Below are 49,146 nucleotides of genomic sequence, written 5' to 3'. Positions count from 1 at the left end.
CCTCGGCGTCGCCTCCGGCAACGGCAAGGGGCAGATCTTCGTCAAGGGCGAGGTCATCAAGACCGTCCCCGAGTCCAAGATCGTGGAGACCCTCATCGAGGAGGCCATGAAGATCGCCGAGCAGATGGAGAAGGACGGCGCGTCGGGGGAGCCGGCCGTCACCGTGAGCTGAACAGCACGGACCGAAGGGGGCCCGAGCGTGACGATTCTGGAGAGCATCAGGGGACCACGCGACCTGAAGGCGCTGTCCGAGGCGGAACTCGGTGAACTGTCCGACGAGATACGTGACTTCCTGGTGCACGCGGTCGCCCGCACCGGCGGCCACCTCGGCCCCAACCTGGGCGTGGTGGAACTGACCGTCGCCCTGCACCGGGTGTTCGAGTCACCGGCCGACCGCATCCTGTGGGACACCGGCCACCAGAGTTACGTACACAAACTTCTGACGGGGCGTCAGGACTTCTCCAAGCTGCGCGGCAAGGGCGGACTGTCCGGCTACCCCTCCCGCGAGGAGTCCGAGCACGACGTCATCGAGAACAGTCACGCCTCCACCGTGCTCGGCTGGGCCGACGGCCTCGCCAAGGCCCGTCAGGTGCAGGGCGGGCGGGGTCACGTCGCCGCCGTCATCGGCGACGGCGCGCTCACCGGCGGCATGGCCTGGGAGGCCCTGAACAACATCGCGGCGTCCAGGGACCGGCCGCTGATCATCGTCGTCAACGACAACGAACGCTCGTACGCGCCGACCATCGGCGGCCTCGCCAACCACCTCGCGACGCTCCGCACGACCGACGGCTACGAGCGGATGCTCGCCTGGGGCAAGGACGTGCTCCAGCGCACACCCGTGGTGGGCAACACCCTGTACGAGGCGATGCACGGTGCGAAGAAGGGCTTCAAGGACGCCTTCGCCCCGCAGGGACTCTTCGAGGACCTGGGGCTGAAGTACGTGGGTCCGATCGACGGGCACGACATCGGGGCCGTCGAGTCGGCGCTGCGTCGAGCGAAACGCTTCCACGGGCCCGTACTGGTGCACTGCCTCACGGAGAAGGGCCGCGGCTACGAACCGGCCCTGCGCGACGAGGCGGACCACTTCCACACCGTCGGCGTGATGGACCCGCTCACCTGCGCGCCGCTCAGCCCCTCCGACGCGCCGTCCTGGACCTCCGTGTTCGGCGAGGAGATCGTCCGGATCGGTGAGGAGCGCGACGACGTCGTGGCGATCACCGCGGCGATGCTGCACCCGGTCGGTCTCGGCCGCTTCGCCGAGCGGTTCCCCGACCGGGTCTGGGACGTCGGCATCGCCGAGCAGCACGCCGCCGTGTCCGCGGCCGGCCTCGCCACCGGCGGCCTGCATCCGGTCGTCGCCGTGTACGCCACCTTCCTCAACCGCGCCTTCGACCAGGTGCTCATGGACGTGGCCCTGCACCGTTGCGGGGTCACCTTCGTCCTGGACCGGGCCGGGGTCACCGGCGCCGACGGGCCCTCGCACAACGGCATGTGGGACATGTCCGTCCTCCAGGTCGTCCCGGGCCTGCGGATCGCCGCCCCGCGCGACGCCGACCAGCTGCGCGCCCAGCTGCGCGAGGCGGTCGCCGTCGACGACGCGCCGACGCTGGTGCGCTTCCCGAAGGAGTCCGTCGGGCCGGTGGTCCCGGCCGTCGACCGGGTCGGCGGCATGGACGTCCTGCACGCGGCCGACCGGCCCGAGGTGCTGCTGGTGGCGGTCGGCGTGATGGCGCCCGTCTGCCTCCGCGCCGCCGAGCTGCTCGAGGCCCGCGGCGTCGGATGCACCGTCGTCGATCCGCGCTGGGTCAAACCCGTCGACCCGGCGCTCGCACCCCTGGCCGCCCGGCACCGCCTGGTGGCCGTCGTGGAGGACAACAGCCGTGCGGCCGGGGTCGGTTCGGCGGTGGCCCTGGCGCTGGGCGACGCGGAGGTCGATGTTCCCGTACGCCGGTTCGGCATCCCCGAGCAGTTCCTCGCACACGCCAAGCGCGCCGAGGTGCTCGCCGACATCGGTCTCACCCCGGTCGAGATCGCCGGCCGGATCAGCGCGAGCCTGGCCGTCGCGGCACCGACCGCGGCACCGACCGCGGCACCGACCGCGGCGCAGGCCGGACAGAAGGCCGGAGACCGGACCGAGGGCGGACGGATCGTCATGCCAGTGCAAGGAGAGAACTGAATGACCGAGGAGTTCGACCTCGCCGCCCTCCTGGCCGACCGCGGAGCCGAGCGGTACGAGCTGCACGCCAGGCACCTCAACCACCAGCTGCCGCGCATGCTGCGCACCATCGGGTTCGACAAGGTCTACGAGCGGGCCGAGGGCGCGCACTTCTGGGACGCGGACGGCAACGACTACCTGGACATGCTCGCCGGGTTCGCCGTGATGGGCCTGGGACGCCACCACCCCGTCGTGCGCAAGGCACTGCACGACGTCCTCGACGCCTCGCTGGCCGACCTGACCCGCTTCGACTGTCCGCCGCTGCCCGGGCTGCTGGCCGAGAAGCTGCTCTCCTACAGCCCGCACCTGGACCGGGTCTTCTTCGGCAACAGCGGCACGGAGTCGGTCGAGACCGCGCTGAAGTTCGCCCGGTACGCGACCGGCAGGCCGAGGATCCTGTACTGCACGCACGCCTTCCACGGGCTGACCACCGGCGCGCTGTCCGTCAACGGCGAGAGCGGCTTCCGCGACGGCTTCGCCCCGCTGCTGCCCGACACCGCCGTACCGCTCGGCGACCTGGACGCACTGGCGCGGGAGCTGAAGCAGGGCGACGTGGCCGCGCTGATCGTGGAGCCGGTCCAGGGCAAGGGCGTGCACGAGGCCCCGCCCGGCTATCTGCGCGCCGCGCAGGAACTGCTGCACCGGCACAAGGCACTGCTGATCGCCGACGAGGTGCAGACGGGCCTCGGCCGGACCGGGAAGTTCTACGCCTTCCAGCACGAGGACGGCGTCGAGCCCGACCTGGTGTGCGTGGCCAAGGCACTGTCCGGCGGATATGTACCGGTGGGGGCCACGCTGGGCAGGGACTGGATCTTCCGGAAGGTGTTCTCCTCGATGGACCGGGTGCTGGTCCACTCGGCGAGCTTCGGGGCCAACGCGCAGGCCATGGCGGCCGGGCTCGCGGTGCTCTCGGTGATGGAGAACGAGGAGATCGTGGCGAACGCGGCCGCGGTGGGGGAGCGGCTGAAGTCCCGGCTGACGGAGCTGGTGGACCGCTACGAGCTGCTCGCCGACGTCCGGGGCCGGGGGCTGATGATCGGCATCGAGTTCGGCCGGCCGAGATCGCTGAAGCTGCGCAGCCGGTGGACGATGCTGCAGGCCACGCGGAAGGGACTGTTCGCGCAGATGGTGGTGGTGCCGCTGCTGCAACGCCACCGGATCCTCACCCAGGTCTCCGGCGACCACCTGGAGGTGATCAAGCTGATCCCGCCGCTGATCATCGACGTGGCGGACGCGGACCGGTTCGTCGACGCCTTCACCGAGGTGATGGACGACGCGCACAACGGAGGAGGCCTGATGTGGGACTTCGGCAAGACCCTGGTCAGGCAGGCGGTGGCCAACCGCTAGCGGGACGGAGCCACCGAGGACCGCTCCCGCACGTCTTGGAGGACCGCTCCCGGCCGTCTCGGAGGACTGCCAGGGCCGCCCGCCCGGTCGCTTTTGCCTGTCGCCTTTGCCTGTCAGGCAAAAAAATTGCCTGACAGGCAATTCTCGGACTGAATGGAGGCATGACCTCCCACGAGTCCAGACCACCGGCGCCGGACGCGCCGGCGGACGCGGTGTCCGTCGTGGCACCGCAGCTGCGCGCCCTGCGGCGCAGGGCCGCCCTCACCCTCGAGGCGGCGGCCCGCGCCGCCGGGCTGTCGCCCGCCCATCTCTCCCGCCTGGAGACCGGGCAGCGTCAGCCCTCGCTGCCGATGCTGCTCTCCCTCGCCCGCATCTACGGTACGACCGTGTCGGAGCTGCTCGGTGAGACGGCGGTGGACCGGGACGCCGTCGTGCGCGCGGACGCCATGGAACCGACGTTCGCGGGCGGATGGACGTACTGGCAGGCCGGCGGGGCCGGCCGCGGTATGCAGGCCCTGCGCGTCCATGTGCCGCACGGCTCGCAGGGCGACATCGTGCGGGTGCACCCCGGCGAGGAGTGGCTCCACGTCCTGCGGGGCCGGCTGCGACTGCGCCTCGGGGACACCGTGCACCGGCTCGCTCCGGGCGACAGCGCGCACTTCGACTCGCTGACCCCGCACCGGATCGCCGCCCAGGACGCCGACGGGGTCGAACTGCTCTTCGTCCACACCCTGCTGCAGAGCCCGACGGCGGCGCTGTGCCTGGGACCGGCCACCACCGCGATCCACCCGACCCTAGGAGAGATGCCATGAATCTGCAGGAGAAGTTCCCGCGCGCCCTGTGGGTGCGGCTCTTCATCTACCTCATCGTGGGCCACGTCTTCGCGGCCTTCATCTACCTGCTCTTCGAGGTCGGCGCCAAGTAGCGGGTGAGTGGATGCCTCAGTCCAGCATCCGCTCGCGCAGCCGCTCCCGGGTCTCCGGGGTGATCCGCAGGCCCTTCTCCAGGTACGCGTCGACGCCGCCCCAGGTCTCCTCGACGGTCTCGAAGGCCGCCGCAAGGTATTCGACCCGCGCGTCGAACAGGGGGCTGAGCAGCTCCATGACCTCGGGGGAGTAGGCCGAGGCGGCGGAGCTGCTGCGGCGTACCTTGTAGCGGCGGTGCGCGGCGTTGGACTTCAGGTAGTCGTCGACGACGGCCTCGCGCTCGACGCCCAGGGCGAGCAGGGTGACGGCGATCGACAGGCCCGCGCGGTCCTTGCCGGCCGCGCAGTGCATCAGGGCGGGGACGCTGTCCTCGGCGAGCGCGTGCAGCACCCGGGAGTGCTCCGCCGTGCGCTCCTTGATGATCATGCGGTAGGAGTCGATCATCCGGTTGGCGCCCTTGCCGTCCGCCAGGATCTCGCGCAGCTGGTCGAGGTCCCCGTCGCGGACCATCTTCCAGAACTCGGCGCCGTCGGCCGGATCGCTCAGCGGCAGGTTCACATTGCGCACGCCCGGAAGCTCGACGTCCGGGCCTTCGAGTTTCTGGTCGGCCGCGTTGCGGAAGTCGAAGATGGTGTGCAGGCCCAGCGAGGCGAGGAACGCGGCGTCCTCACCGGTGGCGTGCGCCAGGTGACCGCTGCGGAACAGCACCCCCTGCCGCACTCGCCGCCCGTCCACGGTCGGCAGTCCGCCCACGTCACGGAAGTTGCGCACACCGGCCAGCTCGGGTTCGGTCGACGGGACCTGCTGCGTCACGGGGACTCCTCCCACTCCGCCCCGTCGACGCCGCTCGCCGACGGGCACCACTCGACGATACGGCACGGTCCTGGAGCCTCGGCGTTTCAGCCGTCCGACTACGCCATTCCTAAGCCTTCTGTCCGAATTGGCGCTTTCATTCCAACTAGCGCTGAAATGAAAGAGGGTGGCGAGGCGCCGCGTGAGCAGCGTCATATCCGTGACCGTGCGTTGCTCGTCATGCTCACGTAATCAGGCCGGTTTTCAAGGCGGTTTACGTGAGACGGCGCTCCGCGAATCGACGGAGGGTGACCGGTGATTCCCGTAAAGGATCAATCGGAACACCTGTCAATGGAACCCCTCGCTTGTCCCTGCGCGTCCTGGTCCCTTACGTTCACCACCGATCCGGACGGACGCCTAATCCTGCCGCCGACCGGAACCCGCACCCACCCACCACCCGTACACGGCAGGAGCGGGGGACCCACAGGTACGACTGCCTGTTCCGGTTCCCGGAACGGCTTGGGGTAAAGCCGCGTCTCGGCGCGGCCGGGCATCTCCAGCCCGCACCCGACAGCTCACCTCGCAGGCGCCGGAGAGGAATTCGTCATGCCCGCGAAGGGTAAGCACCGCCGTACCAGGACCATGCGCCTGACCCGCACCATCGCCGTCGCCGGAACCGGGGGCGCCGCGCTCGCGCTCCCGCTGATGGGCGCCGCCGCTGCCCACGCCGCTCCCGCGCAGTCCGTTTCCGGGCAGGCCGTGCAGTCCGTCCCGACGACGGCGAAGAAGGCCGCCGGAGGCAGCGCCGAGAAGAACGCGGACGCGCGGACGTACACGGTGAAGAGCGGTGACTACCTCTCGAGGATCGCCGACGAGCAGGACGTCGACGGCGGCTGGAAGAAGCTGTACTCGGACAACCGCGAGGCCGTCGGTTCGGACCCCTCGCTGATCCACCCCGGCCTGAAGCTCTCGATCAGCGGGCAGGCCGCCAAGGCGTCGGCCCCGTCGTCCTCCGCCGAGTCGGAGAAGCCGGCGGCCGAGAAGCCCGCCGCGCCGCAGAAGTCGTCGGCAGGGAAGTCCGAGTCGTCCGAGAAGTCGTCGGACGCCGCGCAGACCTCGTCCTCGGACTCCTCGGACACGAGCGGCCAGTCCGCCGGCGCCACCAGCGGCTTCACCTCGCCCGTCCCCGGCGGCAGCGTCGGCACCCCGTACCACCAGACCGGCAGCATGTGGTCCAGCGGCTACCACACCGGCACGGACTTCGTCGTCCCGACCGGCACCTCGCTCAAGGCCGTCGGCGCGGGCACCGTCGTCTCCGCCGGCTGGGGCGGAGCGTACGGCAACCAGGTCGTCATCCAGCTCGCCGACGGCCACTACGCCCAGTACGCCCACCTGTCCTCGCTCTCCGTCTCCGCCGGGCAGTCCGTGACGGCGGGTCAGCAGGTCGGTCTCTCGGGTGCCACCGGCAACGTGACCGGCCCGCACCTGCACTTCGAGATCCGCACCACGCCGGACTACGGCTCGGACGTGGACCCGATCGCCTACCTGCGCTCGCACGGCGTCTCCCTCTGACGACGGTTTCGGGCACAGCCCCCGCGCGACCGAAGGCCGGACCCCGATCCCCGGGTCCGGCCTTCGGTGTATTCCTGAATTGGTGAACACTTTAGGAGTGGTCTTTCTCACCGCCCGTCAACCCTTTCTACGGTCGCGTAGGTCACATTCCGAGGTGAATCATGGGCCGACGTGGCAGACGATTCGAAGAGTGACAGCAGAGAAGTGATCGGGTCGTACGTGGCGGTGGGGGACAGCTTCACCGAGGGCGTCGGCGACCCCGGACCCGACGGGGCGTTCGTCGGCTGGGCCGACCGGTTCGCCGTACTGCTCGCCGACCGACGCCCCGAGGGCGACTTCAGGTACACCAACCTCGCCGTGCGCGGCAGGCTGCTCGACCAGATCGTGGCGGAACAGGTCCCGCGCGTCGCCGAACTCGCGCCGGACCTGGTCTCCTTCGCGGCGGGCGGCAACGACATCATCCGGCCCGGCACCGACCCCGACGAGGTGGCGGAGCGGTTCGAGCGGGCGGTGGCCGCGCTGACCGCCGTGGCCGGCACCGTCCTCGTGACGACCGGCTTCGACACCCGTGGGGTGCCCGTCCTCAAGCATCTGCGCGGCAAGATCGCCACGTACAACGGACACGTCCGTGCCGTAGCCGACCGCTACGGCTGTCCCGTCCTCGACCTGTGGTCGCTGCGGAGCGTCCAGGACCGCAGGGCGTGGGACGCCGACCGGCTGCACCTGTCACCCGAGGGGCACACGCGCGTGGCGCTGCGCGCGGGGCAGGCCCTCGGCCTGCGGGTGCCGGCAGACCCGGAGCAGCCCTGGCCGCAGCTGCCGCCCCGCGGCACCCTCCACGTACGACGGGACGACGTGCACTGGGCACGCGAGTACCTGGTGCCGTGGATCGGACGCCGGCTGCGCGGGGAGTCGTCGGGGGACCACGTGACGGCCAAGGGGACGCTGTCGCCGGACGACATCAAGATGCGGATCTCGGCGGTTGCCTGACAGCGGGGCGTGGGCGGGCGGGCGGTCCGGACCAGCGGCGCGGTGTCGTCGACGCCGCGCGGTCCGGACCCGGTTCCCGGGTGAGCGCCCGGTCCGTCCACTCCCGCGCCCGGGCCCGTGACACCGCGCCCCCCGTACGACGTCGGCTACGCGGCCGGTCCGTCGAGCTACGCCTCCGGTCCGTCGAGCTGCGCGGCCGGTCCGTCGAGCTACGCCTCCGGTCCGTCGAGCTGCGCGGCCGGTCCGTCGAGCTGCGCGGTCAGACGCAGGGCGGCGCCGTCGGGCTCCGCGCAGGAGAACTCTCCGGCGGCCACGCCCGCGGCGACGACCTCGGCGATCGCAGCCTTCCACTGGCGGTCCGGTTCCCGCGGACCTCTCGGAGTGCGGGCTCGCGCAGCGTCACCGCCCAGCCCTCGATCCCCGGCCACCACCCCTTGGCCTGCCCGGTCGCGGCATACCACCGCACGCCCGCGCCCAGCCGGAGAGCAGCGCCGTCGTACGGCGGCCGATCCGCCCGGACCCGCGGTGACGGCCGCTTCCGGTCCCGGTGGCTCAGTCCGCCGGCGCGGCGGTCGCGGCCGCGGGGCCGGCGTCGGGCAGGTCGCAGGAGTCCTTGAAGCCCTGGCTGGTGAGGTCGAGCGCCGCGTTGATACGGGAACGCAGGTTCTCGACCGCGACCATGGCCGTCAGCTCCACGAACGCGGGCTCGCCCAGCCGGATCCGCAGCCGCTCGGCGAGGTCGTCGCCGACGGTGGGCGGCGTCGCCGTCACCGCCTCGGCGTACTCCATGACGTCCCGCTCCAGTGGCGTGTAGGCGTCGCTCTCCCGCCACACCGGCACGTCGTGGAGCTTGCGCCGGTCCATGCCGCGCTCGGCGTTCTCCCAGTAGCCGAAGTCCATGCACCAGGAGCAGCCGATCGAGGCCGCCGAGGCCATCACGGCGAGCGCCTTCAGATCGGAGTCCAGCCTGTTCCACTTGGCCACGGACTGCTCGAACCGCAGGTCGCCCCAGAGCACGCGCGGGTTGTGGGCGAGCGCCTTGCCGGGGTCGAGAACCTTTCCGTAGGTGCGCCGGGAGTACCACTCCATGACGCGGAGGAGGAGCGTCCGGGGCGGGGTGAGGGATACGCGGGCCATGAGGGCCACCTTCCTGTCCGTCGGTCGTGCCGTTGCCTTCCGGGCGCTCCTGCGGGGGCGCCCTCACCGGTACGACGGTCGGCGGGAACTCGGATGTGACATCGGGCGTTCGAGTGACGTCGGACGAGGCGACAATGAGAGCCTGACCTACTCCACCTGGAGGTACCGTGGCCGGTTTCCGTTCCCCGAGCCCCGGGCTCCGCGTGCCGCGGCCCGCGGCCTTCGGCGCGGACCCCAGCGGTGAGCGCATGGCGCGTATCCGCAGATCGCCGCACTTCGCTGACGGCGTCTTCCAGAACCCCGGGGGCACCGCCCGGACCCGGCCCTCCGGATCGGCCCGCGAGTTCGCCAAGATCTACTTCGACAGGCAGGCGCGGCTCCGCCGTGCGCCGCGCGGCACGGTCCCGGTGCACGCCACCACGCTCGCCGACCTCGCCCGGCCGCCCGCCACCGGACTGCGGCTGACCTGGATGGGGCACTCCAGTGTGCTCGCCGAGATCGACGGACAGCGGGTGCTCTTCGACCCGGTGTGGGGCGAGCGCTGCTCCCCGTTCCCCTTCGCCGGCCCCAAGCGGCTGCATCCGGTCCCGGTGCCCCTGGCCGCGCTGGGCCCGGTCGACGTCGTCGTCATCTCCCACGACCACTACGACCACCTGGACATGCCCACGATCTCGGCGCTGGCCGGCACGGACACCCTGTTCGCGGTGCCCCTCGGCGTCGGCGCCCACCTCGAACACTGGGGCGTCTCCGCCGACCGGCTGCGCGAGCTGGACTGGCACGAGTCGACGCGCGTCGGCGGCCTCACCCTGACCGCCACCCCGGCCCGGCACTTCTGCGGGCGCGGCCTGCGCAACACCCAGCACACCCTCTGGGCGTCCTGGGTCGTGGCCGGTGCGGAACACCGCGTCTTCCACAGCGGGGACACGGGCTACTTCGAGGGATTCCGGGACATCGGCGCCGCCCACGGCCCGTTCGACGCCACGATGATCCAGCTCGGGGCGTACGCCGAGTTCTGGCCGGACATCCACATGACTCCCGAGGAAGGCGTACGCGCCCACCTCGACCTGCAGGGAGGCAGGCCGGGCGGCGCCCTGCTGCCGATCCACTGGGGGACGTTCAACCTGGCTCCGCACGCGTGGGCGGAGCCGGGGGAGTGGACGAAGGACGCGGCCGAGGAAGTCGGGCAGGCGGTGGCGTTCCCGCGGCCGGGTGAACCGTTCGAGCCTGCGGGGAAGCTGCCGGTCGAGGCGTGGTGGCGGGCGGTGTCGGGTCCGATCGCGCACCCCTGGCGGCGTCCCCGGATCGCTGAGGGTACGGCCGGGACGAGCAGGGGTGATCTCGACCTCGCGGGGGAGCGGTGAGCGCTTCAGGCCCTTGCCGTCCCAAGAAGGCCCGGTTCATGTTGCAGTCCGGACACGCGCACCACGGGATCCGGTCCGTGCTGAGACTTTGATCGGTACTTGGCCACGTTGGTTTCCGTTTGGCCAGTAACTGTGACCGAGGATTTGGTCCGCGGACGAGAGCCACTGCCTCCGCCCATCACCCCGGCGAACCATGCCGGCCACAGCAGTGGCTACAGCGGGTTGCCGATGCAATCCGCGCAGCTCGGGTCAACGGCTGGACACCCCGGAAACCCGGACACCCCTTCGTGCTCGACCAGTCGCCGGGGCTCACCCCTGCCGGCAGACCGGCGAGTCCGTGTGCCGCGTCTTGAAGTCTGCCGAATCTCACGCCGGACCTGCCGTCGGTTCGAGCGCCTTGCCCAGGAGACTCACCAGCTTGAGCAGGTCGTCGGCGTCCAGTCGGGCGAACGGGCTCAGGGCCAGTGTTGCCTCGATCAGCGCAGACCGTACCCGTCGGCCGTCCTCCGTCAGCGCTGCGACGCGTGAACGGCGGTCGGCGGGGTCGGCGGAACGTTCGACGAGTCCCCGGCCGGTGAGCTGATTCATGACGAAGCTGAGGTTGGGCGCGTTGCAGTACAGCCGGCCGGCCAGTTCCTTCATCGAGGGCGGCGCCTCGGCCGGGTCGATCGCCCAGAGTGCCTGAGCGGTTGCCTGCGTCAGACCGTGTTCGGCCAGGACGGTCTCGATCCGGGCGCTGGTCCGCATGAAGATCTCATGGTTCGCCACCACCGCTGCCTCAAGGGTGCTTCGCGTCATGGCCTCATCCTAGCCTTTTTACTTCGAGTCTCGAAGTGTTATGTTTCTTCGAGACTCGAAGTAATCGGTCCTCGTTCCCGCTGTGGACACGAGGCCGTCCCCAGTGCGGGACGCTTTCCGCGTCCCGTCCTTCCCGAGGCCCGTCCACTCCGACGCGGCCCGGCGCCCAGCCGAACAGGAAGCACTCACTCATGCACGACTACACGAACACCACAGCCGTGGTCACCGGCGCTTCGAAGGGACTGGGCGAGGCCTTCGCACGGGAACTCGCCTCCCGAGGCGCACACCTCGTCCTTGTCGCCCGCTCGGCCGACGCACTCAACACCCTTGCCGGGCAGATCCGGAAGGCCCATTCCGTCCGAGTCGACGTGATCGCCGCAGACCTCTCGGACCGGCGGTCCCCGCAGACGGTGGTCGACGCCATCGAGGAACTCGGCCTGGACGTGGACCTCCTGGTCAACAACGCCGGGATGGGGTCGGTGGGGCCCTTCCTCGGCCGTCCCCTCGAACCCAACCTTCAGTCCGTCGACGTGAACGTCACCGCGCTGATCGGCCTGGTCCACCTCCTGGGCGCCGGCATGGTCGAACGCGGCCGCGGCGGCATCGTCAACGTCGCCTCCACCGCCGCCTTCCAGCCCATGCCGTACCAGGCCAGTTACGCCGCCACCAAAGCATTCGTGCTCTCGTTCACCGAGGCGCTCGCCGAGGAGGTCCGAGGTACCGGCGTGCGCGTGATGGCGGCCCACCCGGGAGCCACCGACACCGGATTCTTCGACCGTACGACCGCGTCCATGGACCCGAAGACCACGGACACCCCCGCCGACGTCGCTGCCGGAACACTCGACGACTTCGCACGCGGCCGGTCCGTCTCCTTCCCCGGACGCGCCTCCAACCGCGCGGGAACCTGGGCGTCGCGCCTGCTTCCCCGGAACACGGTCGCCCGCATCACCGGCAACCTCAACCGCAAGGCCGGATTCGAAGACGTGAGCGACCTCGACCCCGCCACCTCGTGACGCCACAACCTGCGGCGCGAAGACGGACAACGGCGCCGACAGCCCACTGAGGCCGCCCAGAGCCGACGTCACGGGAGAAGAGATGACCACGCTGAATGAGCCGCTGCACCTGAGCAACGGCGCTCCCCTGCCCAACAGGATCGCGAAGGCCGCGATGGAAGAGTTGCTCGCCGCGCCAGGCCAGCTGCCCGGTGACGAACTCCTCACGCTCTACCGCCGTTGGGCCGCGGGAGGCGCCGGGCTCCTGATCACCGGACACGTCATGATCGACGGCAGAGCAGTTGCCCAGCCCGGCGACGTCGTCCTGGAACAGGACACGCCGCTGGAGCCGTTCCAGCGCTGGGCGGCTGCCGGCAAATCGGCAGGCGGACAGATCTGGATGCAGATCAACCACCCCGGGCGCGTCATCCCCGAAGACATCGCCGACACCACCTGGGCGCCCTCCGCAGTGCCGATCGACGCCGGCGGCTTCTCCAGCATGTACCCGACACCCCAGCCGATGACCGCCCAGCAGATCGACGAGACGGTGGAACGCTTCGCCGTGACCGCGCAGCGGGCCCAACAGGCCGGCTTCGACGGAGTCGAGATCCACGCCGCCCACGGCTACCTCCTCTCCCAGTTCCTCTCTCCCCTGGCGAACCGGCGCGACGACCGCTGGGGCGGCAGCCTGCACAACCGCGCCCGCCTGCTGCTCGATGTCATGGGTGCGGTCCGCGAGCGCGTCGGCACGGGCTTCGCAGTGGGAGTGAAACTGAACTCGGCGGACTTCCAGCGCGGCGGATTCGACACCGACGACGCACGTGACGTGATCAAGATGCTCGCCGATGTGGGGGCTGACCTGGTCGAGCTGTCCGGCGGCAGCATCGAGAGCCTGGCCACGGCGGGCTTCCCCGCGGACGGCCGCACCCTTGCCCGCGAGGCGTACTTCCTCGAACTCGCCGAGCGGCTCGTCGCCACCTCGCCGCTGCCACTGCTGCTGACCGGAGGGATCCGGCGACGCGCGGTCGCCCAACAGGTGATCGACTCCGGAGTCGCCATGGCCGGCCTGGCCACGGCGCTGGCAATCGACCCCACTCTGCCGGGACAGTGGCTTGCCGGCGGTGATGCGCAGGCCCACCCGCCCCGCACCCGCTTCCGGAACAAATCGCTGGCAGCCGCGGCCGTCCAGGCCGTCACGTCGCGGCAGCTCGCCCGCCTCGGTGCAGGCAAGCCGTCGAAGACGCCCTACCCTCCGGCCGTCGCTCTCCTCCTCGAACGACTCGTCCGCGCCCGGCGCCGGCGCGCCTATCTGAAATGGCGTACGGCCGCCTGAGGGCGGACGGGATTGGGTCGGCACCGCGTACGACTGGACATACCGCCGGTCAGGGGCGTGCGCCCCGGCGTGCAGCGCGATCGGCAGGAGCACGCTCTACCGGCGTTTCAGGATGAGACAGGCGCGAGCTGCATTCCGCCCCAGCCGTCGCCCCATAGGGCAGGTCGGTCACGTCAACCCCACCAGTCATATCCCGGCGACGACCGCACAGGTACAGGAATCCGTGGGAAGGCAGACGAGCTCACAGGCGGAACCGGGTGCGGCTGCTGGCCCGTGTGTTATGCCGGATCTGCTTCGTCAGTACTCGGGTGGCCCGGGCGATGTTCATGAATCCACGTCGTCCTGGGGCTGAATCTGGTCATTGGGTCGCGGTCTTCTCGTAGCGGGTGGCGATGCCGCGCCACTGCTTGAGGCGGTTGACGCACCGCTCGACAGTGTTGCGTTGCCCGTATGCCTCGCGGTCGAAGGCCGGCGGCCTGCCGCCCGCCTGTCCGCGCCGCCGCCGGTTGGCCCGCTGGTCGGCCCGCTCCGGGATCACGGCCTGGATGCCGCGCCTGCGCAGGACCTGGCGGATCGCCCGGGACGAGTACGCCTACTGGGAAACCCGCACGCATGCCTGGACCGTCGAGAGCGGCGACCACGAGATCGCCGCAGCGGCCTCCCGCCGCGACATCCGCCTCACCGCCCTGCTCACAATCGAAGGCGACGAAGTACGCGTGCCGCTCACCGCCGCCACCGGCATCGCCGAACTGGTGGCCAACCCGGTCACCGCCGCCGTCTTCGGCCGGCTTCTGCAGCGCCCCGGGCAACAGAGCGACGCGGCAGCCGAGGAGCTTGGCATCGACACCCTTGTCGGCATCCCCATCGGAAAGCCCCGCTCGTCCGGCGGCGGCCAGGTACGGCGAAACCGGCCGAGCGGCGTTCAGCGGCGCGGTGGTTGTCGTTGGCAGACGGGGTTTCGGTCGTGGCCACACGACGTCGATCAGGCCGGCGCCCGGGACCGGCGACTGTGCCGGGCCCAGGCGCCTGCTTGCGCATCGATGGCCGAGCGGGTGCGCCCTGCCGGACAGGGTGAGGGCATGGCGCCCCTGCTACCCGACCACCGTGCGTGTCACCGTGCCGCAGGTGGTGACGACCTCATCGCACCTTCCGCGCGTACGGCGCGACCGTGATCCGGTCGATCAGCGGCGCGTAGCGGGAGCGAAGCAGTACGCCGGGGAAGGTGTCCGAGGCGTACGTGGTGCCGTCGAAGTTCGGCAGCTCCTCGGAGCTGAAGGAGACCGTGTTCCGTCCCTTCTTGAGGTGGACCGGGATGGTCAGCTCCCAGAAATTGTTGCGGTGGAAGCTGTGCGGAAAGCCGACGCGGCGTATCTCGTCGCCGTTGACGGTGATGTCGGCGTGGCGGGCGAGCGGGTCCGGGTTGTAGTGGGTGGCTTCGGACTGTTCGGGGTTGGAGTAGCGGACGCGCAGCGCGTACAGGCCGGCCCGGTCGGCGCCGACGGTGAACGTCGCGGTGTTGCCGTTGCCGGGCTCGCCGCCGATGCCGGTGACGGCAGTGCCGCCGGTGGCCAGGGAGAGCGGGGCGAGCGTGGCCGAGCCCGCGAGTTCGGCGTCGCCCGCCTCGTACGTACGAGTCGGAAGCGTGCCCTGAGTGGGCGTTACCGTGAGCCGGTCCACGAGCGTGCTGGACGAACCTCCCGTTACAGTCACCTTGTTGACGCCGCCCGAGAGGGAGACCGCCACGCTGTTCCTGCCCTGGGACAGGCGCAGGACATCGTGTCCGTTGACGGTGAGCCGGGCGTTCGCGCTGCGGAGGGTGTCGACCTCGAGGGTGGCCTCGCGGTCGGCGGGTGAGTGGACCCAGAACGTGGCGGTCTGCCCCTTCCCGAGCCGGACCGCGCCGGAGCCGGTGGCGGGGGTCCCGGCCTGCTCCGGCAGCTCGTACACGGGCCGCGCCCCGCGGGCCGGCCAGGCCAGCTCGCCCTCGTACACCTGGGCGGTGGCCGAAGCCCCGGGGAGGGAGAGGAGGAGGCGGTCGACGATGGCATCGCCCTGGGTGGCGCGCTTGCCGTCGGCGCTCTTCGCGGCGAGCGTCAGGGTGTGCTTGCCCTTGGTGAGCTTCACCTTGGTGTCGACGTGGTCCCACACCACCCACTTGTAGCCGAGCGGAAGGTGCAGCTCCTGCTCGCTGGCCGCCTCGCCGTCGACGCGCAGGAAGACGTTGGTGGGGCCCTGTTCCTTCACCTTGTCGAAGGTGTTGAGGGAGTTGGCGAAGACACTGAGGTCGTACGTGCCGTCCTCGGGAACGTCCACCGTGAAGTCGAGCGTGAGGTCCGAGCCGGTGCGCAGGCCCCCCACGTCGTAGCCGCCGGAGGTGTAGAACTTCGACACGTCTCGGGGCGAACCCTCCGGGCCGTTCTTCGAGTAACCGGACCCGGTGTGGGCGGCGTCCTCCGCCTCGTACGACGACTTCCAGCGCGTGGACGGTGACTGCGTGCCGGCGGCCTTCCCGGCCGGGCTGAGGATGATCTCGTACGCCGAGGACTCCTTCAGCTTCGGCAGTCCGCCGTCGCCGAAGCCGACGACGACCGTGCCGTCGTCGCCGACCCGCACGTCCCGCTCCGCGAGCAGCTGCGGCCCGGGGGAGTCTCCCAGCTGGCCACTCCACTCGATCTCCCGCACCCAGGCGTGCACCCGGTCGCCGAAGATCTTCTCCGGTACGTTGTCGAAGGTGATGTGGCCCTTGCCGGTGGACCCGCCGAAGAGCAGCCGGGCCTGCTTCTTCTTCTCGTCGAGCGTGGCGACGCCCTGCATGGTGTAGTTCTCGCCCGGGAACGGCGGGGTCACCTTCACCGTGTGCCCGCTCATCGAAGCGTACGAGTTGAGCAGCCACCACTGGCCGTTACCGCGGTTGGACTGCACCGCGGAGTCGGAGAGATTGCCGTCGATGTTCCAGTACGCGATGTCGGCGTCGACCTTGGACTCCTCGATCGCGGACACCCACTGGATCATCTGGCCGGGCACGGAGGTGTGGTAGTTGAACGCGTACTCATTGATGTTGATCGGGAGTTGGGTACCCTCCTTGGCGGTGCCCCTGAAGAGGTCCTTCTCCCACCCCCGGTACCTGGCGACGCTCTCGCGCACCGCCTCCGGGTGGCTCAGCTCGTGCCAGGTGATGACGTCGGGAAGAGTACCGGCGGCCTGGGCGTGCGTGAGGAAACCCTTCACCTGGTCGAAGAGGATGCTGGTGTTGGGACCCGCGATGCGGGCCTCGGGCATCTTGCTCCTGATGAGCTGGTGGAAGTCGTCCCAGGCGGCGAAGTAGTCGTCCGGGTCGTTCAGCCAGCTGACCTTGTTGTAGCTCCACTCGCCGGTACCGAACATGTTGCCCTCGGGCTCGTTGAACGGCACGAAGACGACGTTGTCCTGGTACTCCTTCGGCAGCTTCAGGACCTGGTCGACCTGCTTGACGATCTTCTCCCGGTAGAGCTTGAGCTTCTGCTCGGGGGTGTCGCCCGGCCACTGGTACGGGAAGCCGCGGTGGATGTCGGTCATGTAGATGTACACGTCACCGTCGGTGGCGTCGGCCAGCGGCTTGACCACCTCCAGGGCGTCGGCGCCGGGGTGCTGCGGGCCGTCCTGCGCCTTCGTGGAGACCGTGCGCAGGCCCATGCCCTCCATGAGGTTGTTGGTGGGGACGTCCGGACCGTACACGCCGTAGAGGGTGCCGGAGGCGCCGCCGTGGAACGCGCCGGTGTCCGAGCCGAGGTCGACGGTGAGCTGCCCCTCGCGGACCACCGTGACGGTCGCCTGCACCGTGCGCCCGGCTGCCGTTCCCGCCACGGTGAACGTTCCCGGCCGGGCGTACTTGTCGGCCGGTACGTCGTTCCAGGTGACCGGTGTGTCGCGGTCGTAGCCGTCGGAGAAGGAGGAGCGGACGGCGGCGGGGAGGGATGGAGCGGTCCCGGACGTCGTACGGACCTCGAAGGACGTCTTCGAGAGCTCCTTGAGGGTGGGCAGGGTTGCGACCGTACCGGCCACCTGTTCGGCACTGAGCGCCGCGTGCCACACGGTGAAGTCGTCGATGGCCCCCTTGAACAGGGGGTCCGGATAGAAGGACTTGCCGATGTAGCCGGCCGTCGTGGCCGAAGTGCCCAGCAGGTCCTTGGCCTTGATGCTGGTCGCGGCGGAGGAGACCACCACACCGTCGAGATAGGTGGTGACCCGGCCCGCGGTGGAGTCGAGGGTGACGGTGACCGTCCGCCACTCGTCCGCGGGCAGCATCGCGTACCCGCGGGTCTGCGCCTCCGCGCCTCCTCCGCCGGTGGTCACCGAGGTCTGCAGCAGGCCGCTGCTGTTGGACGGGGTGACGAAGAGGTACTTGGTGTCGTTGCTGCCCAGATCGAAGATCCGCTGCCAGGCCGACTTGTCGCCGCCCCACTTCACGCGGGCGGACACCGTCAGGTCGTCCGCTCCGCCGACCACTTCGCGAGGAAGGCGGACGTACGGACCGTCGGAGGTGGGCGCCCCGCCCTGCAGAGCCAGCGCCTTGCCTCCGCCGGTGCCGGTGACGGACTGCGCGGTGGATCCGTTGAGCAGGCTCGCGGTCAGACCGTGGCCGGAACTGTCGCTGATCTTTCCGGAGGCGAGGTCGTCCTGGTCGAAGGTGTAGTGAGCGGCGGGCCGGGGCGCGTCGGCCGCCTGCGCCGGCGCGGCGGGTGTGGCCAGCAGGCCCGCGCCGAGAGCCAGGGCCACGGCGGCCGAGCTTCGGCGCCGGGCGGATCTGTCAGCGGATGGCATGGATTGCGTCCTCAATCCTTCAGTCAGGGGTTCCGGGATCCGGTCGGCCCTCCTCGGGTCGGCGGCTCGTCCACATGCCGTTCCGAGCGGAGAGCCTGGGGAGGAGTACGCCGAACCCGTTCGGTCAGCTGCGCTCCAAGGAGCGCAAGGCAGTTCCAGGCTCCGGATTCCGGGTTCGGGTTCCGGAGTGGAGGTGGATCGCCCAGGGGGCTTCTTGCCCCGTCGGTTCGGCGGAGGGATCGCTTCATCGAACCGGTTCGGCGAAGCTAGCACCGGGCAAAGCGGCCAGCAATCCCCCCGACGTAAGGAACTTCCCTTATCCCTCATGGGATTTGGTGAATCGCGTCCCGAGTATTGACAGCCGCTCCGGCGATTCCTAACTTCGCTTCATGCGAACCGGTTCGACGAAGGAGTCGCCGTGAATATCGGTGAGATCGCCCGCCGGGCCGGTGTCTCGCGGAGCACCGTGTCCTACGCGCTGAGCGGCAAGCGCCCGGTCTCGGAGGGCACCCGAAGGAGGATCCAGCAGGTCGTGGACGAGCTGGGCTACCGACCCAGCGCCAGCGCCCGCGCCCTGGCCAACGGGCGGACCCGCACGCTCGGGCTGGTCTTCCCGCCGGCCGGGAACCACTACACGGGCATGCAACTGGATTTCATCGGCAGTGTGGTGGAGGCCGCCGCGGCCTGCGACTACGACGTACTGCTGTCCCCCAGCGGCGTGGACAGCGACCGCTCCTTCCAGCGGTTGCTGGGGGAGCGGCGGGTCGACGGCGCGATCCTGATGGAGATCCGTCTCGAGGACGACCGGGTGGACCATCTGACCGCTGTGGACTTTCCGTTCGTCGCCATCGGCCGTACCGCGCATCCCGAGGGCGGCTGGTGGGCGGGCCTCGACCACACCGCGCTGGTGGAGGCGTGCGTGCACCATCTGGCGGATCTCGGGCACCGCCGAGTCGCCTTCGTCAACCGCCCCGAGCAACTGCTGCGGAGCGGGTACGAGTCCGCGCACCGCGGCCTGGACGGCTTCACGAAGGCCGCGGCCGAACGCGGGCTGACGGTCCGGACGTACTGCTGCGGGGACGACCCCGCTTCGGGCCAGACGTGTCTGGAACAGATCCTGCACGACGATCCGGCCACCACGGCCCTGGTCACCCTGAACGAGGCCGCGCTCGGCGGCCTCTACCGAGGGCTGGTCGAGGCCGGCCGCCATGTGCCGCGTGACTTCTCCGTCACCGGCGTCGTGGCCAGCCGCTGGGCCCAGACGGTGACCCCGCAGCTCACCGCTGCGGACGTACCGGCGGCGGAGCTGGGCCGTCTCGCCGTCGACCTCCTGGTCGAGCGGCTCGACAACCCCGGCGCACCGCCCCGGCACCACCTCCTCGTACCACCGGTGTCCCTGCGGGCCAGCACCGGGCCGGCCGGCGCCACACCCCCGGCGGACTCTGGGCCCCGTACGCCCTGATCACCCCCCCTACGCGTCAGACCACTGGACACCCGAACCGGTCGCCCGCGCCGTTCGGCATGCCCGCGTTCTCCACCTGCTCACCGTCCTCGGCACCCGCATGCTCAAGACAAAGGAACCCGCGATGAACAGCTCCGCCAGAAAGCGCCGTCTGACGACCGCGGCTGCGACCGCCCTGGTCGTCGCCCTCAGCGCCACTGCCTGCGGTTCGGGAGGCACCGGGGCGAAGGAAGCCGACGACGGCACGTACACCGTCTGGGACCCCTACCCGCAGTTCGCCAAAGGCTCGGCCTGGGACAAGCTCCTCGATTCCTGCGGTGCCGAGGCAGATGTGCAGATCAAGCGGACCGGCTTCGACACCAGCGACCTGGCGAACAAGGCACTCCTTGCCGCTCAGCAGGACAACTCCCCGGACGTCCTCATCGTCGACAACCCGGTGGTGTCGACCCTGGCCGAGGCCGGCGTCCTCACGACCACTGACGAGAACAAGCTCGACACCTCGGGCGTGGACCCCAACCTGCTCGAGGCCGGCCAGCTGAAGGGCAAGACCTACGGCACTCCGATCGGCGCCAACACCCTTGCCCTGTACTACAACAAGGAGGTCCTGCAGGAGGCCGGGGTGGACATCGCCTCGGTCAAGGACTGGCCGACCATGACGGCGGCGCTGGCGAAGGTCAAGAAGGCGGGCAAGAAGGGCATCACCTTCTCCGCGATCGGCACGGAGGAGGGCAGCTTCCAGTTCCTGCCGTGGTTCTGGGGCTCGGGCGCGGAACTGACCGACATCGACTCCTCCGCGGCCGTCTCCGCGCTGTCCCTGTGGACGGACTGGTTGGACAAGGGCTACGCCCCCAACTCCGTACTCAACAACACCCAGACCACCAGCTGGCAGGAGTTCGCGACCGGCGACTACGCGTTCGCCGAGAACGGCACGTGGCAACTCGCCAACGCCAAGAAGGCGGGATTCGACTACGGCGTCCTGCCCATACCGGGCTCCGACGGCGGCAGCGCCGCGGCCCCGATCGGTGGAGAGTTCGTCACCCTCCCGGTGCAGGGCGACGCCGGTCGCTACACCACCGCGCAGAAGCTCGCGGCCTGTCTGACCAGCACTCAGAACCTGTACGACACCGACACGACCCTCTCCTACGTCGCCCCCACCACCGAGGTGCAGGGCAAGCAGATGGCAGCCGACCCCGAGCTCAAGCCGTGGGTGGATGCGGTCAAGGCGGCCAAGGGCCGCACCAGCGATGATCTGGGCACCAAGTACCCGAAGGTCTCGGAGCAGTTGTGGAAGGCCGTCCAGTCCGCCCTCAGTGGCTCGAAGTCTCCGAAGGACGCGCTTGCCGCCGCTCAGTCCGCTGCCAAGTAGCCGCACGTCAGGGACTGTTGATGAGTCACATGACACAACTGCCGCTCTCAGGGGCCGAGACCGGCGCCGGCGAGGCGGCCCCTGCCGCACCGCCCCGGACCCGGCGCCGCCCCAGATCCCAGCAGTGGGCCGCCTGGGCCTTCCTCACCCCGGTGACCCTCTACCTCATTCTCTTCTACGCCTACCCCCTCTACCGCAACATCGACCTGAGCCTGCGCAACTACACCGTCCGTTCCTTCGTCCAGGGCGATGCCCCGTTCACGGGCCTGGAGAACTACAGGACCGTCCTCGCCGACGCGACCTTCCTCCCCGCCCTGCTCCACACCGTCCTCTTCACCGTTGTGTGCCTGGCCTTCCAGTACGTCATCGGGCTGGCGCTCGCGGTCTTCTTCCACCAGCACTTCCGGCTCTCCGCCACGCTGCGGGCCCTGTTCCTGGTGCCCTGGCTGCTGCCCCTGATCGTGTCGGCCTCCACCTGGTCGTGGATGCTCAACAGCGACTCCGGCATCGTCAACGCCGCCCTGCACGGGATGGGCATCGCCCCGGTGAACTGGCTGACCTCGCCGAGCTGGTCGCTGACCTCGGTGATCATCGCGAACATCTGGATCGGCGTACCGTTCAACCTCGTTGTGCTCTACAGCGGCCTGCAGTCCATTCCGGCAGGGCTGTACGAGGCCGCGGCCCTGGACGGGGCGGGTGCCTGGCGGCGGTTCTGGAGCATCACCTTCCCGCTGCTGCGCCCGGTGTCCGCGATCACCCTGCTCCTGGGCCTGGTCTACACGCTCAAGGTCTTCGACATCATCTGGATCATGACCAAGGGCGGCCCTGCGGAGTCCTCCACCACCTTCGCCACCTGGTCCTACCAACTCGGATTCGGCAACCTGCTTCCCGCCTTCGGCCCGGGTGCGGCCGTCGGCAACCTGCTGGTGGTGGCCGCCCTGGTCTTCGGACTGGTGTACATCCGGGTGCAGCGAAAGCAGGCATGGTCATGAACCGAAACACCACGCACACGCGGGGAAACACCAAGCCCACCCGGGGAAGAGGCAGGCGTACCTGGGGAAAGACGGCCGTCGGTCTGCTGCTGACCGGGATCATGCTCTTCCCGGTCTACTGGATGCTGAACGTGTCCTTGACACCCGACCAGAACATGCGCAAGAGCCCACCGGACCTGTTCCCCGTCGACGGCACCCTGGACGGCTACCGCACCGTCCTCGCCGAGCAGTTGCCCTACCTGGGTACCAGCCTCGTCATCGGCCTGGGCACCGTCGTCCTGACCGTGGCCCTGTCCGCTCCGGCCGGTTACGCCCTGGCCAAGCTGCGCCCGCGCGGCGGCGGCGTCCTCGGCTTCGTCCTGCTGGTCGCCCAGATGATTCCCGGCATCATCATGGCGATGGGCTTCTACGCCATCTACCTCAGCCTCGGCCTGCTCCAGTCCGTCCCCGGCCTGATCGTCGCCGACTCGACCCTGGCCGTTCCCTTCGCAGTGCTCATCTTCACCGCGTTCATGTCCGGCATCCCCGGCGAGCTGATGCAGGCGGCGAAGACGGACGGCGCCGGGCCCCTGCGTACCTTCTGGTCGATCGTCGTGCCGATGAGCCGCAACGCCGTCGTCACGGTGTCCCTGTTCGCGTTCCTGTGGTCCTGGTCCGACTTCGTCTTCGCCGGAACTCTGGTCAACGGCGGCCCCCACGAGCCGATCACCCTCGGCATCTACCACTACATCGGCAACAACAACCAGGAGTGGAACGCCATCATGGCCACCGCGGTCGTGGCCTCGCTGCCGGCCGCGGTCATCCTCGTCCTTGCCCAGCGCTACGTCGCCGCCGGTGTGACAGCCGGTGCCGTCAAGGACTGACCTCTTTCACCACTCCCTTCCCCCTCGCCACGGCCGTGCCCGTCCGCCGGACGGCCGGCGCCCCCTGCCCGAGAAACGAGTGACATCTCATGACCGCCGCCCGATCCGGTCCGGCCTTCTCCGTCCAGGACATCCCGTTCAGCACGTACGGTTCCTGGTTCGACATCTCCCCGGTGCTGGCGGAGAAGATCTGGGCCGAGGACCTCCACCTCGTCTCGCACCAGAACGGCATGCACGCCGTGTTGAGCCTTGTGCCGCTGGACGCCGCGACGGCGGAACGGGCCGAGACCCGTGTGACGGCGACGCCGAGCCTGCTGAGCTGGATCGGAGCCGCCGGCCGTGTCGATCTCGCCTACGAGTCGCCGGACACGGTGCGCCTGCGCGGTGCGGGGCTGCCCTTGCGTGTCTCCGCGGCGGCCCGGACGCTGACCCCGTTCAGCGGCACCTACTTCTTCCGCGACGCGTCCGCCGACGCATACGTGTTCACCTCGTACGAGACAGGTCGCCGCTACCGCGTCACCGTGCTCTCCGGCACGGCCACCGATACTTTCGGCAGCCAGGCCCTGGGCAGCGGTGACCGCGGCCTGACCGTCGCCGCCGACGCGGACGGCCCATGGGAGATCGCGATCGAGGAACTCGACACCGCCCGCCCCCCGTACGCCCGGGCGGCAGCCTTCGACGAGGTCGTCGAAGCCGCGCAGAGTTCCTTCGCGGACTTCGTCGACACGGTGGCCCCCTGGCGGTCGTCCGCCACCCCGGCCGCCGAACTCGCCGTCTACGTCGTGTGGTCCGCGACCGTCCATCCGGCGGGGTCGGTCACCCGGCCCGGCGTCCTCATGTCCAAGCACTGGATGGACAAGGTCTGGAGCTGGGACCACTGCTTCAACGCCCTGGCTCTGGCACCCGGACAGCCCGAACTGGCGTGGGACCAGTATCACCTGCCCTTCGACCACCAGGACGGGGCCGGGGCACTGCCCGACTCGGTCACCCACTCCGAGGTACTCCGCAACTTCGTCAAACCGCCCATCCACGGTTGGGCGTTCGGCCACCTGCGACGTCGGCTGAGCATGCCGCCCGGCCCGGCGGAGCTGGCTGAGACGTACGACAGGCTGACACGCTGGACGGACTTCTGGCTCACCGGACGACGTGCACCCGGGGCCGCACTGCCCCACTACCAGCACGGCAACGACAGCGGCTGGGACAACGCCACCACCTTCGACCCCGAACGCGTGGTCGTCACCGCGGACCTGGCCGCCTTCTTTGTGCTCCAGCTTCGCGAACTAGCTGATCTCGCGACTTACTTGGATATTCCGGAGGATGTCCATCGGTGGACGCGAGCCGCCGAGACGACGCAGGCGGCGATGCTCGACCAGCTCTGGAGCGGCGATCGGTTCGTCGCCCGAGGAGTTGACAGCGGCAACACCTGGCACAGTGACAGCCTCCTCGACCTGATGCCCATCGTGCTGGGCGAGCACCTGCCCGATGATGTCAGCGGCGCGCTGGCCGCCCGCATCGAGGCCCACCTGACCCCGTACGGACTGGCCACCGAACTGCCGACCTCCCCGCACTACCTCTCCGACGGCTACTGGCGCGGCCCGATCTGGGCCCCCGCCACGGTCCTCATCGAGGACGGGCTGCGCCGCGCCGGACAGCACTGGCTGGCGGACGAGATCAGCGCCCGCTTCCGCGCCCTGTGCGAGAACCATGGCTTCGCCGAGAACTTCGACGCCCTGACCGGAACGGGCCTGCGGGACCGCGCCTACACCTGGACCGCCAGTAGCTACCTCCTGCTCGCCGAAGCACACGTGAGGCGCGGCGGCGACTCGCCGGTGCCCGTGTCGAGCACGTCTTCGTCCAGATGAGGCACAAGTACCTCCGCGACTGCCGACAGCGCGGCGACGGCCTCCAGTAAGCGGTCCAGGCCGTGGCCCCCAGCACAACCTCGTCCTCACCACATGACGCACCAGTCTCATAACCGGCTCCGACCTGCCTCGGACAAACCTTCTGCAACACGCCTTGAGGCCGGCCCGCCACCGTGGCGGGCCGGCTGGACGCGCTGACTCCGCACAGCCCGAGAAGGTCCGCGGCGCGCTGCCCACCGCCAAACGGCTCACCGACTTCCGCGACACCGTCACGGAACGCGTACAGGCCCGCATGTGCGACATCGACGCCGACGGCGTCGAACTCCTCAGATCGGCTGGAGTACTGGCCGGCGGTACGGAGCATCCCCAGGCGCCGACCGCGGGACGGGAGCCAGGTTCTGATGTTCTTCGACAGAGCCGGAAACCGGGCGCGGGGGACTGCCCTGCCATGTGATGATCCTTCCGGTGTGCAGGGGTTCCCGTCGCACCGGTCACTTCACCATACCCTTGGGGGTAGTAATGGGCCTGATATCCGCTGGACGCCCGGTACGTCTCAGATCCGGCGCCGCCGTGGCGGTGGCGGCCGGACTGCTGATGGCCGGCCTCGCCGCGCCCGCGTTCGCCGCCGACGAACTGCCGCAGACCGACCAGCTGTGGATCAACACGCCGTACGAGCAGATGCTGCCGACCGGTACCGACGGCGGTCAGCCGCAGTCACGCACCCTCGGCGTCGGCATCTACCACGACAACGACAACTTCACGGTGACCGAGGGCAGGCTCACCATCGACGTCTCCGACCTCGCCGGGGTGGCCGAGGTGACCTGGTCCGACAACTGCACGCCGAGCGGTACCGGCGCGGTGTGCGACATCCCCGTGGTCCCCGTGATCGGGGGCGACTACGAGGACCAGGTGTTCCTGACGGTGCGCGCGGCCGACGGCGCCGAAGTCGGCGCGCAGGGCAGGATCACCTACGGGGCGACGGCCACCGGCGGCCCCGACGGGACGCTCACCGCGCCGCTCGAGAGCTTCGACACCACACTCACCGTCGGTGCCGGACCCGACCTCGCCATAGACCCCGTTGCCGAGATCGAGGACGGTCTGCCCGGCGACGAGCGGACGATCCCGTTCAAGGTCACCAACAACGGCAACGAGAGCGCGAACGGGTTCACCGTCAAGCTGTACGCCTCGTACGGCCTGACGGACATGACCCGGTACGACGCCTGTACCTACACCACGACGGACGGCAACGACTACGCGCCGTCGGGCCGGGCGATCTGCACGTTCGGCCAGGTGCTGGCGCCGGGCGAATCCTTCGAGCTGCCCGAGCCGCTGACGGTGCGACTCGCTCCGCACGCACTGAGCGAGCGGCTCGACATCGGCGTCGAGCCGGGCGGCGGCGTTCAGGACATCGACTCCCAGAACGACTACGTGGCCCATCAGATCGGCGCGGAAAACACCGCGGACTTCTCCGTGACCGGTGACGCCGTCTCCGGCACGGCGGGCGAGACGGCCACGGCCGAGCTCACGTTCAAGAACAACGGCCCGGCATGGCTCGGCAACCTCGGCTCCGGTGACCCCGTCGCGGAGGTCCGGCTGGTCGTGCCCGAGGGCACCGAGGTCACCGGCGTGCCGTCCGACTGCTCCCCGCGCACCCTCGACGGCGGCTACCACCCGAAGCGGACGGGCGCCCCGCGCTACGACTGCACCCTGCCGTACTGGGTGCTGGAGGACACCCAGCACACGTTCGCGTTCTCCGTGCGCGTCGACACCGTGGTGCCCGGCGCGACCGGTGCCGTGAGCATCCACCCTCCGTACGGTGAGTTCGGCGAGTACCCCTTCGGCTTCGACCCGGACCTCACGAACAACACGGCGGTCCTGACCGTCAACTGACCGGCCCGCGGGTTCGGAGCAGCGGTTCGGGAGGGCTGCTCCGAACCCGCGCTTCACAGGGCGGCCTCAGCCGGCCGGCTCCCGGAAGCCGGCCGGCGGCACCGTACTGCCTCCCGTCCCCGAGCATCCCGCCAACGGGCAGTTCTGGTCGCACGGGCACGACTACGTGGAGCAGGCACGGCACGCCTGCCGCAGCGGGTGAGGCAAGCCGCGCGTGCGTCGGGTTCCCCGCACGTCACCCTCCGGCACGTCGAGTTGGCTGTTCCGACCGGACTTCGGTGTTCTGGCCGACGTGCAACAACCAGGCACCGTCCTCCTGCTTGGTCATGACGTAGAGCGGGGAGCCCTCTGTGTCACCCTCTGCCGAGTGGTAGACCTGCCGGACCTTGACGGCCGCCACGTCCGGCCGCAGGAACCGCGTGTGAATCGCCTCGTACGTGACCTCGCCGTCCCAGCTGGCGTGGGGCAGCACCGCACGCGTGAACTCGGCGATCGCGTCGAACCCCACCAGAACCCTGCCGGGGGCGGTCGTCCAGAGGGCCTCGGGATGGAAGAGCGCGAGGAATCCCTCGGCGTCCTTGGCGCGCTGGGTGCGTTCGACGGTGGCCACGACCTCTTGGATGGCCTTGACATCTGCGGGTTCGGTTCTCATGCGGATCACTCTGCGGCCTCGAGTGGAGTTGAGGTCAAGGCCGCCATCGAGATCGCACGGACAGGTCTTGGCCGGCGGGTGACGTTTGCGGCCCCGGTGCTCCCTGGTCACGGGGCATCGGGGCCGAGAACCGGGTGGGTGCGCGGGCTTCAGTCGTCGTACGACAGGCCGTGCCCGGAGCGGAAGAGGACCTTGGCGGGGTCGTCGGCCCGTTGGACGGGTACGGGCAGTTTGCCGCGCGGTTCGACCCGGCCGGCGATCACCCGGGCGGCGGCGCGCAGTTCGACCTCGGTCCAGCAGTAGGAGGCCAGTGAGGCCGGGACGTCGCCGAGGTGGGCGATGTCGTAGGGGTTGCGCACCGCGAGGTGGACGACGGGGACGCCCGTCGCGAGCAGCCGGGACACCAGGGTGCGCTGGGCGCTGGTGGCGCCGACGTTGTCGGTGGTGACCACCACCGCGTCCCGTCCCCGTGCGGCGGCCACGGCCTCGTCGATCTTCGCCGCGTCCGGTGCCCGGCCGGTGGCGAGGCGGGTGGTGCTGTAGCCCAGTTCGTCGAACGCCTTGGCCAGTTCGGGCACCGTGGTGCGGGTGTCGTCGGTCGGGAAGGCCGGGCTGGCGCCGACCACGAGCAGCTTCTTCTGCCCGCGGCGCAGCGGGAGCGTCTCGTCCTCGTTGACCAGCAGGGTGGTGGTGCGCTCGGCGATCCGGGCGGCGGCGAGCCGGTGCCTGCGGGCGCCGACGACCCGGTCGACCTCCTTCGGGGAGACGTAGGGGCTGCCGCTGAGCAGGCCTGCCTTGTCCTTGATCCGCAGGATGCGCAGGACTGATGCGTCGAGTCGGTCCTCGGTGATCTCTCCGCTGCGGACGGCGGCCAGGACGCCGTTGTAGGCGACGTCGATGTCCGGCGGGAACAGCAGTTGGTCGGCGCCGGCCTTGAGGGCGAGGACGGGCACGCGGTCGTCGCCGTACTTGGTGCGCACGCCCTGCATGTTGAGGGCGTCGGTGACGATCACGCCGTCGAAGCCGAGTTCGTCGCGCAGTACGCCCTGGAGGATCGTGGGCGACAGGGTGGCCGGTTCGTTGCTGGGATCGAGCGCGGGGACCTGGAGGTGCGCGGTCATGATCGAGTCGACGCCGGCGGCGATCGCGGCCTTGAAGGGCGGGGCGTCGATGCGGTCCCACTCCTCGCGGGTGTGGGTGATCACGGGCAGTCCGGTGTGGCTGTCCTCCCCGGTGTCCCCATGGCCCGGGAAGTGCTTGGCGCACGCCACGACGCCGGCGTGCTGGTAGCCGGTCACCTGCGCCGCGACCATGCGGGCGACCTCGCGGGCGTCGGCGCCGAAGGAGCGGACGTTGATGACGGGGTTGGCCGGATCGACGTTGACGTCGGCGACCGGGGCGAAGTTCTGGTGGATGCCCAGGGCGGCGAGTTCGGTGCCCGATATCCGTCCGGCGGTGCGCGCGTCGGAGGGCGAGCGGCCCGCGCCGAGCGCCATCGCGCCCGGCAGCTGGGTGGCGCCGCTGCCGATACGGACGTTGGCCCCGTGCTCCTGGTCGATGGAGATCAGGGACGGGACGGGGGTGGGCAGGGCGAGCGAGGCCCGCTGCACACCGTTGGACAAATCCGCGATCTGGCGGGGGTCCTGGATGTTGTTCGTCCAGCCGGAGAAGTAGATGACACCGCCGATGTGGTACTTGGCGATGAGCTCGGCCACGGTGCGGACGCCGAGTTCCCTGAGGTTGCGGTCCTGGTCGAACTGGCTGGGGGAAGTCGCCGACGTGCCGTAGAAGTACGGCACGAACAGCTGGCCGATCTTCGCCTCGATGCTCATCCTGGAGATGATCTTCTTGAGGCGGTGGTCGCGTCTGTGCGCGACGGCGGGGGTGGCCGTCACGCCCACGACGCCCGTCGCGGTCGCGGCGACCACGGTCGCGGAGGCGAGAACGGTTCGTCTGGACAGACTCCGGTCCTGCATGCGGACATGCTCCTTCCAGCCTTGCCCATCAAGGGAATTGAAGGAAACGTGCAGTACTCCGAACAGCGGGAAACGTAGCCCGCAGGTGATGGCAGGGCAAGAGGTCTAGACAAAATAGGTCTAGACAAAATGGGGGAGCTCTCCTGGCGTAGGTGTGGGTGCCTGAGCTGGGCCGATAATCCAACACGGCGCTTCCCGTGCTCCTGGGTGCGCCTGGTAGGACTCCGGCAGCTCTCTCCGTTCCCCGGCGCCCGGACAGGTGGTCCGTCCGCCGGCGGTGAACACCGCCCCCGTCAGGCCGGTGCGAGGCGGTGAGGCGTTCGCTCGGCGGTGGATGGGGGCGATGCTCGTGCCCGGAGCCTTCTTCCTGCGGTGGCCGGTGGCCGGTGGCCGGTGTACGGGTCAGGCCGGGATGGTCGGCAGGCCGGCGATCAGCGCACGGAGCTCGTCGAGCTCGACCGGGGTCAGGTCGGTGAGCGGGGGACGGACGGGGCCCGCGCCGTGACCGGTGGCGGTCATGCCCGCCTTGACGATGCTGACCGCGTAGCCGGCCCGGCGGTCGCGGATCTCCGTGTAGGGCAGTACGAAGTCCGACAGCATCCGCGTGACGTCCTGCTGCCGGCGCTCGCGGACGGCGGCGTAGAAACCGAGGGCGAACTCGGGCGCGAAGTTGAAGATCGCCGAGGAGTAGGTGGTCACTCCCAACTGGAGGTAGGGCAGGGCGAACGTCTCGGCGGTGGGCAGACCGCCGATGTAGGTGAGGCGTTCGCCGAGACGGGCATGGATGCGGGTGATGGTGTCGATGTCGCCGACGCCGTCCTTGTAGCCCACCAGGTTGGGGCAGGTGTCGGCGAGACGGGCGACGGTGTCGGCGGAGTAGACGGCGTTGGCGCGGCTGTAGATGACGACACCGAGGGAGGTGGACCGGCAGACGGCTTCGACGTGCCGGGCCAGACCCTCCTGTCCGGCTTCGGTGAGGTAGGGCGGGAAGAGCAGGATGCCGTCGGCGCCGGCGCGTTCGGCGGCCGCGGCGAACTCGAGCGCGGTGGCGGTTCCGTAGCCGGCCGGGGCCAGGATCGGGGTGCCCTCGGGAGCCGTGCCGGTGGCGGCGGCCACGACCCGTTCGACCTCGGTGGGGGTGAGGGAGAAGAACTCGCCCGTGCCGCCGGCGGCGAAGAGGCCGCCGACGTCGTACTTGGACAGCCGGGAGATGTTCTCCCGGTAGGCGTCCTCGTCGAAGGACAGGTCGTCGTGGAAGTGGGTCACGGGGAAGGACAGCAGCCCGGAGCCGATCCGGCGGCCGAGTTCTTCCGGGGTGTAGGACGTCATGGAATGCTCCTGGAGTGGTGAGGGTGAACGTGAGGGCGAAGGGGTGGTGTACGCGGGGGCGGTCTGCCGGCGGATTTCCGCTCGGAGCCCCCCGCACGGCTGGTGCTGGTGCTGGTGCTGGGGCCGGCGCGGGCAGCGCGGCTGTCCGTTGTCGACGCTGCCCGCGCCGGGGTCGGGGAGGCCGGGTACCACGCGGCCGCCGTACGACGGGGCCGCCCGGCCGGGCGACGGGCATCCGCCTGTCGCCGTCGACGACCTACGGGTGGACGGACGTCGTGGTGGATGCGGCGGACACCGGGCCCGGGTGGCCCCGCCTCACCCGTGTGCGAGGACCGGCGGGCGGGGAGAGGCACTACCGTGACGACGCCGTGTCCGCACCATGGTCGCGCACTCCCCATGACGACCCCGCCGGTCGCGGGCCGCGACCGAGGCACTCGCAGGGTCGCCGTCTGTCCACGTCCGACGCTACGGTCGCGATTGATTCACGTCCAACATAGATTTTGGATCTCGCGATACCTGGAGAGCATCAGTGTTCACCCTCGCCCAGCTGACGAGCTTCGTCGCCGTCGCCGAAGAACTGCACTTCACCCGTGCCGCGGAGCGGCTCAACATGACCCAGCCGCCGTTGAGCCGGCAGATCCAGCTGCTGGAGAGCGAGCTGAGCGTGCAGTTGCTGGACCGCACGAACCGGAGCGTGCGGCTCACCCCGGCCGGCCGCGCCTTCCTGGGGGAGGCCCGCCGCATCCTGCGGCAGTCGGAGCAGGCGGCCCTCGCCGTCCGCCGGGTGTCCACCGGTGAGGCAGGGGTCATCGCCGTCGGGTTCACGGCCGCCAGTGCCCACTCCGCGCTCGGCGGCCTGCTGGAGACCGCCAGAACGGTGCTGCCCGGAGTGGAGCTCCTGCTGCAGGAACTCGTCACGCGCGACCAGCTGAAGGCCCTCGGCGAGGGGTCGCTCGACCTCGGGCTGATGCGGCCGACGACCACGGGAGCCGGTCTGTCCGCCCGCACGGCACTGCGAGAGGGGTTGCTGGCCGCACTTCCCGCCGGTCACCCGCTGGCCGCCGAGGACGGGCCGATGCGGATCGAGGACTTCGACGGCGAGGACTTCCTGATGTACTCGCCCATCGAGGCCCGTTACTTCCACGAACTGCTGATCAGCATCTTCCGGTCCGCGCGGACCCGCCCCGTGTTCACCCAGTACCTCACGCAGGTGCACAGCATCCTTGCCCTCGTTGACGGCGGCTGGGGCATCGCCCTCGTGCCCGAGGCCGCGGCCCGGATGCGCTATGGCGGCGTCGTCTTCCGGCAGGTGGCCCTGCCGGACCCGAAGCCGGTCGAACTGAGCCTCGTATGGCGTCCCGACAACGACAATCCGGCGCTCGAAGCCTTGCTGCGACGCCTGTGACATCGGCCCGACATGCCGGTTTCACGGAACTGTCATGAACCGCAATACAAGAAAGGTATGGCAACCAACAAAATTCGACATGGACGTGAATCAGAACCAACTCTACGGTCAACTCAGCCACCGGCTCCGTGGCCAGGACCGTAGGCGGCACCCGCTGTCGCTCTCCTTCCATGTCTAGGAGATTTGTCCATGCTCGATCTCGTCCGGCAGGGCGAGCCGGCGGCGACAGCCGCCCTCGGAACCACCACTGCTGCGCAACGCCGACGACGGCAGCGAAGGCCCGCACCCGGTAGCCGTCGCCGTCGAGCACCACGGTCGCGCCTGAGGTGAGACGCGGGGCGGCCCTCCGGTGCGAGACCGGCCGGCTGCGCGGAACGTGAACCGCCGAACCGTCACCCCCCTGCGTGGCGGTCCCGGAAAGCCGCCTTTCGTGCGCGGACCCGTCCGCAGTCGGCCGCCTCCCCTGATCCTCCGCCGCCGCCCGGCCCCTCCGCCGGACGCGCCTCCGCGTCCGCGCATCCCGCTCCGCCCCTGACCGGAGTCGTGCCGTACCCCCCGCGGCGTTCGGGCCCGGCTACCCCCAACCACAGTTCAAAGAGGAACTGACATGCCACTTCTCGTAGTGGGAATCAGTGTTCTGGTTCTGCTGCTTCTCATGACCAGGCTGAGGCTGAACGGCTTCGCGGCCCTCCTCCTGGTCGCCGTCGGTGTCGCCGTGGTCCAGGGCATCCCGGTGAAGGACATCCCGGACGTCCTCTCCGAAGGCATCGGAGGCCAGATCGGTGACACGATGCTCACCATCGGACTCGGTGCCATGGTCGGCCGCGTCATGGGCGACTCCGGTGCCGCCCAGCGCATAGCCGACAAACTGCTCGACGCCTTCGGGCCGCGCTGGGTGCAGGTCGCCATGGTCGTCACCTCCATGCTCATCGGCGTGACGATGTTCTACGAGGTCGCCTTCATCATCGTCGTGCCCATCGCGTTCACCCTGGTCAGGGTCACCGGCGTGAACCTGCTCTGGGTCGGGCTGCCGATGTCGATCGCCCTGTCCACGATGCACAGCTTCCTGCCCCCGCACCCCGGTCCCACCGCCGTCGCGGCCACCTTCGACGCCTCCGTCGGACTGACGCTCTTCTACGGTCTGTTCATCGCGGTACCGGTCGGCGCGTTCATCGCGCTGCTCTGGCCGCGGCTGCCGTTCATCAGGGCGATGAACCCCGCCATCCCCAAGGGCCTGGTCAGTGAGCGCCAGTTCACCGACGAGGAGATGCCCGGACTCGGATGGTCGCTGTGCGTGGCGCTCTTCCCCGTCGTGCTGATCGCCGGGGCCGCCGTGACCGACATGGCCGCGACCGGCGAGAGCCCGCTGCTCAACACCGTGGCGTTCATCGGATCCGCGCCGATCGCGCTCCTGCTGGCCCTCCTCCTGGCCGTCTGGGCCTTCGGACCGCGCATCGGGCGGAGCCTGTCGGAGGTCAGTGACTCCTGCTCCTCCGCGGTCAAGGCCATGGCGATGATCCTGCTGGTCATCGGAGCCGGCGGTGCCTTCAAGAACGTCCTGGTCGAAGGTGGTATCTCCGACTACATCAAGGACATCACCGACTCGTGGTCCATATCCGCCATCGTCCTGGCGTGGCTCATCGCCGCCATCCTCCGTGTGGCCCTCGGGTCGGCCACGGTCGCCGTCGTCACGGCCTCGGGCGTGGTGCTGCCGCTGCTCGCCGACAGCGGTGCCCATCCCGAGATGATGGTGCTCGCCGTCTCCTGCGGATCGATCGCCTTCTCACACGTCAACGACCCCGGCTTCTGGTTGTTCAAGGAGTACTTCGACCTTTCCGTCATCCAAGCGATCAAGGTCCGCACCACCTACACCACGGTGCTGGCGATCCTCGGCCTGGGCGGCGTCCTGGTGGCCGAGTGGGCCCTCGACGTCCTCAGCCTGTGACCACCGGCCGCCGCACCCCCTGATACAAGGAGTCCGAAGAAGACATGACCAAGAACCAGCCGACCGTCACCGCGTTCTCCGTCTATCCCGTGGCGGGCCGCGACTGCATGGAACTGAACCTCTCCGGTGCCCACGGCCCCTATTTCACCCGCAACGTCGTCGTCCTGACGGACTCCGAGGGGCGCACCGGCCTCGGTGAGGTACCCGGCGGTGCGAAGATCACGCAGACCCTCGAGGACGCCGAGTCCCTCGTGGTCGGTGCCAAGGTCGGCGACTACAAGCGTGTGCTGCGCGAGATCGCGGACCGCTTCGCCGACCGTGACTCCGGCGGACGCGGTGCCCAGACCTTCGACCTGCGGACCACGGTCCACGCCGTCACCGCCGTCGAGTCCGCACTCCTCGACCTGCTGGGCCAGCATCTCGACGTGCCGGTCGCGGCCCTCCTCGGAGACGGACAGCAGCGGGACTCCGTGCGGGTGCTCGGCTACCTCTTCTACGTCGGCGACCCCGACCGCACCGACCTGGAGTACGTCCGCGGCCACGACGCCGACGTCGACTGGTACCGCATCCGGCACGAGGAGGCCCTCACTCCCGAGGCGATCGTCCGACAGGCCGAAGCCACCTTCGACCTCTACGGTTTCCGTGACTTCAAACTCAAGGGCGGCGTCCTCGAAGGCGCCGAGGAGGTCAAGGCCGTACGCGCCCTCAAGGACCGCTTCCCCGAGGCCCGGATCACCCTCGACCCCAACGGCGCCTGGTCGCTGAAGGAAGCCGTCGAACTGTGCGCGCCCCTGGTCGGCACGCTCGCCTACGCCGAGGACCCCTGCGGGGCGGAAGGCGGCTACTCCGGGCGCGAGGTGCTCGCCGAGTTCCGTCGCGCGACCGGCCTGCCCACCGCGACCAACATGATCGCGACCGACTGGCGGCAGATGACCCACGCCCTCGCCCTGCAGTCGGTCTCCATCCCGCTGGCCGATCCCCACTTCTGGACCATGCAGGGTTCCGTCCGCGTGGCGCAGTTGTGCAACGCGATGGGCCTGACCTGGGGCTGTCACTCCAACAATCACTTCGACATCTCCCTCGCGATGGTCACGCACTGCGGTGCCGCGGCCCCCGGCGCGTACAACGCCCTCGACACGCACTGGATATGGCAGGAGGGACTGGAGCGCCTCACCACCGCACCGCCCCGCATCATCGACGGCGAGATCGCCGTGCCCGACGCCCCCGGGCTGGGCGTGCAGCTCGACATGGACCGGCTCCTGGCGGCTCATGAGCTCTACCGGGCGAAGGCCCTCGGGGCCCGGGACGACGCCGTGGGCATGCAGTACCTGGTTCCCGGCTGGGAGTTCGACGCCAAGCGGCCCTGCCTCGTGCGGTAAGCACCGGCGGCGCGGTGGTGGCGGCGCAGTGAAGCGCTCGCGCACCCGTGTCCACGCACCCGTGTCCACGCGCCCGTGTCCACGCGCCCGTGTCCACGCGCCCGTGTCCGCTCGCCCGGGCCCGGCGAGCGCCGGGCCCGGGCCGGGACCGGTCTGGACGTCCGAGGCGTGGCACGGAACCTGATGGCGTGTCACCTGCCCGGACATCCACCCACACGACTCCCGAGGAGGGCGGACGCGGTCGCGCCGTACCGGACGACCGCCCCCGACGCACAGCCTCCGCGACTCGGCGCCGAACGCAACCCTCGGCTACAGGAGGACGAGCAGCTTGGTACCGGGGACCAGTTTCCGATTGACCGAGGTCGACTGGACGAACACGGTGTACGCCGCGTTGCTCCCAGGGGCCACCGTCGCCTCCGCGTCCGGCAGGCCCAGGAGCTGCCGGGCGGCGGGGCCGGTGAACACCTTTCCGGTCATGCGGCCGGTGGTGGGGTCCTTCTCCGCCACGGCGATCTTCTTCTTGGCCTGGATCTTCTCGCGCTTGGAGAGCTCGTAGAAGGCGCAGCCGGTCTTGTACGGATGCCCGGCGCCGGTGACGAAATCGCGGATCGACATCTGCTGGTCCACGGGGATCAGTACGTACTTGCCGGCGTCGAGGGACTGAAGGCTGGACTTCACGTCGGCCGTGCTGAGGTCCTGACCCACCGAGAAGAGGTTCCTGGTCCCGCGCACCCCCTGCTCGCGATCCCGCAGGAACCTCGTGGCGGCCGACTTGACGGTGCCGATCGCCTCTTCGACGCCCTGCGCCGAGTCGGCGTCCCAGATCGAGATGTTCCCCGTCGGGAACCCGTACTGCTGAGCGGTGCGCTTGGCCAGCGAGTTCGGCACCATGATGGCCGAGGTCCAGTGATCCGGAAGACTGTTCAACTTGTCCCCGATCCTGCCCCGCCACGAGTCCAGGACGGCGCGGCCGTCGGGAAGGTGATCGTGGCGCGAGCCCGTCTCGTCCGCGCCGGAGGCGTTCTCCTCGCCGTCCGTGACGACGACCTGGAGGAAGCTGTGCTCGCCGTACTCCTCCCATATGTGGCCGAGGTCGTCGAGCGCCTTCACCGACGCCTGGATCAGCGCGGTCGCGCCGTTCTCGACGGTGTACAGGCCCCGCATGGACGGCAGGTGCTTCACGTCCATGTCCCACACCAGGTTCTCGACCAGGTGGTCGAAGGCGTAGAGGCTGATCCGGGTCTCATGGCCGAGTCTGTCGGACTCCTCCTGCAGTCCCTTCACGAACTCGTCCACGACACGGATGAGCTGCTCCGAATGCCCCCTCATCGAACCGGACTTGTCGATGACGAGAGCGACGTGGTTCACGAAGTGCTTCTTGAGGCGGTCCTTTACCGTTGCGCTCATCGCGCCAATCCCCTTCCGTTCGTTTCCCCGTGGGACCGCGACGGTGCCCTGCGGAGACGCGGCTTCCCCGATGAAGGCGAGCCAGTCGGTGTTCCAGCCTGTCCAAGCCGTTGGGCGTCGGTGTGAAGCGGGGGACGAACGGTCGCCGCACGCGTCACGGAACGCCCTCTTCCGTCGGCAGACGTCTCAGCCGGGCAGCGCGCAACCCCGCATGGAATCCGGTCCGTTCGGAAGATGGCTTCACTGTATGGGGCAGCACTGACAACGCATGGGACGGTCCGGCCCGCGGCCGTCCTCCCGACAGGGCGCGCGAGACAGCACGATGCCGGGTACTGAACCCCAGGGGCCGGGCGCCGGCGGCCCGGCGTCGGCTTCGAGGAGTCCGGGGAGACCAACCGCGGTCGTGAGCTGCGGCCCGTACCGTGCCGGGGCGGGCGGCGGCAGTGGGCGGTTCGCGATCGGGACGCGCGGCCGCCGCGGCGAACGCGTCACCGGACCCCCGCCAACGCCCTCCCCCTCCGCCCGCCGCGACCGATGTCGGCGACGGCCCCTCGGTCATCCCCATTGCCGACGGTGACACGGCTCGCTATGTTAACGAGAAATCACATTCCTCGGTGGGACTCGAAGCGTGGTGGTCGCCCAACTGACATGTCGGGAGAAAGACGCAGAGCACCGTCTGGCCCTCAGGGAAGAAGCGGGTAAGTCAATGGAGAATCTCAGCAGGCGAGGAGTGCTGTCGCTCGGTGTCGCGCTCGGCCTCGTGAGCGTGGCGGACAGCGCCAAGGCGTGGGCGTGGCCGTCGGCCGACTCGGTGGCCGGCACGGGCACGGGTGCCGATCCGGAGTACGTCTGGGACAGCGCGACGGACCCCTTGATGGCTTCGTTGCTCAAGAGGGGTCAGGTTCCGTCGGTCAACACCGCGATGGAGAGGTGGGTGGACAACGGTGACCCGCTGCCCAGCGGTTTTCCGGCCGAACTCACCGCGCACCTGAGGCAGGTCAACAGGCTGCCCTCCTGGGCCGACCGCGCCAAGCTGGCCCGCGCGGCCGACTTCAACCGGCGCAGGGACACCTACCTGTTCATGCTGTACGGCCTCGGCAGCGGCATCATGAGCACCGTGATCCCGCGCGAGGCCAGGAGTGTCTACTGGTCGGCGGGCGGTGCCGACATGAAGGACCGCGCGGCCAAGACGTTCACGTTCGGCTACGACCTGTCCCAGTTGGGAGCCTTCGAGCCGACCGGGCAGTTCGTCGTCACCGCCAACAAGACCCGGCTGGTGCATGCCGCGGTGCGCCACCTGCTGCCGCAGTCGCCGCACTGGAAGTCGGGCGCCGACCAGGACATCCCGATCAGCGCCGCCGACATCCTGGTCACCTTCCACAGTCTGGGAACCTACGTACGCAGCAAGCTGATCGACTGGAAGGTCCCGTTCCCCGCGGAGGACCAGGAGGCGTTCCTGCATTCCTGGCAGGTCGCGCTTCACCTGCTCGGTGTGCCGGACGAGTACATCCCCAGGACCTGGGCGGCCGCGGAAGCGCAGTCGGCGCAGGTGCTCACGCCGATCCTCGCCCCGACGACCGAGGGCATCAAGCTGGCCGAGGAACTGCTCGGCCTGACCGCGCAGATCGATTTCGGCGTCACCCGTGGGTTCCTGAACGAGTTCGTGCGCTACGTCCTCAGCGACGAGGTCGGCGACTGGCTGGGACTGCGACGCGACTACGCGGCGGCGGCCCTGGTCCGCACCGCGTGGCCGACGTACATCAAGTTCCGTGAGGGGCTGTCGCCCGTCATGCCCGGCACCTTCTACATGGTCGACCAGTTCGTGCGCGCCCTGGCCATGCTGTTCCTCAACAAGGGCTCCTCCACGACCACCACCCCCATCACGATCCCCACCGGGAACAGGCCGGCCGGCTGAGCCGCCGGCCCCGTCCCGCGGGTGCCCGTCCCACGGCAGTCACGTCGAGGGACCGGCACCCCGGTGACGTCCCCCCGACGCGCCGCACGGGACGGTGTCTCGTCGCGCGCCGGGTTCCGGCACCCGTTCACAGGCCCAGGGCACCCACGACCAGGGCGGTCACGGCGTCACGGTGGTCGAGACCGTCCTGCCAGCGCAGTCTGCGTCCGGCCTCGACCACCACGCCGAACCCCGCGTGCACCAGCACCCGGGCCTGACGCGGGTCCAGCTCCGGACGGGCCAGCCGCAACTGCTGTTCCCAGACGGCGATGTGCTCCCGCTGCGCGAGGACCAGGGGCCGCCGCAGATCCGTCGGCAGACCGGCCAACTCGGCTTCGGCGACGCTGTTGAGCGCGGTGTACTCGAAGCTGTAGGCCACGTACGTCGCCGCCAGCGCGACGACGGCCTCGTGCGGGCCGGCCGCCTCGTGAAGGCTCTGCTCCACCCACTGGGCCAGCAGTCCCGCGGCCTGGAGGCACGCCGCCGCCAGGATGTCGACCTTGCCGGGATAGTGCCGGTAGAGCGCGGACGGGGCCAGTCCCACCGCCCGCGCGATCTGTCCGTTCGTGACGTTGGCGAACCCGTTTTGTGCGAACAGCGGGACGGCGGCCGCGAGGATCTCCGCGCGCCGGGTGCGCGGCACCGGCTGGGCGGGCAACTCGACCGGGCGTGCGCCCTCGTGGGCCGCCTCGGGGTCGGTGGCGGCCACGCGCAGCGCCGATGCCGACAGCAGGTTCTCGGCCCGGCGCCCGGCGATCGAGGTGTGGTGCATCGTGATGGAGCCGATCGCACCGAGGGCCGCCACCGCCCGCAGCCGCTCGTCGGGCAGGGGGTACGCACGCTGCACCGCCTCGTCGACCCGCCCGACGACGTGCCCGAACTTCGCCTTGAGATGCCGCCGGTCCTCACGATTGAGGTACCGGGCCTCCCACCGGTACACGCCGCCCGAAGCGCGGTGCGCGACGGTGACCCGGGTGACTGCGGTGAGCACGTCCGTCAGGGGCGCCCCGGGAGGCACCTCGTCGAGCGAGGCGACCAGTCGTTCCGCCGTGACGTCGGCGCACTCGGCGAAGAGCGCGTACTTGTTCGGGAAGTGCCGGTACAGGGCCGCCGCCGTGATGCCCACACCGGCGGCGATCTCCTCCATGGAGGCCCTGTGGTAGCCGCGCTCGCTGAAGACCCGGCCTGCCGCCTCGACGATGAGCTGCTTGCGGTTGCGGGGCCGGGTGGCCGCGGTCGGATCGGCGGTCACGGCCGAACGGGCGGAGGCGGAGGCGGGACCATGCGGATCAGTCAATCACACGTCGCCCGGAGGGCCCGGGCTTTCGCGACGGACCGCACGGGACGTGTATCCCGCATCACTTCCCACCGGGCCCGGTGCGCACGACCCGGCGGGTGTGGTGAGGTCAGGCGAAGGTGAGGACCGGCTTGACCGCGCTTCCGTCACGCATGGCGGCCACGGCGGCGTCGATCTCCTCGAAGGGGAACGTGGTGATCAGCCGGTCCACCGGAAAGAGGCCGCGCCGGTGCAGGCCGATCAGCTCGGGGATGAAGCGGGCCGGGTCGGAGTCGCCCTCCATCACCCCGTGCACGCGAACGCCCTTGGCCATCAGGCGCATCATGTCGAACGTGACCTCACCGCCGAGGGCGACGAAGGCGAGTTCGCCGCGCGGACGCAGCGCCCCGACGGCACGGTGGAGCATCTCCGGCCGGCCCGTGGTGTCCACGACACGGTGCGCCCCGCCCCCGGTGAGGTCGCGCAGCGCCGCCACCAGACCGTCACCCGGGGGCAGGGCCGCCCGGGCGCCGAGTCCGACGGCCAGGGCCCGCCGGGAGGCCACCGGGTCGACGGCCACCACCGGGTCGCAGCCCACGGCCACCGCGGCCATCAGCGCACTCAGCCCGACCCCGCCGGCCCCGAACACCACGAGTGAGGTCCCCGGCTCGGGTCGCAACCGGTTGAGCACGGTCCCCGCCCCCGTCTGCCCTCCGCAACCGAGCGGCGCGGTGACCGTGTCCGGCAGACCGGAGGGCACCTTGACCACTCCGCGTTCGTGGACGACGGCGTACGTGGCGAAGCTGGACTGCCCGAAGAAGCCGCCGTGCAGGGGGGCGCCGTCGAGACGGAGCGCGGTGGTGCCGTCGCCGCGCCCGCCGGACAGGTTGAGGTCCCGCGCGAAGTGGCAGTACGCCGGATGGCCCGCCACGCACTGCGGACACGTGCCGCAACTGGCGAACGTCAGGCAGACGGGGTCCCCCGGCACCACGCCGGCCACCTCCGCGCCCACCGCCTCGACCCGGCCGGCGCCCTCGTGGCCGAAGACCATGGGCGTGAGCCGCCGGGGCCAGCCGGCCTGGATTCCCAGGTCCGTGTGACACACCCCGACCGCGGTCAGCCTGACCAGCACCTCACGCGCGCGCGGGTCCTCCAGCTCCACGTCCCGGAGGGCGAACGGTGCGCCCGGCTCCGGGGTGACCGCGGCGCGGGCGCGTCTCACGCGCCGTCTCCCGGGCGCCGGTCCCCGGGGGCGGACCCGGCGACGCGTTCGAGGAAGAAGTAGTAGAAGGGGCCGTCGGCGGGGACACCCTTGGCGTTCATGATGCCCATGAGGGTGCTGTCGTCCACCCGTTTGAAGTGGTCGAGGACCGGCCGGCCGTCGTAGACCATCGTCGCCGTCGACTCGCCGCGGAACTCGACGGTCCACAGACTGGCCTCGCCCTTGCCCAGCTCGCGGTCGGAATACAGCCTGCCCTCCGGGTCCCGGCAGATCAGCGGCTTGGCGTCGTGCACGGCGGTGAACGTCTTGCCGTACCAGCCGGCCTTCGCCAGCTCGCCGTTGAGGGGGTGGCCGGTGTCGAACTCACCGCCCTTCCACTCGCCGAGGATCTCCTCGGGCCGGACGACCTCCAACGCGGCCCAGACGGCGTCCAGCTCGGTGGCTTCGACGGGTCCCTTCGTCTCGCGGAGCGTCCGGAAGCGGGTGCGGGCTTCGAGCGGGTCCATACGGTGTCCTCTCGTCGATGCCGAGAATCGTGGAGGCGGTGCGCAAGCGCGGGAAGGGACGCGGAGCCCCCGCCCGGCCGCGTCACAGGGAGGGGTGCGGGGCGGGGCTCCGGGAGGCGGACCGCGCGGGTGTCGGGTGCCGGAGGGGAGTCCGCCGGTGGAACGGAAGTGCCGCTTCGCCGGTGACCACGTCGGGGTACCCCACGGTGCCGAGGCTCAGCAGGACGTGGCGTTCGGCGACCTCTTCCGCGGTGAGCGGGCCGTCGGGGCGGAACCAGTTGGCGACGCCCTGGCACATGATGAGGACCGAGCGGACGGCGTCGGCCGGTATCGGTGTGGTGAACACCCCCTCGGCGCGGCCCGCTTCGACCGTGTCCAGCAGCATGTGCTGGAGGTAGTCGCGCAGGGCCACGTAGCGGGCCCGGTTCCTGGGCTCCAGGCTGCGGATCTCGGTGTCCAGGAAGGCCAGGGACCTGCGGTGGGCCATGTACAGCACGATCGACTCGACCATGCCGCAGAACCTCGCCAGCGGAGTGGTCCCGGCCTCCGCGGCCGCCGCCCGGCAGCGGTCCAGGACGTCCTTGATGGACGTCTCCAGCAGGGTGGCGAGCAGCGCCTGCTTGTTCTCGTAGTGGTAGTACAGCGCCGGCACGGTGACACCGACCCGGCCGGCGATGTTCCGGACCGAAGTGCCGTGGTAGCCCTGCTCGTTGAAGGCCTCCATGGCGTGCACCAGGATCGGGTGCAGGTCGAGCTGCCCGTAGGTGCGCCAGTGCTGCGCCGGCGTCGCGGTGTCCTGGCTCGGCTCGGTGTTCAACGACTCTCCTCGCAACATGCGTCGACGGGCGACATCGTACGGCCGTGAGTCCGGATTCCCTCCTCTCGCATGCTTAGCGATCGATCAGGAAGAGTGGCCGACGGGCGTCCCGGCTTCGACTTCCTTCCCCGATAAGTGCCCCCAAAACTACTGGTGTTCAGGCGTTGACCGATCGGCCGCACGCTTCTACGTTCTTAGCGAACGCTCAGTAAGGGCCCGGTAGTGCGGCGGCGAGCCCGCCGCGCCCCGAGAGAGGAACCCATGAGCCACCACCCCCCTGACGTCCAGGGCCGCGGCAGTGCCGGGCCGCTGGACGGCGTGCGCGTGGTCGAGCTGGCGGGCATCGGCCCCGGCCCGTTCGCCGCGATGCTGCTCGGAGACCTGGGCGCCGACGTGGTGCGCGTCGACCGCCCGGGACCCGCACCGCTCGCCGGCGACCCGGCCCACGACGTGACCAACCGCAACAAGCGTTCGGTCCTGGTCGACCTCAAGTCGCCCGAAGGGCCGCGGACCGTACGGGCACTGGCGGCGCGCGCGGAGATCCTGGTGGAGGGGTACCGACCGGGTGTCGCGGAGCGGCTCGGGGTCGGCCCCGAGGAGTGCATGGCCGTCAACCCCGCCCTGGTGTACGGCCGGATGACCGGCTGGGGCCAGCGGGGGCCGCTCGCGCACCTGGCCGGTCACGACGTCGGCTACATCGCCACGGCCGGCGCCCTCTCCATGATCGGCGCGCCGGACGGGCCGCCCGCCGTCCCCGCCAACCTGCTCGGTGACTACGCCGGCGGTTCGCTCTACCTGACCACCGGCGTCCTGGCCGCGCTGCTCACCGCCCGCGCCACCGGCCGCGGCCAGGTGGTGGACGCCGCGATCGTCGACGGCACGGCCCACCTCACCGCACTCTTCTGGGGCATGCTCGCCGCGGGCACCTGGCGGGATGCGCGCGGACACAATCTGCTCGACGGCGGCTGCCCGTACTACGGCGTCTACGAGACCGGCGACGGCGGCTGGATGGCGGTCGGCGCGCTGGAACCGCAGTTCTACACCGTGTTCGTCGCCCTGCTGGGCCTGGACGGCGACGTGCTGCCGGACCGCGCGGACCCGGGCAACTGGCCGGAGCTGCGGGCCCGGTTCACCGCCCGGTTCAAGACCGCGACCCGCGAGAAGTGGACGGCCGTCTTCGAAGGCACCGACGCCTGTGTCGCGCCCGTTCTCTCGCTGCGCGAGGCGTCCGGCCACCCGCACCTGACCGGGCGCGGCACCTACACCGAGGCGCACGGGATCACCCAGCCCGCCCCCGCGCCCCGCTTCTCCGCCACCCCAGGCACCCTCCGGCTGCCACCCGCCGTCCCGGGCGCGCACACCGCCGACGTGGCCCGTGACTGGGACATGCCCGAACTGCTGAAGGACCGCCGCTGATGGAACTGTCCTCCCCTCTCACGTACGCGGGCGACCCGCGCGACGCCGCGGACCGGGCCGCCGCCCTGGAGTCCGCGGGACTCGACGCCGTCTGGGTGGCCGAGGCCTACGGCTTCGACTCCCCGACGGTCATGGGATACCTGGCCGCGAAGACCGAGCGGATGCGGATCGGCTCGGCCATCCTGAACGTCTACTCGCGCACTCCCGCACTGATCGCCCAGACCGCCGCCGGACTCGACGCCCTCACCGGCGGCCGCGCCCTCCTCGGCGTCGGCGCCTCCGGTCCGCAGGTCGTCGAGGGCTGGCACGGCCGCCGCTACGACCGCCCGCTGGGCCGTACCCGCGAGGTGATCGAGCTGTCGCGGCGTATCTGGCGGCGCGAGGTGATCGAGCACCACGGCATCACCGACCTGCCCCTGCCGCCCGAGAAGGGCGGTACCCTCGGCAAGCCCCTGAAACTGCTCACCCACCCGGTCCGCGACACCATCCCCGTGTACGTCGCCGCGCTCGGCCCGGCCAACGTCCGGATGACCGCCGGACTGGCCGACGGCTGGCTCCCGTTCCTCTACGCGCCGGAACACGCCGCCAAGGTGTGGGGCCCGGCCCTGGCCGAGGGCACCGCCGAGCGCGCCCCCGGGCTCGGACCGCTGTCGGTCGTGGCGGGCGGCCTGCTCGCCATGGGCGACGGCGCCGAAGCGGTCCGCGACCTGATGCGCCCCACCGTCGCCCTGTACGTCGGCGGCATGGGCGCCCCGGGCCGCAACTTCTACCACGACCTGGTCCGCGCCTACGGCTACGAGTCGGCCGCCGCCGCCATCCAGGAGCACTACCTCGCGGGACGCCGGAAGGACGCGGAGGCCGCGGTGCCGGCCGAACTGCTGGAACAGATCTGCCTGGCCGGCCCGGAGGGCTACGTCCGGGACCGCGTCGAGGTCTTCCGCGAGGCCGGCGTGACGATGCTCAACGTCACCCCCGTGGGTCCCGATCCCGCCCGGCTGATCGAGCGCGTGAGGAGCTGGCTGTGACACCGAAGGCCGTGACACCCAAGACTGAGACGGCGAAGGCCGTGACGTCGAGGGCCGTGACTTTGCGGCGGGACCTGTACGGCCCCGACCACGAGGCGTTCCGCGAGACCGTGCGGACCTTCCTCGCCAAGGACGTGGCCCCGCACCACGAACGGTGGGAGAGGAACGGCGTCGTCGACCGTGAGGTGTGGTGTTCGGCGGGCCGCCAGGGCCTGCTGGGACTGGCCGTCGGCGAGGAGTACGGCGGCGGTGGGACCGAGGACTTCCGCTACAGCGCCGTGCTCATCGAGGAGTTCGCCCGCGCCGGCGCCTCCGGATTGGCACTGAGCCTGCACAACGACATCGTCGGCCCGTACCTGACCCGGCTCGCCACCGACGAGCAGAAGCGGCGCTGGCTGCCCGGGTTCGTCTCCGGCGACATCGTCACCGCCATCGCCATGACGGAACCCGGCGCCGGTTCCGACCTCCAGGGCATCCGCACCACCGCCACCGACCAGGGCGACCACTACCTGCTCAACGGCTCGAAGACCTTCATCTCCAACGGAATCCTCGCCGACCTCGTCGTCGTGGTGGCCCGTACCGCACCCGAGGGCGGCAGCAGGGGGCAGAGCCTGCTCGTCGTCGAGCGCGGCGCGGACGGCTTCGAACGCGGCCGCAACCTCGAGAAGATCGGCCAGAAGGCCCAGGACACCGCGGAGCTCTTCTTCAACGACGTGCGGGTCCCCAAGGAGAACCTGCTGGGGGAGGAGAACCGCGCCTTCACCTATCTGATGGGCAACCTCGCCCAGGAGCGGCTGGCCATCGCGGTCGGCGCCGCCGCCGCGGCCGAGGAGCTCCTCGACCTCACCACGCGGTACGTGAAGGAGCGCGAGGCGTTCGGACGGCCGCTGGCGAAGCTCCAGCACATCCGCTTCGAGATCGCCGAGATGGCCACCGAGGCAGCGGTCACCCGCACCTTCCTGGACCGCTGCGTCGCCGAGCACAGTAGGGGCCGGCTCGACGCCGTGCACGCCTCGATGGCCAAGTGGTGGGCCACCGAACTGCAGAAGCGGGTCGCCGACCGCTGTCTGCAACTCCACGGGGGCTACGGCTACATGAGCGAGTACCGGGTGGCGCGAGCGTTCCTCGACGGACGGGTCCAGACCCTCTACGGCGGCACCACCGAGATCATGAAGGACATCATCGGCCGCTCCCTCCTCGACTGAGCCGGCGCCAGGCGCCCACGCTGAACCCGTGCCGCGTGCGCGGCCTGTCGTGAACCCACAGGGAGGGCACCCGAGGTGAGCACCGAAGCGTACGTGTACGACGCGATCCGCACCCCGCGCGGACGCGGCGAGGCGAACGGCGTCCTGCACGGCACCAAGCCGATCGACCTGGTCGTCGGGCTGATCCACGAGCCCCCCGCCGTTTCCCGGACCTCGACCCGGCGGCGATCGACGACACCGTGCTCGGCGTGGTCGGCCCCGTCGGCGGCCAGGGCGCCGACATCGCCCGCACCGCGGCCATCGCGGCCGGGCTGCCGGACACCGTGGCCGGCGTCCGGGAGAACCGCTTCCGCGCATCGGGCCCGGAAGCCGTCAACATGGCAGCCATGAAGGTCTGTTCGGGAGGGAACGACCTGGTACTGGCAGGCGGCGTGGAGGCCATGTCCCGCGTCCCCATGGGCAGCGACGGCGGAGCCTGGGCGCTGGACCCGCGCACCAACCACGACACCGGCTTCGTCCCGCAGGGCATCGGCTTCCCCGGCTGGGCCGGCGGCGTCCTCCAGTACATCAACGGCTACGGCGACTACGCCGGGGCAGGTGCCGGCCTGCCCGGCTTCGTGGCACGCGCCCGCGAGCTCGCCGACCGCTACGGCGAGCGCTTCACACCGCCCGCGCTGCTGCTGCGCAAGGCCGAGCGGGGCGAGACCTCCACGGACTCCTGATCCCTCTCCCGATCACAGGCGGCCCTCCGCACCCCGCCGCGCTCCTCCCGGCACGCCTGCCGGGGCGCCCCACCGCCCCGGTCTCCCGGACGTTCCCATCCGACCCGCAAGGAGGCCCCGATGACATCAGCGCCCCGTACGACCGGCGAACCGCCCGCCGCCCCGGCCGACCGGACCCTGCCGCGGCTGCTGGCCCGCAACGCCCGTGAGTACCCCGGACTGCCCGGCCTCTCCTGGCAGCAGGCGGACGGGGACGGCGCCTGGACGACGCTCAGCTGGGCGCAGATCCACGAGCACACCGGACGCCTGGCCGCCGGCTACGCGGCGCTCGGCGTCGGCCGCGGCGACCACGTGCTGATGATGATGGCCAACCGTCCCGAGCACTGGCTGTCCGACCTGGCGCTCGGCCGCCTCGGTGCCGTCCCGGTCAGCGTGTACGGCACCGCGGCCCCCGAGCAGGTCACCCATATCGCCCGCAACTGCCGGGCCCGTCTCGCGGTGGTCGAGGGGACGGCGCAGGTGGCGGTGTGGGAACCGCTGCTGACCGACGCCGGCACCCCGCTGGCCCGGCTGGTGGTGGCCGAGGCGGGCGCCGAGGGCGGCCACGTCCCGTACGCCGCCCTGCTCCGGGACCCCGCGCCGGAGCGGTTCGCGAAGGAGCTGGACGCCGCGAGCCCCGACGACCCGCTGACCGTCGTCTACACCTCCGGAACCACCGGGGAGCCGAAGGGCGTCGTCCTGACCCACCGCCAGGTGATGGCCAACGCCCTGGCGCTGGACGCCGTGGTGGAGCTGCCGCCGCACGTCGAGCACATCTGCTACCTGCCGTTCGCCCACATCGCCGAACGGATGCTGGGCATCTACCTGCCCTGCCACCGCGCCTCGCACGTCTACCTCTGCGCCGACCCCGCGGGCGTGGGCAGGGTCGTGCGCGAGGTGCGCCCCGCGCAGTTCTTCGGTGTGCCGCGGATCTGGGAGAAGCTGTGCGCCGCCGTGCGGGCCGTCCTGTCCCTGATGCCGGCCGAGCAGCGGGCGGCCATCGACGCGGCGTCCGCGGTGGCCCGCGAGCACGTCGGGTACCGCGAGCGGGGCAAGACGCCGCCCGCCGAGCTGGAGGAGCGCTACGCCCGTGCCCGCCAGGACGTCCTGTTGCCGCTGCTGGCCGCGGGCGGCCTGGACCGGGTGACCTGGGCGGCCAGTGCCTCGGCGCCCATGCCGGTCGACGTGGTGGACTTCTGGGCCGGGTTCGGCATCGTGATCATGGATGCCTGGGGGCTGACCGAGACCACCGGCGTGGCCACCACCAACAGCCCGCGAACCGGCTTCCGGATCGGTTCGGTGGGACGCCCCGTGGAGTCCGTGGAGGTCAGGGTCGCCGCGGACGGCGAGATCGAGGTGCGCGGCGAGTCCGTCTTCTCCGGCTACCTCCAGCCGGACGGTTCGGTGCGGCCCGCCGTGGACGCCGACGGCTGGCTGGCCACCGGCGACATCGGCCGGACGGACCAGGACGGCTACCTCTGGCTCACCGATCGGAAGAAGGAGATGATCATCACCTCGTCGGGCAAGAACGTCTCGCCCGCCCTGGTGGAGAACGCGCTCAAGGAGCACCCGCTGATCGGTCAGGCGCTGGTCCACGGCGACCGCCGCTCCTACCTCGTCGCGCTGCTGGTGCTCGACGCGGAGGCCGCCCCCGCCTGGGCCGCCGCCCACGGTGTCGTGGCGGACGGCGGACTCGCCGGCCTCGTCCGGCATCCCGCCGTACGGGCCGAGGTGGAGCGCGCCGTGGCGGCCGCCAACTCCCGGCTCAACCGCACCGAGCAGGTGAAGCGGTACGAGCTGCTGTCCGAGGAGTGGGGCCCGGCGACCGGCGAGCTGACGCCCTCGCTGAAGCTGCGGCGCCGGGTGATCCGGGACAAGTACGCCGACGCGCTGTCCGGGCTCTACCGGGACTGAGCCCGGCCTCTCGGCGCGACCGGCTGCCGCCCGCCCCCGGCCGGGGGCGGGCGGCAGCCCGCACGGGGGCCGGTTCAGAGGCCGTAGGTCTTGCCGATCACGTCCCGCTGGATCTCGCTGGTCCCGCCGTAGACCGTGGAGACGACCGCGGCCCGCAGGTGGCGCTCCATGTCGAACTCGGTGGTGTAGCCGTAGCCGCCCATCATCTGCATGCCCTCCAGGGCGGCCCGCTTGGCGGTCTCGGTGGCCTTCAGCTTGG

At 70.5% G+C, this 49,146-nt stretch carries 36 protein-coding genes, 7 pseudogenes and 1 riboswitch (1 of these 44 only partly in view); of the genes and pseudogenes, 28 read left to right on the top strand and 15 right to left on the bottom strand.

Going from position 1 to position 49,146, the window contains the following annotated elements:
* The 5 genes and pseudogenes from ACP4J0_RS09875 to ACP4J0_RS09855 form a co-directional block, all read left to right on the top strand.
* Nucleotides 1-172 (top strand): annotated as a pseudogene (locus ACP4J0_RS09875) (flavodoxin-dependent (E)-4-hydroxy-3-methylbut-2-enyl-diphosphate synthase); the annotation flags it as partial.
* A gap of 27 nt (nucleotides 173-199) precedes the next feature.
* Nucleotides 200-2,176 carry a 1-deoxy-D-xylulose-5-phosphate synthase gene (gene dxs, locus ACP4J0_RS09870; protein WP_426598244.1) on the top strand — a complete coding sequence of 659 codons (1,977 nt, stop codon included), beginning with the start codon at nucleotides 200-202 and terminating at the stop codon, nucleotides 2,174-2,176.
* Complete coding sequence (locus ACP4J0_RS09865; protein WP_426598243.1) at nucleotides 2,177-3,562, top strand: aspartate aminotransferase family protein; 1,386 nt, start codon at nucleotides 2,177-2,179, stop codon at nucleotides 3,560-3,562.
* A 161-nt stretch (nucleotides 3,563-3,723) separates the two neighbouring features.
* Complete coding sequence (locus ACP4J0_RS09860) at nucleotides 3,724-4,374, top strand: helix-turn-helix domain-containing protein (protein WP_426598242.1); 651 nt, start codon at nucleotides 3,724-3,726, stop codon at nucleotides 4,372-4,374.
* A complete protein-coding gene (locus ACP4J0_RS09855) occupies nucleotides 4,371-4,487 on the top strand; it encodes a DUF6126 family protein (protein WP_426525602.1) in 117 nt (38 codons plus the stop codon). The genes ACP4J0_RS09860 and ACP4J0_RS09855 overlap by 4 nt, the downstream gene beginning before the upstream one ends.
* 16 nt (nucleotides 4,488-4,503) lie before the next feature.
* Here ACP4J0_RS09855 and ACP4J0_RS09850 read toward each other — a convergent pair whose 3' ends face one another.
* Nucleotides 4,504-5,301 (bottom strand): tyrosine-protein phosphatase, encoded by a 798-nt coding sequence (locus tag ACP4J0_RS09850; protein ID WP_426598241.1) that lies wholly within the window; start codon nucleotides 5,299-5,301, stop codon nucleotides 4,504-4,506.
* Between the two features lie 423 nt (nucleotides 5,302-5,724).
* Nucleotides 5,725-5,882, top strand: a riboswitch (cyclic di-AMP (ydaO/yuaA leader).
* 4 nt (nucleotides 5,883-5,886) lie between these two features.
* Here ACP4J0_RS09850 and ACP4J0_RS09845 point away from each other — a divergent pair.
* Nucleotides 5,887-6,852, top strand: a complete 966-nt coding sequence (locus tag ACP4J0_RS09845; RefSeq protein WP_426598240.1) for a M23 family metallopeptidase — start codon at nucleotides 5,887-5,889, stop codon at nucleotides 6,850-6,852.
* A 204-nt stretch (nucleotides 6,853-7,056) separates the two neighbouring features.
* Nucleotides 7,057-7,842 carry an SGNH/GDSL hydrolase family protein gene (locus ACP4J0_RS09840; protein ID WP_426525612.1) on the top strand — a complete coding sequence of 262 codons (786 nt, stop codon included), beginning with the start codon at nucleotides 7,057-7,059 and terminating at the stop codon, nucleotides 7,840-7,842.
* 46 nt (nucleotides 7,843-7,888) lie between these two features.
* On the opposite strand, the pseudogene ACP4J0_RS09835 reads toward ACP4J0_RS09840, so the two are convergent.
* A pseudogene (locus ACP4J0_RS09835) lies at nucleotides 7,889-8,352 on the bottom strand (TetR family transcriptional regulator C-terminal domain-containing protein); the annotation flags it as partial.
* A 42-nt stretch (nucleotides 8,353-8,394) separates the two neighbouring features.
* Nucleotides 8,395-8,979 (bottom strand): carboxymuconolactone decarboxylase family protein, encoded by a 585-nt coding sequence (locus ACP4J0_RS09830; RefSeq protein ID WP_426598239.1) that lies wholly within the window; start codon nucleotides 8,977-8,979, stop codon nucleotides 8,395-8,397.
* Between the two features lie 167 nt (nucleotides 8,980-9,146).
* Here ACP4J0_RS09830 and ACP4J0_RS09825 point away from each other — a divergent pair, with 167 nt between their 5' ends.
* Nucleotides 9,147-10,340, top strand: coding sequence for an MBL fold metallo-hydrolase (locus tag ACP4J0_RS09825; RefSeq protein ID WP_426598238.1), 1,194 nt, complete (start codon nucleotides 9,147-9,149; stop codon nucleotides 10,338-10,340).
* A 366-nt stretch (nucleotides 10,341-10,706) separates the two neighbouring features.
* Here the strand turns inward: ACP4J0_RS09825 and ACP4J0_RS09820 are convergent, their stop codons facing one another.
* Nucleotides 10,707-11,138: a MarR family winged helix-turn-helix transcriptional regulator gene (locus ACP4J0_RS09820; RefSeq protein WP_426598237.1), complete on the bottom strand. Its 432-nt coding sequence runs from the start codon at nucleotides 11,136-11,138 to the stop codon at nucleotides 10,707-10,709.
* A 191-nt stretch (nucleotides 11,139-11,329) separates the two neighbouring features.
* Here ACP4J0_RS09820 and ACP4J0_RS09815 point away from each other — a divergent pair, with 191 nt between their 5' ends.
* Entirely contained in the window at nucleotides 11,330-12,151 is an 822-nt protein-coding gene (locus ACP4J0_RS09815; protein ID WP_426598236.1) for an SDR family NAD(P)-dependent oxidoreductase, read from the top strand.
* A gap of 82 nt (nucleotides 12,152-12,233) precedes the next feature.
* Nucleotides 12,234-13,463: an NADH:flavin oxidoreductase/NADH oxidase family protein gene (locus tag ACP4J0_RS09810; RefSeq protein ID WP_426598235.1), complete on the top strand. Its 1,230-nt coding sequence runs from the start codon at nucleotides 12,234-12,236 to the stop codon at nucleotides 13,461-13,463.
* A 358-nt stretch (nucleotides 13,464-13,821) separates the two neighbouring features.
* Here the strand turns inward: ACP4J0_RS09810 and ACP4J0_RS09805 are convergent.
* A pseudogene (locus ACP4J0_RS09805) lies at nucleotides 13,822-14,055 on the bottom strand (transposase); the annotation flags it as partial.
* On the opposite strand from ACP4J0_RS09805, the gene ACP4J0_RS09800 reads away from it, so the two are divergent.
* A complete protein-coding gene (locus ACP4J0_RS09800; protein WP_426598234.1) occupies nucleotides 14,009-14,635 on the top strand; it encodes a hypothetical protein in 627 nt (208 codons plus the stop codon). The pseudogene ACP4J0_RS09805 and the gene ACP4J0_RS09800 sit on opposite strands and share 47 nt — an antisense overlap.
* Here the strand turns inward: ACP4J0_RS09800 and ACP4J0_RS09795 are convergent.
* Nucleotides 14,601-18,263, bottom strand: a complete 3,663-nt coding sequence (locus ACP4J0_RS09795; protein ID WP_426598233.1) for a LamG-like jellyroll fold domain-containing protein — start codon at nucleotides 18,261-18,263, stop codon at nucleotides 14,601-14,603. The two genes, ACP4J0_RS09800 and ACP4J0_RS09795, sit on opposite strands and share 35 nt — an antisense overlap.
* A 418-nt stretch (nucleotides 18,264-18,681) precedes the next feature.
* Here ACP4J0_RS09795 and ACP4J0_RS09790 point away from each other — a divergent pair, with 418 nt between their 5' ends.
* From ACP4J0_RS09790 to ACP4J0_RS09760, 7 genes and pseudogenes are all read left to right on the top strand, one after another.
* Complete coding sequence (locus ACP4J0_RS09790) at nucleotides 18,682-19,725, top strand: LacI family DNA-binding transcriptional regulator (protein WP_426598232.1); 1,044 nt, start codon at nucleotides 18,682-18,684, stop codon at nucleotides 19,723-19,725.
* Nucleotides 19,726-19,849: 124 nt separating this feature from the next.
* Nucleotides 19,850-21,091: a sugar ABC transporter substrate-binding protein gene (locus tag ACP4J0_RS09785; RefSeq protein WP_426598231.1), complete on the top strand. Its 1,242-nt coding sequence runs from the start codon at nucleotides 19,850-19,852 to the stop codon at nucleotides 21,089-21,091.
* Nucleotides 21,092-21,120: 29 nt separating this feature from the next.
* Complete coding sequence (locus ACP4J0_RS09780; RefSeq protein ID WP_426598248.1) at nucleotides 21,121-22,083, top strand: carbohydrate ABC transporter permease; 963 nt, start codon at nucleotides 21,121-21,123, stop codon at nucleotides 22,081-22,083.
* Entirely contained in the window at nucleotides 22,080-22,946 is an 867-nt protein-coding gene (locus ACP4J0_RS09775; RefSeq protein ID WP_426598230.1) for a carbohydrate ABC transporter permease, read from the top strand. The genes ACP4J0_RS09780 and ACP4J0_RS09775 overlap by 4 nt, the downstream gene beginning before the upstream one ends.
* An 89-nt stretch (nucleotides 22,947-23,035) precedes the next feature.
* Nucleotides 23,036-24,766 (top strand): annotated as a pseudogene (locus ACP4J0_RS09770) (amylo-alpha-1,6-glucosidase); the annotation flags it as partial.
* Nucleotides 24,742-24,858: pseudogene (locus ACP4J0_RS09765) on the top strand (IS5/IS1182 family transposase); the annotation flags it as partial. The pseudogenes ACP4J0_RS09770 and ACP4J0_RS09765, both read left to right, overlap by 25 nt.
* Before the next feature lie 469 nt (nucleotides 24,859-25,327).
* A complete protein-coding gene (locus tag ACP4J0_RS09760; RefSeq protein ID WP_426598229.1) occupies nucleotides 25,328-26,698 on the top strand; it encodes a CARDB domain-containing protein in 1,371 nt (456 codons plus the stop codon).
* A 235-nt stretch (nucleotides 26,699-26,933) separates the two neighbouring features.
* Here the strand turns inward: ACP4J0_RS09760 and ACP4J0_RS09755 are convergent, their stop codons facing one another.
* The 3 genes from ACP4J0_RS09755 to kdgD all read right to left on the bottom strand — a co-directional run bounded on the left by ACP4J0_RS09755 (nucleotide 26,934) and on the right by kdgD (nucleotide 30,655).
* Nucleotides 26,934-27,350 (bottom strand): SgcJ/EcaC family oxidoreductase, encoded by a 417-nt coding sequence (locus ACP4J0_RS09755; RefSeq protein ID WP_426598228.1) that lies wholly within the window; start codon nucleotides 27,348-27,350, stop codon nucleotides 26,934-26,936.
* Nucleotides 27,351-27,499: 149 nt separating this feature from the next.
* A complete protein-coding gene (locus ACP4J0_RS09750; protein ID WP_426598227.1) occupies nucleotides 27,500-29,326 on the bottom strand; it encodes a glycoside hydrolase family 3 protein in 1,827 nt (608 codons plus the stop codon).
* A gap of 402 nt (nucleotides 29,327-29,728) precedes the next feature.
* Nucleotides 29,729-30,655: a 5-dehydro-4-deoxyglucarate dehydratase gene (gene kdgD / locus ACP4J0_RS09745; protein ID WP_426598226.1), complete on the bottom strand. Its 927-nt coding sequence runs from the start codon at nucleotides 30,653-30,655 to the stop codon at nucleotides 29,729-29,731.
* Between the two features lie 529 nt (nucleotides 30,656-31,184).
* Between kdgD and ACP4J0_RS09740 the strand changes: the two genes are divergently transcribed.
* The 3 genes from ACP4J0_RS09740 to ACP4J0_RS09730 all read left to right on the top strand — a co-directional run bounded on the left by ACP4J0_RS09740 (nucleotide 31,185) and on the right by ACP4J0_RS09730 (nucleotide 35,384).
* Nucleotides 31,185-32,060: a LysR substrate-binding domain-containing protein gene (locus ACP4J0_RS09740; protein ID WP_426598225.1), complete on the top strand. Its 876-nt coding sequence runs from the start codon at nucleotides 31,185-31,187 to the stop codon at nucleotides 32,058-32,060.
* A gap of 607 nt (nucleotides 32,061-32,667) precedes the next feature.
* Entirely contained in the window at nucleotides 32,668-34,005 is a 1,338-nt protein-coding gene (locus ACP4J0_RS09735) for a gluconate:H+ symporter (RefSeq protein ID WP_426598224.1), read from the top strand.
* A 44-nt stretch (nucleotides 34,006-34,049) separates the two neighbouring features.
* Nucleotides 34,050-35,384, top strand: coding sequence for an enolase C-terminal domain-like protein (locus tag ACP4J0_RS09730; RefSeq protein ID WP_426598223.1), 1,335 nt, complete (start codon nucleotides 34,050-34,052; stop codon nucleotides 35,382-35,384).
* A gap of 309 nt (nucleotides 35,385-35,693) precedes the next feature.
* On the opposite strand, the gene ACP4J0_RS09725 is transcribed toward ACP4J0_RS09730, so the two are convergent.
* Entirely contained in the window at nucleotides 35,694-36,791 is a 1,098-nt protein-coding gene (locus ACP4J0_RS09725) for a VWA domain-containing protein (RefSeq protein WP_426598222.1), read from the bottom strand.
* A 706-nt stretch (nucleotides 36,792-37,497) separates the two neighbouring features.
* On the opposite strand from ACP4J0_RS09725, the gene ACP4J0_RS09720 reads away from it, so the two are divergent.
* A complete protein-coding gene (locus ACP4J0_RS09720) occupies nucleotides 37,498-38,706 on the top strand; it encodes an oxygenase MpaB family protein (RefSeq protein WP_426598221.1) in 1,209 nt (402 codons plus the stop codon).
* Nucleotides 38,707-38,833: 127 nt separating this feature from the next.
* On the opposite strand, the gene ACP4J0_RS09715 is transcribed toward ACP4J0_RS09720, so the two are convergent.
* From ACP4J0_RS09715 to ACP4J0_RS09700, 4 genes are all read right to left on the bottom strand, one after another.
* A complete protein-coding gene (locus tag ACP4J0_RS09715) occupies nucleotides 38,834-39,997 on the bottom strand; it encodes a TetR/AcrR family transcriptional regulator (protein WP_426598220.1) in 1,164 nt (387 codons plus the stop codon).
* Nucleotides 39,998-40,151: 154 nt separating this feature from the next.
* Nucleotides 40,152-41,243 carry an NAD(P)-dependent alcohol dehydrogenase gene (locus ACP4J0_RS09710; RefSeq protein WP_426598219.1) on the bottom strand — a complete coding sequence of 364 codons (1,092 nt, stop codon included), beginning with the start codon at nucleotides 41,241-41,243 and terminating at the stop codon, nucleotides 40,152-40,154.
* Complete coding sequence (locus tag ACP4J0_RS09705; RefSeq protein ID WP_426598218.1) at nucleotides 41,240-41,749, bottom strand: DUF4334 domain-containing protein; 510 nt, start codon at nucleotides 41,747-41,749, stop codon at nucleotides 41,240-41,242. The genes ACP4J0_RS09710 and ACP4J0_RS09705 overlap by 4 nt, the downstream gene beginning before the upstream one ends.
* 82 nt (nucleotides 41,750-41,831) lie before the next feature.
* A complete protein-coding gene (locus tag ACP4J0_RS09700) occupies nucleotides 41,832-42,566 on the bottom strand; it encodes a TetR/AcrR family transcriptional regulator (protein WP_426598217.1) in 735 nt (244 codons plus the stop codon).
* Nucleotides 42,567-42,827: 261 nt separating this feature from the next.
* On the opposite strand from ACP4J0_RS09700, the gene ACP4J0_RS09695 reads away from it, so the two are divergent.
* The 6 genes and pseudogenes from ACP4J0_RS09695 to ACP4J0_RS09670 all read left to right on the top strand — a co-directional run bounded on the left by ACP4J0_RS09695 (nucleotide 42,828) and on the right by ACP4J0_RS09670 (nucleotide 48,887).
* Nucleotides 42,828-43,982: a CaiB/BaiF CoA transferase family protein gene (locus ACP4J0_RS09695; protein ID WP_426598216.1), complete on the top strand. Its 1,155-nt coding sequence runs from the start codon at nucleotides 42,828-42,830 to the stop codon at nucleotides 43,980-43,982.
* Entirely contained in the window at nucleotides 43,982-45,007 is a 1,026-nt protein-coding gene (locus tag ACP4J0_RS09690; RefSeq protein WP_426598215.1) for an LLM class F420-dependent oxidoreductase, read from the top strand. The genes ACP4J0_RS09695 and ACP4J0_RS09690 overlap by 1 nt, the downstream gene beginning before the upstream one ends.
* 56 nt (nucleotides 45,008-45,063) lie before the next feature.
* Nucleotides 45,064-46,212, top strand: coding sequence for an acyl-CoA dehydrogenase family protein (locus ACP4J0_RS09685; protein ID WP_426598247.1), 1,149 nt, complete (start codon nucleotides 45,064-45,066; stop codon nucleotides 46,210-46,212).
* 75 nt (nucleotides 46,213-46,287) lie between these two features.
* Nucleotides 46,288-46,745: pseudogene (locus ACP4J0_RS09680) on the top strand (acetyl-CoA C-acyltransferase); the annotation flags it as partial.
* Nucleotides 46,737-46,934: pseudogene (locus tag ACP4J0_RS09675) on the top strand (hypothetical protein); the annotation flags it as partial. The pseudogenes ACP4J0_RS09680 and ACP4J0_RS09675, both read left to right, overlap by 9 nt.
* A 120-nt stretch (nucleotides 46,935-47,054) precedes the next feature.
* Nucleotides 47,055-48,887, top strand: coding sequence for an AMP-dependent synthetase/ligase (locus ACP4J0_RS09670; protein WP_426598214.1), 1,833 nt, complete (start codon nucleotides 47,055-47,057; stop codon nucleotides 48,885-48,887).
* Nucleotides 48,888-48,961: 74 nt separating this feature from the next.
* Here ACP4J0_RS09670 and ACP4J0_RS09665 read toward each other — a convergent pair whose 3' ends face one another.
* Nucleotides 48,962-49,146: the 3' end of an acyl-CoA dehydrogenase family protein gene (locus ACP4J0_RS09665; RefSeq protein ID WP_426598213.1), read on the bottom strand. The gene runs 955 nt beyond the window's last position; the window shows 185 of its 1,140 coding nt (coding positions 956-1,140); its start codon lies off the right edge, out of view; it ends in the stop codon at nucleotides 48,962-48,964.

The organism is Streptomyces sp. WG7 (assembly GCF_049975785.1).
In the GTDB taxonomy this organism is placed as follows: domain Bacteria; phylum Actinomycetota; class Actinomycetes; order Streptomycetales; family Streptomycetaceae; genus Streptomyces.
This window is presented reverse-complemented; position numbering and strand designations above follow the sequence as displayed.

Coding starts and splice junctions, on each gene's coding strand:
- kdgD (WP_426598226.1), bottom strand. CDS start 30,655: ATGACGTCCTACACCCCGGAAGAACTCGGCCGCCGGATCGGCTCCGGG.
- ACP4J0_RS09860 (WP_426598242.1), top strand. CDS start 3,724: ATGACCTCCCACGAGTCCAGACCACCGGCGCCGGACGCGCCGGCGGAC.
- ACP4J0_RS09855 (WP_426525602.1), top strand. CDS start 4,371: ATGAATCTGCAGGAGAAGTTCCCGCGCGCCCTGTGGGTGCGGCTCTTC.
- ACP4J0_RS09705 (WP_426598218.1), bottom strand. CDS start 41,749: ATGGACCCGCTCGAAGCCCGCACCCGCTTCCGGACGCTCCGCGAGACG.
- ACP4J0_RS09810 (WP_426598235.1), top strand. CDS start 12,234: ATGACCACGCTGAATGAGCCGCTGCACCTGAGCAACGGCGCTCCCCTG.
- ACP4J0_RS09720 (WP_426598221.1), top strand. CDS start 37,498: ATGGAGAATCTCAGCAGGCGAGGAGTGCTGTCGCTCGGTGTCGCGCTC.
- ACP4J0_RS09775 (WP_426598230.1), top strand. CDS start 22,080: ATGAACCGAAACACCACGCACACGCGGGGAAACACCAAGCCCACCCGG.
- ACP4J0_RS09845 (WP_426598240.1), top strand. CDS start 5,887: ATGCCCGCGAAGGGTAAGCACCGCCGTACCAGGACCATGCGCCTGACC.
- ACP4J0_RS09815 (WP_426598236.1), top strand. CDS start 11,330: ATGCACGACTACACGAACACCACAGCCGTGGTCACCGGCGCTTCGAAG.
- ACP4J0_RS09760 (WP_426598229.1), top strand. CDS start 25,328: ATGGGCCTGATATCCGCTGGACGCCCGGTACGTCTCAGATCCGGCGCC.
- ACP4J0_RS09725 (WP_426598222.1), bottom strand. CDS start 36,791: ATGAGCGCAACGGTAAAGGACCGCCTCAAGAAGCACTTCGTGAACCAC.
- ACP4J0_RS09820 (WP_426598237.1), bottom strand. CDS start 11,138: ATGACGCGAAGCACCCTTGAGGCAGCGGTGGTGGCGAACCATGAGATC.
- ACP4J0_RS09730 (WP_426598223.1), top strand. CDS start 34,050: ATGACCAAGAACCAGCCGACCGTCACCGCGTTCTCCGTCTATCCCGTG.
- ACP4J0_RS09800 (WP_426598234.1), top strand. CDS start 14,009: ATGCCGCGCCTGCGCAGGACCTGGCGGATCGCCCGGGACGAGTACGCC.
- ACP4J0_RS09865 (WP_426598243.1), top strand. CDS start 2,177: ATGACCGAGGAGTTCGACCTCGCCGCCCTCCTGGCCGACCGCGGAGCC.
- ACP4J0_RS09670 (WP_426598214.1), top strand. CDS start 47,055: ATGACATCAGCGCCCCGTACGACCGGCGAACCGCCCGCCGCCCCGGCC.
- ACP4J0_RS09785 (WP_426598231.1), top strand. CDS start 19,850: ATGAACAGCTCCGCCAGAAAGCGCCGTCTGACGACCGCGGCTGCGACC.
- ACP4J0_RS09755 (WP_426598228.1), bottom strand. CDS start 27,350: ATGAGAACCGAACCCGCAGATGTCAAGGCCATCCAAGAGGTCGTGGCC.
- ACP4J0_RS09750 (WP_426598227.1), bottom strand. CDS start 29,326: ATGCAGGACCGGAGTCTGTCCAGACGAACCGTTCTCGCCTCCGCGACC.
- ACP4J0_RS09830 (WP_426598239.1), bottom strand. CDS start 8,979: ATGGCCCGCGTATCCCTCACCCCGCCCCGGACGCTCCTCCTCCGCGTC.
- ACP4J0_RS09780 (WP_426598248.1), top strand. CDS start 21,121: ATGACACAACTGCCGCTCTCAGGGGCCGAGACCGGCGCCGGCGAGGCG.
- ACP4J0_RS09735 (WP_426598224.1), top strand. CDS start 32,668: ATGCCACTTCTCGTAGTGGGAATCAGTGTTCTGGTTCTGCTGCTTCTC.
- ACP4J0_RS09695 (WP_426598216.1), top strand. CDS start 42,828: ATGAGCCACCACCCCCCTGACGTCCAGGGCCGCGGCAGTGCCGGGCCG.
- ACP4J0_RS09795 (WP_426598233.1), bottom strand. CDS start 18,263: ATGCCATCCGCTGACAGATCCGCCCGGCGCCGAAGCTCGGCCGCCGTG.
- ACP4J0_RS09690 (WP_426598215.1), top strand. CDS start 43,982: ATGGAACTGTCCTCCCCTCTCACGTACGCGGGCGACCCGCGCGACGCC.